Origin of the sequence: Vibrio sp. 10N.247.311.14 (assembly GCF_041467715.1) — a bacterium.
In the GTDB taxonomy this organism is placed as follows: Bacteria; Pseudomonadota; Gammaproteobacteria; order Enterobacterales; family Vibrionaceae; genus Vibrio; species Vibrio crassostreae_C.
In genome coordinates, this window is the sequence record NZ_JBFSVE010000010.1 from 1 (window position 1) to 57,671 (window position 57,671).

Consider the following 57,671-nt stretch of genomic DNA (forward strand, 5'->3'; position numbering starts at 1 on the left):
GCTATTCTATCTATTGCTAGGTTGCCCAAGTTGTAATGACCTACTATCAGATTTCTGTTCGTCACAACCAAGTTTTGCCATTTGCTTCCTTCAGATTTCACCTCACGGTGAACACCCTTGCATAGGCTAACGGTTCTCGCTCGACTGAGCCCGTAGAGGACTTTCACCTCCTAGATCAACGCCATGCTCGGCGCACAATGACAAAGGCTGTGCACTGCACAGCCTTTTTGATTTTGTGTTAGTCGAGTCGCTTACTCTCTTTTCCATGGCAGACGAAATGCCACCACACCAAACAGAATCAAGATTGGGAAACGTAACGTTTCAACAATAAATGAAGCAATACCGCTGAAAGAGACAAAGCTTCCAGCCCAGCTAATCAGCAGATTTCCCGCTAACAACATCGCCATCACTCCAAGAACGATCTTGAATGAGAACTGACCAACCAAAGGTTTCGAGTCTGTTAACGTCACTAGGCATGCAATCGTCATCAAAATCGCCACCCAGAATGAGAATGTTGGCAGTGGCCATATCACCGTCAGAACAATCGACAGTAAGCACAATGCCCACCAAACACCTTTAGAACTCAATAAGGCGCTAATATCAACATCCGGTTTCGCGTCTAATCTCACGATATGCCACGTCGTTAAAGCGCCTAATACACCACCCATTAATACATCACTAAAAAACGCACTGCCTGAATAAGACTTAAATAGCATGATCCACAGCAGGCCAGCGAGCACTATCAGAATCGATTTTTGCTCCAAGAGGCGCTTTAGTTTCCAAAAGACTAACAAGGTTAAACTGACCCACAAGGCAGCCAACAGACTTGGAAAACTATACCCACTGCTCATCACCAGTTTCAATGTTGGCATGTAAGCGTGTGGACGTGGAAAACCAAAACCTTGGTGCGCGATTAAAGTAAGTAGTGTCACCGAGATCAAAGTGAAGCCAAACTTCAACGCGAAGTTACGGCCAAAGTACCAAGCAATTAACGGCAATAGCACAATGAAGACCCATGGCTTGGCCAACAAGTCAGTCAAAAGCACAGTATTCGCAAATACGCTTGGCATCTTATCGAACGTGTTTTGAAGTGACACAATCCAATTTAATTCAACTTGATGGACTTTGGGTGCCGCGCCCACCAGCTCAGTCACATACGTCACCGGTTGATCTGTCGCAGATAAAAACAGCTCGTTAATCTCAGACCACTGTTCTGGGTAGCGGTATTGGTGATCTTGCAATTCAGTAGGAGGAAGTAACATCGCTCGGCTGACTTCCACGCCATAATGAGGAGCAAACCAAATCGGCAGCTCAAAGCCACCTAACTCATTTCGAGCCTTGTAACTGATCACTTCAGAGTCAGAAATACAATCAAACACGACGGCACTGTCGGTATAACCTAGCACATCACCGACCGTTACCGACAAACCAGCCTCTTCCCACGTTTCACGTTGCGCCGCGACGGCTGGCGGCTCACCTGAAACAACAGTGCCTCCCGGTAGAGACAATTGACCGGTGATCAACTCATCAACCAACACGATTTGGTTATCAGCACGTACTACACACAAGGCGCCCGCGATATGATCGGGCAAAGTGTCGTTTGCCCAAGCGGAAGTAGTACTCAAAAGAGACAGTATGAAAACTAATAAATATCGAATAACCAACGAGTTTACCTAAAAAATAATAGAAGAATATTGAAGACTGCTGTTGCAGTTGAACTATTGTAATCAAAGCCACACAAAATCGCTGTCTACGTTTTGTGCAAAGCCTTCCTCATCCATTGAATGTGAGGTGTGAACCCCATTTTTTGATAGAAGTCCTTGGCAGGCGAGTTAAAGTCCCAAACTTCTACAAAGACTTGTTCAACCCCATAATCATCAAAAGTACTTTCAACTTTGTTAAACAACTTTTCAGCAATCGATTCTTTTCGATAATCAGGCAAGACAAACAGTTCATCGACACTTCCCATCGGCACTGGTTTGCTGACCGTTGAGATAAGCTCACAAAAATGCCCAGAGATAAAGCCAACAATGAGCTCACCTTTTAATGCCACATAAACCAAACATTCAGGGTCATCCAAGTATCGTGCAATGCTTTTTTCCTGCTCAATCTCTTCTGCCGTTTTAAAGTGCTCTGGGCTAGCAAGGTGGTGATAATGGTGGAGATCGAACATTAACTCGTTAAGTTGTTCCAAATCCGCGTGCTTTGCGGCCCTTAAGGTGACATTCATGACTATTGCGCTTCTCAAACCAAATTAATATCTAAACTGAGTCTAGTTTACTTGCCGTGAGTATCTATACAAGTTATTGAATTAATTCATTGTTTGAAGTGTGTATTTTAGATACAAAAACGGCCACATTACGTGGCCATTCTGTTTGAATGATTTTGAATTAAACGAATATCGAAGCTATGGTTTTTGCTGTGGCTTTTGCTGTAGCTTCAGCTTTATGCACCGTTATCTTCTTTCTCTTCTTTGAGATCAGCAAGCTGTTGTTCCAGTTCAATAAGCTTAATTTCCGCCTCTACTTCCGCAACTCGCTTTTCTGCATCAGTGCGATTGTCTTGCGCTAGACCATCAGCAGTAACTTGGGTTCGTTGTGCGTTTCTTGCATCGTCCGTATCTTTCATTGAACCCGCAACACCACCGGTCACACCACCTAATGCAGCGCCCTTAACGGCTAAACTCGCATCTCCAGTTAGAGCGCCGGCTGTTGCTCCTAATAAAGCACCACCTACCGCACCACGATTACGTGCGGCATTCTCATTTTCGTTATCCATTGCTGGTGATGCGCAACCAGAAAGAGTCACAATCAGTGTCGCTAAAAGAAAAGGTTTAGTGAATTTCATAGGAGTCTCGCTTAGTTCTTCGTTTTGAGTAGAACCATCTTAAGCAGAGCCGTTAATGAGATAAATAAAGCCACGTTTAGACGATACATCATGTTCAGCTATGTATTATTCAGCCATCGCATAACTGATTAATGATATATAGCTTTGAGCTCGCTTTATCCTCACCAACAAAAAAGGCGACCAATAAGGTCGCCTCAATCGCGCTTTCTCTATAATTCTTGCCTTTCACATATCTCTTAGCCTTTAGACCAAAAGTTTTGCATGTTTGCTACGCTAGGTGGTGGCCTAACACCACAATCTCGATAATGATTTTTATCGCCGATCCCCAGTATCTTGCCATTTTCGTCATCAATCATAGCCGCAACTTTAACACCGTCTCCCACATGGCGAGTTAACACGACAATTTCACCAGCTCTTTCAGACCTTACTGCGCCTAAGATTTGATATTCGTAGCGGCCTTTCCTTGAATTAACGATCATCTTCGAGTTAATAGGGTCGGCTTCATATCCCACACCAATATCAAAAACCGCTTGATAGAGATCGACGCCAGTCTTTGATACACATTTAAATACCTTGGGATGACTCAAAGGTTCTAACAACGCTCTACTCGCTTCATCCTTTGAAATACTGGCACTAGCAGCACCACTGACCAATAAAGCAATCAACAAAAAGTAAGCTCGCATAAAAAGACCTCAATATGTGGGATTCATAATAAGGTCATAGTAAACGCAATGGATAAGCGGATGAATAAAGTAGAGTTTAGGTAAACCATCACGCCGGATTATGTATAAATCAACAAGCCGAAGGTGAGATTACCTAAACTGCGACGTCTATTTGCCGAGCTTTTCAGCAATTTCAGTTAAGCTGGTAGGGTCGTCAATAGTTGAAGGCACCACATATTGTTCACCTTCTGCGATCTGCCGGATCGTTCTACGTAAGATCTTACCTGAGCGCGTCTTAGGTAATCTCTCAACAACCAAGGCTTGCTTAAAACAGGCGACCGCGCCAATCTCATTGCGAACCTTGCCAACCAACTCCGCTTGTAACTCAATACCATCGACTTTTACGCCATCTTTCAGCACAACTAAACCAAGAGGTAGCTGCCCTTTTAAGTCATCATGAATCCCGACTACCGCACATTCTGCAATGGCTGGGTGACCACCCACAATCTCTTCCATTTCTCCCGTCGACAGACGGTGTCCCGCTACGTTTATCACATCGTCGATACGGCCCATAATAAATAGATACCCATCTTCATCGAGATAGCCACCGTCCCCAGAAACATAATAGCCTGGGAACTGACTCAAATAGCCCGATTCAAACCGATCATGATTGCGCCATACCGTGGGTAAGCAACCAGGCGGCAATGGTCGTTTAAGTGCCACAAACCCTTGTTGATTCGTTTGTGCGATTTCACCCAACTCATTGAGGATCTCCACTTGGTAACCGGGTATTGGCTTGGTTGAAGAACCCGCTTTTACAGGCAAAGATTCAAGCCCTGTCGGATTGGCAGAAATAGCCCAACCCGTTTCGGTTTGCCACCAGTGGTCGATAACCGGTTTATTGGTATGAGACTCGACCCAATCCAATGTTGGCGGGTCTAAGCGCTCGCCAGCCATGAAAATCGACTTGAGCGATGATAAGTCATACTTGGTGAGCAACTCGCCTTCAGGATCTTCTTTCTTAATGGCCCTAAACGCTGTTGGCGCAGAAAACAATACATCGACGTTGTACTCTTCACACACTCGCCAGAATGCGCCGGGATCTGGCGTTCTGACTGGCTTACCTTCAAACAGAATCGTAGTACAACCATGAATCAATGGTGCATAAACAATATAAGAATGCCCCACTACCCAGCCGACATCAGAAGCCGCCCAAAATACGCCATCTTGCGGCATATCGTAGATAGTGCTCATCGAGTATTTCATCGCGACCGCGTGACCACCATTATCGCGCACCACGCCTTTTGGCTTACCCGTCGTCCCTGATGTATACAAGATATATAGTGGGTCAGTCGCTAGAACAGGCACACATACGTGAGGCAAAGCATCCTCAACAGCTTGCTGCCAAAGTACATCACGTTCGTTGTTCAATTCGGCTAGAGACTGCTCTCTTTGGAATACCACCACTTTCTCAGGCTTCCATCGGCTGTCCATGATCGCGCGATCGACCATCGGCTTATATGGCAGGACTTTATTTATCTCGACACCGCAGGATGCAGTAATCAACACCTTGGGCTCGGCATCTTCAATTCGAACGGCAAGCTCATGAGGGGCAAAACCACCAAACACCACCGAATGCACCGCACCTAGTCGTGCACAGGCCAACATTGCCATCGCCGCTTCAGGAATCATTGGCATGTAGATCACCACACGATCACCTTTGGTAACGCCTTGCGTGGCTAACATACCAGCGACTTTAGCCACTTGGTTACGCAATTGATTGTAAGTGTACGAGGATTGAGTTCCTGTAACTGGAGAGTCGTAAATCAGTGCGGTATTGTCACCTCGCCCATTTTCACAATGATAATCCAGCGCGAGCCAGCAGGTGTTCATCACCCCATCAGGAAACCAACGCTCAATTCCGTTATCGTCAGTTTGTAATATCGTTTTTGGTGGTTCAAACCAATCTATCGCTTGTGATTGTGTTTCCCAAAACGAATTTGGGTCTTCCCTCGCCCATTGATACTCGGTGATGTAATCTGTTTTTCTAGTCATTCGATTCGTAGCAGACATAGTGCCTCCTCCATGATTTATCCATTAGTCCAAGCGACTAGCTTTTAACAGTTTCACTTGGGTGCACTCTTTTCTCAGCGTTGTATTCGTGAACATTTAACCGTTCACGACAATCGCTTTACTTGGGAAAAGGCACACGAATGGCACCTTCCATGATCACTCGGGCACTACGACTCATAATCGCCCTCTCTATTTTCCACCCACTTTCGGCCTGCAGCGCTTTCGCACCTACCTTTAAGGTTCCTGACGGGTGTCCAAAGGTCACGAAATCACGACTTCCCTCACCGGCTGCCAAGTTCACTAAGGTGCCAGGAACACTTGCCGCTGAAGCAATAGCAACCGCAGCCGTACCCATCATGGCATGGTGCAGTTGCCCCATAGACAAAGCACGCACCAGAAGGTCAGTATCTTCGACAGCAACCGATTTACCACTGGAAGCTTGGTACGCTTGAGGCTTAGCAACAAACGCGACTTTAGGTGTATGTTGACATGATTCAGCTTGTTCTAAAGAATCAATAAGACCCATTGCTACTGCACCATGTGCTCGTATGGATTCAAACAGAGCCAAGGCTTTGGTATCACTATTGATATCTGATTGAAGTTCAGTGCCTTGGTAGCCAACCGATTCAGCATCAACAAAAATGGTGGGTATCCCAGCATTAATGTATGTCGCTTTGATGCAACCCAGATCGGGAACATCTAAAAAATCGACAACATTCCCTGTTGGGAACATAGAGCCACTCGCATCGGCGGGGTCTAGGAAATCAACTTGGATCTCAGCGGCGGGGAAAGTCACACCGTCGAGTTCAAAATCACCCAACTCTTGAACTTCGCCACCAGCGATAGGTACATGAACAATAATGGTTTTCTCTATGTTCACTTGCCATACTCGCACCTCGACCACACCGTTTTCTGGAATACGATTCGAGTCGACTAGACCACTATGAATAGCAAATGGGCCCACTGCAGCAGACAGATTGCCGCAGTTACCGCTCCAATCAACGAACGGCTTGTCTATTGCTACTTGGCCGAATAGGTAATCAACATCGTGATCGGCTTTACTACTTTTCGAAACAATAACGGTTTTACTGGTACTGGATGTTGCACCACCCATGCCATCGGTTTGTTTGCCATAAGGATCTGGACTACCAATCACGCGCAGAAGTAATGCGTCTCGAGCTTCTCCGGTAACTTGCGCAGCCTCAGGTAAATCACTTAAGTTGAAGAAAACGCCTTTGCTTGTTCCGCCCCGCATGTAGGTAGCAGGTACTTTTATCTGTTTGATGTTCATAACTAGCTCCTAATTTGCAAGAAAGTCTTTGGCGAAACGTTGCAACACGCCACCAGCGCTATAAACATTCACTTCGTCTGCCGTGTCTAGTCGGCAGGTCACAGGAACATCAAGCTTTTCACCGTTTTTACGAGTGATGACTAGAGCCAAATCAGAACCCGCTTCAATGTCGCCGTACACGTCGTAAAGCTCAGTGCCATCCAACTCTAAGGTGTTGCGATTGGTTCCCGCTTTGAATTGCAGAGGCAGCACGCCCATGCCAACTAAGTTGGTTCTGTGAATTCGTTCAAACCCTTCAGCAACAATCACTTCAACACCCGCTAAACGCACACCTTTGGCTGCCCAATCACGTGATGAACCTTGTCCATAATCGGCACCAGCAACGACAATCAAGGGTTGTTTACGATTCATGTAAGTTTCTATCGCTTCCCACATTCGCGTAACTTGACCTTCAGGTTCAACTCTTGCTAATGAACCTTGCACGACTTCTCCAGCGTCCTTCACCATTTCGTTAAACAGCTTAGGGTTGGCGAATGTTGCTCGTTGCGCGGTTAAGTGATCGCCTCGATGGGTCGCGTAAGAGTTAAAGTCCTCTTCCGGCACTTCCATTTTGGTGAGGTATTCCCCCGCAGCGCTCGAAGCGAGAATCGCATTTGAAGGGGATAAGTGATCTGTGGTGATGTTGTCACCCAGAATCGCTAAAGGTCTCATACCAGATAGGCTTCGCTCTCCCGCCAGAGCTCCTTCCCAATAAGGTGGTCTGCGAATATAGGTACTTTGAGGTCGCCAGTCATAAAGCGGTTCAGTAGTCACCTGTTCCTCGTCTGGCTGGAACATTTTCACGTAGATCTGTTGGAATTGCTGAGGCTTAACGTGCTCACCGACAACAGCATCGATCTCGGCATCACTCGGCCATAAATCACTTAAGTAGATTGGCTTACCATTGTTGTCGGTGCCTAAGCTGTCTTTCTCGATATCAAAGCGAATCGTGCCAGCCAACGCGTAAGCAACCACCAATGGCGGTGAGGCTAAATACGCTTGTTTGGCATAGGGATGGATTCGACCATCAAAGTTTCGATTCCCTGACAACACAGCGGTTGAATACAGGTCGCGGTCGATGATCTCTTGTTGGATAGCAGGATCTAGGGCTCCGCTCATACCATTACAGGTAGTACACGCATAGCCGACGATACCGAAGCCTAGCTTTTCCAGCTCAGGTAGCAAACCTGCCGACTCAAGATAGAGCTTGGCAACTTTAGAGCCCGGCGCAAATGATGTTTTCACCCACGGCTTACGAACTAATCCAAGTTGATTGGCTTTCTTAGCCACCAATGCCGCGGCGACCACGTTTCTTGGATTACTGGTATTGGTACAAGAGGTAATTGCTGCGATGATTACGGCACCATCGGGCATCTGCTCGTCGCTGTACTGCTTAGCATGCTGCTCTTTCCAAGATGCTTGACTGATGCCTTGCTGAGCCAGCTCTCTAGTTGGCAAACGACGATGTGGGTTAGACGGCCCTGCAAGATTGCGTTCAACCTTAGACAGATCAAACTCTAATACCCGTTCGTATTGAGCAGAATCTAAATCATCGGCCCATAAGCCAGTTTGCTTAGCGTATAGCTCAACTAACTCAACCTGTTCAGGCTCGCGTCCTGTCAGCTTTAGGTATTGTATGGTCTGCTCATCGATGTAAAACATACCGGCTGTTGCACCATACTCTGGCGTCATGTTGGAGATGGTTGCGCGGTCACCAATGGTCAGTGCACGAGCCCCTTCACCGAAGAATTCCAAATAGCTTGAGACCACTCTCTCATTGCGAAGGAACTCAGTAATCGCAAGCACAATATCCGTTGCAGTTATCCCTTCTTGTCGTTGACCCGTCAGTTTAACGCCTACAATATCAGGCAATCGCATCATCGACGGACGACCGAGCATCACTGTCTCAGCTTCCAAGCCGCCCACACCAATCGCAATAACGCCCAGAGCATCAACGTGCGGTGTATGGCTATCGGTACCAACACAAGTATCAGGAAACGTGATGCCTTCTTTAGATTGAATAACTGGAGACATTTTCTCCAAGTTAATCTGGTGCATGATCCCGTTACCCGCTGGGATCACACTCACGTTTTTAAACGCGGTTTTACACCATTCAATAAAATGAAAACGGTCTTCGTTTCTGCGCTCTTCAATCGCGCGGTTTTTATCAAATGCTTCGTTATCAAACCCGGCATGTTCCACTGCCAAAGAGTGATCAACAATCAGTTGAGTTTCGACAACGGGGTTCACCTTGGCAGGGTCTCCGCCTTGGTCGGCAATCGCATCGCGTAAGCCAGCTAAATCAACTAAAGCGGTCTGACCTAGAATGTCATGACACACCACTCGCGCAGGATACCAAGGAAAATCTAAGTCGCTCTTGCGTTCAATGATCTGTTTTAAGCTGTCTTCAAGGGTTTCAGGATCACAGCGTCTTACTAATTGCTCTGCCAACACTCGCGACGTATAAGGCAAGGTTTTATAAGCGCCCGGGGATATTGCTTCTACCGCTTCGCAAGCGTCGAAATATTCTAAACCCGTTCCCGGTAAAACCTTTCGATACTTGTTTTCATCAAGCTCTTGGTTTCTTTCAAGTTTTACATCAGACATACATCCACCATTATCTGTTAAATTCTATTCGTTGGTTCTCGAGGCCTTATCACATGAAGAGAAAAGTCACCTCGAGATATAAGTCGGCTCGATATAGAGGACTAACGTAAATGGATTGGTAGCCAGTCTTGATGCTCTGGCCCGGTGTAGTCTGCACTTGGACGAATAATTCGATTGTTTTCTCTTTGCTCGAATACGTGTGCCGTCCAACCAGTAAGGCGGCTCATCACGAAGATAGGAGTAAACAATTTGGTTGGGATGTCCATGAAGTGGTAAGCCGATGCATGGAAGAAGTCCGCATTACAGAACAGCCCTTTCTCGCGCTTCATTACCGCTTCAACACGCTCTGAAACGGCGTAAAGCTGTTCATCTCCCACCTCTTGAGCAAGCTCTTTTGACCAACGCTTGATTAGAGCATTTCGTGGGTCGCTCTCACGATAAATGGCATGACCGAAGCCCATGATTTTGTCTTTGTTGACGAGCATATTCATGATGTTCGCTTCCGCTTCATCGGCGGTTTGCCAATCTTGGATCATTTCCATCGCGGCTTCATTCGCACCGCCATGTAAAGGGCCCCTCAACGTACCAATCGCTGCGGTGACACACGAATGGATATCAGACAGGGTTGATGCACACACACGAGCGGCAAAAGTCGAAGCATTAAACTCATGTTCCGCATACAGGGTGAGCGAGCAGTGCATTACCTTCTTGTGAAGTTCACTCGGCGCTTTATCCGTTAACATCTTCAAGAAGTAGCCACCCAGACACGCTTCGCTTTGATCTTCAGTGTCAATGCGCACGCCATCATGGCTAAAGCGATACCAGTAACAAATAATCGCAGGGAAAAGTGCGAGCATTCGTTCGGTCGCGGGGAGTTGCTCAGAAAAATCAGACTCTTGCTCTAGATTACCTAGCATTGAACAACCCGTTCTCATCACATCCATTGGATGAGCGTCTGCAGGGATAAGCTCTAGTGCTGCTTTCAAAGGTTGAGGCAAGCCACGTAAACCAATCAACAACGTTTTGTAATTGTCTAACTCTTTTTCACTGGGTAAGTGACCCCTTAGTAGCAGATGCGCCACTTCTTCGAACTGAGCATGATTAGCAAGGTCGGTAATATCGTAACCACGATAAGTTAAACCCGTTCCTGACTGGCCTACGGTACATAGCGCGGTGGTTCCCGCACTTTGGCCACGTAGACCAGCACCACCGATTGCAGGTGCGCTGGCTGGTTTGATTTCGGGTTTTTCGCTTTGTTGTTGGTTTTCTGTTGAAGCCTTTTCGACAGCTGCTTTATCACTCAAAGATACAGACATGGTGAACTCCTTTTCTGTGTTAGCCGCCTGCACTCTTTGGTGCTGCCTGTTTATATGTCCGATGATCTTTATGATCGGTACTGGATATGGCGACTAACCATTTCACGTTATTGGATTAAGTTGATTTTTGATTAATTGAAACTGGTTTACCCTTCACTTGAAAACAACTGATCAAGCTTGTTTTCGTAGTCGTGGTAATTCAGGTGTTCGTAAAGCTCTTTACGGGTTTGCATTGAATCCAACAGAGCTTCTTGATTGCCTTCAACTAACAAGTGCTTGTAAACATTCTCCGCCGCTTTGTTCATCGCACGGAACGCACTCAATGGATAAAGCACCATGTCGACACTTGATTGGGCCAACTCATTACAGTTGTAGAGTGGCGTTTGGCCAAACTCAGTGATGTTCGCAAGAATAGGCACGTGCTTACCCGTTGCTAATTTCAACGCCGCCGAGAACTTCACGTATTGGTCTAGCTGATTCATCGCCTCAGGGAAAATCATGTCAGCGCCCGCTTCAACACACGCAATCGCTCGTTCAATCGCACTATCAATACCTTCAACCGCCAATGCATCCGTACGCGCCATAATCACAAAGCTCTCATCGGTTCTAGCATCTGTTGCCGCTTTGACTCTATCGACCATCTCTTGCTGGCTCACAATCGCTTTATTTGGTCGATGACCACAGCGTTTCTGGGCCACTTGATCTTCCATATGAATTGCAGCTGCGCCTGCCTTCTCCATAGCGCGAATGGTACGTGCAATATTGAATGCGCCACCAAATCCCGTATCGATATCCACCAGCAATGGCAGATCACACGCGTTGGTAATACGTTCAACATCCACCAACACATCGTTCAATGTCGTAATACCTAAATCAGGCAAACCATAAGACGCATTGGCGATACCTCCACCCGACAAATAGATCGCCTGATGCCCTAAGTTCTTTGCCATCATCGCGCAATACGGATTCACCGTACCGACGATCTGCAATGGGTCGTTGTCTTGCACAGCTTGTCGGAACTTAGCTCCTGCTGATAACTTCATAATGACGCTCCCTGTTAATTGTTAATTTCTAATCTTTATGACTACTGATGTTTAGCTCTCGCCAGCGAAGAACCGCTAGCAAATACCAGTCGCCAATTAATCAAGATCTTTGGATTGAATTTGTTGCTCTATAAGTAATCGGCTTCCCGAGATGTGTCTTCGCATTAGCATTTCTGCTAGCTCTTCATCACGGTTGCGAATCGCTTGTAGGATGTATTTGTGTTCATCGAGCGCCTCTTTGGGCCGAGACTGAGCCCTAGGCGATTGATAGCGGTACATGCGTAATAGGTGATAAAGCTCATCACACAGCAGCGAAATGAGTTTGCTGTTACGACTCGCTTTAATAATGCGGTAATGGAAATCGAAATCCCCATGTTGATGAAAGTAAGAAGAACCTTCGACTTCATCGATGTATTTTGAGTGTGTCGACAATAATCCTTCAAGCCCGACAAGCTCTTCTTGTGTGATATGTCTTGCTGCTAAGCGAGCCGCCATGCCTTCCAATGCCTCTCGTACCGCGTACAACTCGAGTAGTTTGTCTGCCGAAAAAGTAATAACTCGAGCCCCTACATGAGGAATGCGTTCAATCAAGCCAAGCCCTTCAACACGCATTATCGCTTCACGTAATGGGCCTCGGCTTACCTCAAAGCGTTTAGCCAGTTCAGGCTCCGAGATCTTACTGCCCGGTGCTAATTCACCGTTAACAATCGCCTCAACGAGATACTCTGTCAGATTTTCCGACTTGGTGTTTTCTTTGTTGCTCACACGTGTTTTCGTGTTTGCACTTAAGGTGAGATCTTTTATCGCAGTATTCATATTCACGCTGCTCACTTCTGATTGCCGACCCTAACTGTCAACAATTTCATAACATGAACATAAAATACACGATTGAATTGTCGACAATCAAGCCAATTGTCGACAATTTAGACTAAGGTAGTATTTTTCATAGACGATTAAAACTAATCCAAAAGGACACTACAAACAACTCAACCATCTGTTATTTATCGATTTAATCAGAGTAAGAGTCACTAACCCCCTATCTACCCTAAAATCATTTGAAATCGATATGTCGACAACTTATAGCCGAAACTTGTCAAAAGCAGCCCCCTTCGTATCTATCCACCAGCTCACCGATAAACAGATATAAAAAAGGCGCACTCATGTGCGCCTTTCATTCATCGAACCCGTTCTAACAAGCCAACCTTTAATCAAGCTATCTGACGAGTAACTTCTAGGTATTTGTTGATATCAACGAAATCAATTTGTTCCGGTTTGAGATACTCTTCTGCATAACGCAGGTGAGTACCGCTGGTTAAGAACAATCTAAACAGTTCGATATCGAGATGCTCGTCCAACGCCATTTTGTACATGATGTCGACAGCAACACTGATTGGCTTCGCTTTCTTATACGGCCTATCCGCAGCGGTTAATGCCTCAAAAATATCGGAGATCACCAGAATACGTTCTGGAATTGAAAGATCGTCGCCAGTCAACTTCCTTGGATATCCCGTGCCTTTGAGTGTTTCGTGGTGCGTCGAAGCATAGCGAGGAACACGGCTTAGCTCTTTCGGGAATGGCAGATTCTCAAGCATCTTAATCGTGCCAAGCATATGCTCATTTATCTTGAATCGGTCTTCAGCAGTTAACGTACCACGTGCAATGCTCAGATTGTAGACTTCGCCTAAGTTGTATAGATGCTCCGGCACATCCATTTTGATTTGATGTTTCGGGTCAAACTCTAACGGCCTATCTCTTTTCACTATATGTTCAGGCTTATCACTTAACAGCAGCTCTGTCGCTGGCAAACTTGAACTCGATTCTCGATTCAAGGCTTCTATCGGTGATAGACCAAGTTGATCATCAAAGTTACGCATCCAAGTCGTCTCAGCTATCGAACGAATGCGAGCAACTTTGTCGTCACTCATGAACTCACCACCAACGTTTGATATCGCGATAAAGGCAAAGTCATCTTGTAGCTGCTGTTTCGTTGCCGCAAGCTCATCGGCTATCAGTTGCGTTGATAGAGTACCTTCAAGTTGTTTTCTCAAAGCAGTGATTTCCGCATCACGCCAAAGTACTTCAAAACGAGTTCTCACCTCGTGGATTCGGTTGTAGTTCGCTTCTAGCTTCGTACCTTTATCGACGATGTGTTCCGGTGTCGTGATCTTGCCACAATCATGAAGCCAAGCCGCAATTCTAAACTCACGGCGTTCGTCATCATTTTTAAACTCAAAGTCTTTGAAGTGCTCAGATTGTGATTGTTCAGCCGCGTCAGCCAACATCAAGCCGAGTTCTGGTACACGATTACAATGCCCTGCCGTATAAGCGGACTTATCATCGATCGCTTGAGCGATGAGCTTGATAAACGACTCAACAAACGCCTCTTGCATCTGTTCATGTCGTTTAATCTCCATAGCCATATCTTTTACGGCAACAGATAATTCCCACACTTCTTTGATTCGAGTATCAAGAATTGTCACGTTGTCATAATCACGCAGCTTAACCTTATGAGTCTCTTCCTCTAATTGGCGAATTGGATGCACTATCGGCGCACCAAAAGTCCAAGCAATAGGCAACGTCAAACTCATCAGTAACACCGTTACACCAACAGAGGTTGCTAGACGTTTATTGACTGTACTGAAGACTTCAGATTCGGGAATCAATACCGCAAAATACTCAGAGTAGTGTTCGCCCGTGTCTATTTTCTTTAAATAGAGATGTTTGATCTCGCCATTCAACTCTACCCTTACCATACTGCCTTCAACCGTTGCTTCCTTAGTCAAATCATAAAGTTCAATATAAGGAACCGTCGTATTCGTATTAAAGCCGGTATCATGGAGCCACTTTTTCGCTAAGGTATCAAGTTGTTCATCACTTAACCTGCCGATAGCTTTGTCAATAATTGGAAGCAATTGCTTATGCTTGCTCTGCAACACCAAATGGAATTGATTTGAGTAGTTCTGTTTTAGATCTTCTAGAGCCCCATTTACAACAAGGCCTGGTTGGAAAAACCTATCTAATGCAAACGAGAGTACGGGTTCAGCGTCTAAGAATGCAAAGTTCTCTCCGCTTTCAATTGAATCAAATGCGGACTCTAGGTTTTCAAACTCAACTAAATCAATATTCGGAAAGTCTTCCCTTAGCTTAGGAATAATTGACCGCCCAGATAAAATGGCCACTTTTTTATCCTCAAGCTCGGCATAATTAGTAATAATCTTCGCGTCTTCTCTGGTCACGATAGCAAACGGTAAATCATAGATTGGAGTGGTGTAGAGGCCGCTTATGCCATTATTTTTATAATTTTGCACCGATTGCAGCCCATCTATAGTTCCTTCTTGAAACTTATTAACAAGCTCTCCCCAAGAAAAACCATTCACAAATTCAAACCTGATCCCAGTCATACCACCAATCATTTTGAGAAGGTCTATCGCATAGCCGTCTGGTCTTCCCGCCACTGAAAAGTCCATCGGCCCCCAATCATTTTGATTAGACACTAAAAGCGGAGGAGTATCATTAACCAAGGCTTTTTGCTCAGATGATAGCATCAGTTTTGATACATCAAACTCCGATTCCTGATTATTAACCTTGAGGTTAGACGCAATAATGTTACCCGATTTCGAATATAAGAAAGACTCAACCTTACTATCTTCTGCTAATCCAAGCGCCGTACCTGATAATTTGTTAGCCAAAGAAGACAGCACAATATCAATACCAATCACATGTTGAATTTCAGATTCGATTTTCGACTCAAACGCTAAAGAATAAGTTTGTCCGGTAATTTGTAAATGCTGAAAAAGATATGGCTGAGTTTTTTCGACCGACAGAACATTGGCAGCAACATACCAAGGCCTGGTCGTTGGAAAGTAGTTACTCTGCTCCGTAGTTGAGCTTCTGAGGGAAAACTCTTGGTCAAAATATTTCGTTGTCCGGACTCGCTCCTGCCCTATATTTTGAATCTCAACCACAACCCAACGATCCGTTTGTTGTGCTCCTATTTTTTCTCTAACGACAGGGGCAGATTCTAGGTTAATAATTTGGAAGAAATTTTCATCGGATGAGCCAATGTAAATACTATAAAAGAGAGGGTTATCTTTAATGGCTTCAGAAAGAATACTACGCGACTCTTCTTTCGATATTTTGTTACTGATAGATCGTTTCACTGTAGCAAGTAAACGCGCGGTGTTGGCTGCGTCAGAGTCAATCGCGCCGATATAATCACTCAGGTAATGAGATACCATCGTCAACTTTGACAGAGTATTCTCCGTCGCCATTTTTTTACTGAAGTAGTATTGAAGAGAGACCGCAACCACAGCCGTTAGCACAGTCGCGAGTATGAACATTGTTCCAACGGTAAAGCGTAACGAAATTTTTTTTAATGCCATTATTTCATCCTTGAATAATCGCCAACTCCAAAGTTAACAGCCTAGCGCAATCAATACCGCTTAAGTTGCATATCAACTATAGTAACTCATTATTCCACATCTAAAATCTAACACCTCTATACACCTGACTCTTTTGCAGAAATAGTTATCGTAGTCACATCTAACAATATAGACCAACAACCAATGCACTCGAGTAGAAAACGCTAGTTAAATCCAACCTTTGTCAATGAATTCAATCATTCTGAGACAATAACTACGATTTTAGAATCCAGATATCATTCAACAGTAAATGGACAAAAACACGTTACCGTGAACTTTATGAACAATATTAACCCAATGTTCTTTATTCTCAATATCGCCGCATTACAGACATTTCATTAACACACCGTTAACTTTGGCTTCATCTGCTAAGCAATATCCTACTCATCTGTTTAGTAGCTGGAAATAAAACATAAGTTTCTCTCCATTGAAGAGATCCCCTACATAAGGAACGTGAACCATGTTCAAGGCACTGAAACCTACTCTTGCGGCTTCTATCATCGCAGCAACCTTTTCTTTCAACACTTTTGCTGCTGACGTAGAAAAAATCCACTTCCTAATCCCTGGCGGCGCTGGTGGTGGTTGGGATATGACAGCTCGTGGTACGGGTGATGTATTGGTGAAATCAGACATCGTAGAAAATGTCTCTTTCCAAAACCTGTCTGGTGGCGGTGGCGGTAAAGCGATTGCTCACCTAATCGAAACAGCACAACGCCAAGAAGACACGCTAATGGTGAACTCAACGCCTATCGTTGTTCGTTCACTAACAGGTATCTTCCCTCAATCTTTCCGTGACCTAACTCCGGTAGCAGCAACCATTGCCGATTACGGCGCAATCGTCGCTCCTGCGGATTCTAAGTACGACACTTGGGAAGACGTCGTTAAAGAGTTCGAAACCAACCCACGTAAAGTGAAGATTGCTGGCGGTTCAGCTCGTGGCAGCATGGACCACCTTGTAGTAGCGGCAGCGTTCAAAGGCGAAGGTTTTGATGCGAAGAAAGTACGTTACATTGCCTACGATGCTGGCGGTAAAGCGATGGCGGCACTGCTTTCTGGCGAAACACAGCTGCTTTCAACGGGCCTTGGTGAAGTACTAGAGATGTCTAAATCTGGACAAGTAAAAGTACTGGCAGTAACGGCACCAAAACGTCTTGAAGCGGCACCAGATATCCCAACACTAACTGAGTACGGCAATGAAACTGTATTTGCGAACTGGCGTGGCTTCTTCGCGGCTCCAAACACAAGCCAAGCGAAGATCGACGAGTGGAATGTAGCGCTTGGCAAAATGTACAAAACCGATGAGTGGCAAGTGGTTCGTGACCGTAACGGTTGGATCGACAACTACAAAGCTGACAAAGATTTTTACGCCTTCCTAGAAGATCAAGAAAAACAGATGGGCGACCTAATGCGAGAGCTTGGTTTCTTGAAATAACCAACAACCATAGAGGGCCTATGTGCCCTCTTACTCTTTCCTTGTTTCGCCGTGCATGAGTTAACTTCAAACTCCTTTGTTTATTCGTAGACGTATTACTAACGCTTGCCGATTCGTTGTAAACGCAAGTGGCTGATAAACCAGTACCGTAATTCGCTTACCTTTGGTTAGTGATCCCAGACATTTCATTGACTCGCTCATGTACGGCTTTTTTACTTTTTATACCACCCCAAATGGAGTTGGATATGTCGGACTTACCAACCAAATTTCTGAGTAAGGAATCTTTGCTTTCGAAGGATCGCATCGGAGCCATGCTCTTTATGCTTGCATGTTTATGCTATGGCTACCAAACCACGCTGATTCCTTTGTTCCCCGGTGACGAGTACGAACCCTTCACAGCAAGAACCTTACCTATCCTGCTAACGTTTATCGGCATTGGCCTTTCGTTGATCCTGCTTATAACCGGACAGCCGGATAAAAAAGTTACATGCGACACTACGCCGCTGAACTGGAAACTGCTGATTGGCTTCTTGGTGTTAATGGCTCTGTACGGTGTTGGGCTGACTTATCTTGGCTTTGTTTTAGCAACCAGCTTCTTCTTACTTGCAGGCTTTTACTTACTGGGTGAGCGCCGCAAAGCTGTCTTATTTGGCGCGTCGTTTCCTTTCGTTATCGCGTTCTTTCTTTTATTAACTCAAGGCTTAGATATCTACCTAGAGCCGGGTTTAATCTTCACTCTTTGGTAGGGATAACATTATGTTAGACGGAATTTTACAAGGACTTTCGACCGCCGTGATGCCAATGAACATCATGATGGTAATTGTTGGCTGTTTTGTTGGTACCTTTATTGGGATGCTACCGGGACTCGGTCCAATTTCAGCAATCGCGTTGATGATCCCGATTACATACGGCCTAGACCCTTCTTCTGGCCTAATCTTGATGGCTGGTGTGTACTATGGCGCTGTATTTGGTGGCTCGACGTCATCCATCTTAATCAACGCTCCAGGTTGTTCTTCAACGGTAGTAACCGCATTCGATGGCTACCCGATGGCACAAAAAGGCCAAGCGGGTAAAGCACTTGCACTCGCGGCTTACTCTTCTTTCACTGGTGGCACACTTTCGGCAATCATGCTTTTGATTGCGGCTCCGGCTTTAGCCAGCGTGTCATTGAGCTTCCAGTCTTCAGACTACTTTGCGTTGATGCTATTAGGTTTATCGGCAGTAGCGGCGTTTGCGGGCCCAGGTCAGGTAATCAAGGCATGGATGATGACTATTCTTGGTTTGATGCTATCAACTGTAGGTATCGACAAAGGTGTTGGCGTTGAACGGTTCACTTTTGGCCTTACGGATCTGATGGATGGCTTTAGCTTCCTATTATTAGCGATGGCAACATTCGCACTGGGTGAAACCTTGATGGGTATTCTAAAACCAGAGCAAGACACCAGCGCGGAAGAAAGCCAAAAGATGTCGGATATTGGTAGCATGAAGGTCACCAAAGAAGAGTTCAAAGAAGTGGCACCAGTTTCAATTCGATCTTCTATTCTCGGTTTCTTTACCGGTGTTCTACCGGGCGCAGGTGCCACTATTGCGGCATTCCTAAGCTACGGTATGGAGCGTAGCCTCGCGCCAAAAGACAAGCAGAAAGAGTTCGGTAAAGGCAGTATCCGTGGTCTTGTTGCTCCTGAATCAGCAAACAACGCCGCTTCAAGTGGTTCATTCGTTCCGCTACTAACGCTGGGTATTCCGGGCTCTGGTACAACTGCGATTATGCTTGGTGCATTGATTGCCTACGGTATTCAGCCTGGTCCTCGCTTGTTCGTTGAACACCCAGACGTATTTTGGTCGGTGATTATCTCGATGTACTTTGGCAACATCGTGCTGGTTATCTTAAACCTACCGTTGATCCCATATATCTCTAAACTGCTAGCGGTACCTAGAACGGTTCTACTGCCAATGATTATCTTCTTCTCAATCACTGGCGTGTACTTGGTGTCATTCAACACGATGGACGTATTTGTGATGCTACTGGTAGCGATGGCTGCGATAGCATTAAGGCTAGCCAACTTCCCATTGGCACCATTACTGTTAGGCTTCATATTGGGCGGCTTGATGGAAGAGAACTTAAGACGAGCATTGATGATCAGCGATGGTGAGTTGAACTTCTTATGGGAACGCCCTATTACGATGACCTTCACTATTCTGGCGGTATTGGTGCTGTCTAGCCCGATTCTAGTGAAACTATTTAAGAGTTTTAGAGCGAAGCCAGTAGAAGTGTAAAGCTTTATCGAATCAACTAAACCTCAACGAAAGGAGCCATTGGCTCCTTTTTTCATTTAAAGCCTCAATTAAAACCAGCGGTTAAAGATGGTAGCAAACTCACAAACCTATCTTTACAACACACATGGCGCTGATATTCATAACAAATTCAAGTAAGGTAACCAGTTAGTTAACGTATTGGATTCTAAAACTATGGATTGGTTGATTCTATTCTTATCAGGGGTGGTTGGCGGTGTGCTTAACTCCATTGCGGGTGGCGGCAGCTTCATCACTTTCCCTGCTTTGTTATTTGCTGGCGTTCCACCAATAGCAGCCAACGCGACCAACACCTTTGCTTCATGCGCTGGTTACATCAGTGGTGCTTACGCACTGCGCCACGAAATTCAATCTGGTACCAAACAACTCAAGCTCGTTGTTGGGCTATGCGTAATTGGCGGCGGCATTGGTGCATTTTTACTACTACACACGCCAGAAGCGCTATTTACCCAATCCGTACCTTGGTTATTACTGTTCGCCGCTCTGCTTTTTACCTTTGGTGGCACTCTCAACAAATGGCTAAAGAAAGTAACCGCTAAACATAAGCACGCCACCAGCGCAGGGGCGTTCTTTTCCGCTGTATTGCTTTTGATCGTGTGTGTTTATGGTGGTTATTTTAATGCAGGCTTAGGCATTGTGACATTGAGCTACTTGGCGCTGGCTGGTTACACCAACATCAACGTGATGAATGGCATCAAACTGCTCGTGTCCGCGTGTGCTTCCCTCGCAGCGATCGTATTTTTTATCGTCAATGGTTCGATTGATTGGCCGTCTGGCATGGCTGTATTATTGGGTACATTGGTTGGTGGTTATTATTCAGCAAAAATCTCTCGCCGCATCCCTCAACACTATGTTCGAACCACAGTGATCATCGCGAGCTTTTTGATCACCGCTTACTTTTTCTATGCTAATTAGACGTTCGGTTTAATAAGACTTGCAACTGAAAAGATAAAGCCAAAAGACTCCACTCTGCTCATACCGATTTGGCTATTTTATTACTTATAAAATAGCCAAGCCAAAATGTGTGAGACGAGTCCTTTAATTAGTAAATTTGATAACAATTTAGACTGTTTTTTAGCCTTTATTTTTCCAAGGGTGGGATACTTCTCCTGTCGAAAGTGAGACTTCATTAGGAGGCGTTATGAACATTAAACTCGGTCATGTCATGTCATCAAGTCGACTCATTTGCTTTGTCGCTTTTCTTGCTGCCACATTCGCGTGGATCCTAAAAATGCCCGCTCTGTTTTCTGTGTCAGCGCTATTCTTAGTTATCAGTGCAATCGTTTATGTCACCGATCTTTGGAAGAATCAAAGAAAGAACCGCGAAGCTTAGCCATTTACGGTTTAAATCGAACGAATTAAAAAAGGAGCTCATAGGCTCCTTTTGTGTTTTTCGCTTATCTAATTAGCCGTGCTAATCGCCGACGCCTTATTTAGCGACGGTTCTTTCTAGCGACGTCTTCTTGTTAACGACGGAAGTTACGACCGTTACCGCCACGGCGCTCTTTAAATGCAGACGCAGCTTTAGCTTGAGAGGCATGGATAGACTCAACCGTTAGTTCCATCGGCTCACGAGGCTCTAGCCCATGGCGGAATGTACGTGAACGCGGAGGCATCTGGTATTCGATGTCCGATGCTTTAGGCATGCGCTTGAAACGGTAAAGGTAGAAGTTTTCAACCTTCTCACGAGCCCATTCGGTTTTCTTCAGGTATTTAACTGCGCTTGCCACTGTAGGCTTAGTGTTAAAGCAGTTCATACGCATTGCCGCATCTAAAATTTCCCAACCATAATGATCCACTAATTCAGTGATCATGGTTTCAAGCTTTAAGCCGTGTAGCGGGTTATTTTGTTGCAGTTCGATTCTTTCTTCTTCAGTCATAACATTACCTTTTTCAAGGCAACTAAAGGCCTTGAATTTACTCTAGAACACCGTCATCACTGACCATTTCTAGCTCAATCACTTGGGCATTACATCCATTGCCCTTATTTATGCCTTTATGATGGCATAAAGCATACTCGTTATCCTATTTATCTTTGAAATTAATTTCGAATTGGTCACTTAACACCCTACCTTAGCTCGCTATACAGACTAAGACATTCTGTGAACAAAATTTCCCCTTAAAGATTATGAGACTGGTTTAACTTAACAAAACCTACGGTAACCGTATGCAAAAGCCATATATTTAGTGATGACATTAAAGTTTTTCAGTACGCAGTATTACATTTTAATAACACAGTGCTATGGTTTTATTGAATATCGAAACGGTAAAAAACCCGATTAAACAGTGGCATAATTATAATTAAAGGTTGGCTTGCCACATGTTTGACTACTCCCATTTCATTAGAGCAGCGGCCCAAGACAAAGACATCGTCGCCATAGTCGATGATCTCTTCCAGCTAGCTCGTGAACACTACCCCATATTATCTCGGCTATCCGTGGTGCTGTGCAGTGAAAATAAAGCATCGAATTATTTTGTATCGGATTCACTGTGCCAAAACGCCAAGCATCATTACATCGAACAGGAGATCAAACCCAACTCTGCGTTGAGTCGTCTGGCTGAATCATTGGAAACAAGAATTGTTGATGACCTCTCTTTGATGAATCCGACTAAACAAATCTCTCATCTACTCGAGCTTGGTCACCAAAGTAGCTACACCACTCCAATCCACTACCAAGAGAGTAACCTTGGGTTCGTTTTCATCAACGCCTCATGCACTGACTTTTTTGCTAAGCAGACAATACAAAGCGACATCGCCTACCTCACCCAAGCGATTTCGAACCTGTTTGTGCAACTCTTCGAACGCCAGAGACATTTTCAGTCCTCATTAGCCATCGCCCTAAACATGGGGCACGCACGCGATCCTGAAACCAAAGAGCATCTGATTCGCATGGGAAAATACAGCGAACAGCTCGCACGTACGCTTTCGCACAGTAACAATGAGATTACCCACCAATTCGTTCACCGCATTCGCTTGTATGCCCCGTTTCACGACATAGGGAAGTACCGAATCCCAGACAAAGTGCTCTTCAGTACTGAGCGTTTTTCGGAAGAAGAAAGAAACATCATGAACAATCACACGATATATGGCGAAGAGATGATTGATGACGTGGTTGCCCTTTCCCACCACAGCTCAATGTGTAGCGAAGAAGTTCAGTTCATCAAGAATATTGTACGTCACCATCATGAACGGTTTGATGGCTCAGGGTTGCCAGATGCGCTCGTTGGAGAAGCGATTCCACTGGAGGCAAGAATTGTAACGCTAGCGGATGTGTTCGATGCTTTACTGAGTAAACGAGCTTACAAACACGCATGGTCAGCATCTAAAGTAATGGACTACATTGAAGCGCATACAGGGTTGATGTTTGATCCAGAGTGCGTCTCTGCGCTGAAGCAAAACCTTGATTACTTCATGTCGATACGAGAGCAATACAGTGATATGCAAAGTCCACAAGCTGCACTCGCTTAACGGGTTGTATTAAATTTGCTGTCTGTGACTCTCTTGCAGAACCAACAAAAAAGGATGCCAGTTGGCATCCTTTTGTTTTCTAGTTTACAGCTAATAAGAACAACAAGGTTCTTAACTGATTCTAACTAACGATTATACGTCGTAAGTTGTAGAAGCAGTATCGCCGCCTGTACCAGTCCAGTTTGTGTGGAAGAATTCACCACGTGGACGGTCAGTACGCTCGTAAGTGTGAGCACCGAAGTAGTCACGTTGAGCTTGAAGCAGGTTCGCTGGTAGACGTGCAGTTGTGTAACCGTCTAGGAAAGATAGCGCAGAAATCGTACATGGCATTGGGATACCAGACTCTAGAGATTTCGCTGCTACTTTACGCCATGCCACTAGGCTGCCTTGTAGGATGTTTTTGAAGTACTCGTCAGAACCTAGGAACGCGATGTCTGGGTTTGCTTCGTACGCATCACGTATGTTGCCTAGGAATGCAGAACGGATGATACAACCACCACGCCACATTAGCGCTACGTTACCGTAGTTTAGGTCCCAGCCGTTTTCGTTCGACGCTTCACGCATTAGCATGAAACCTTGAGCGTAAGAGATGATCTTAGAAGCCAGTAGAGCTTGACGTAGTGCATCAACCCACTCTTGCTTGTCGCCTTCAACTGGAGTGATTGTCTTCTCAAACAAAGCTTCAGCTTCAACACGTTGGTCTTTAAGAGCAGACAGGCAACGAGAGAATACAGACTCAGAGATTAGAGTCAGTGGGATACCTAGGTCTAGTGCGTTGATACCCGTCCACTTACCCGTACCTTTTTGGCCTGCAGTGTCTAGGATCTTCTCAACTAGCGCTTCACCGTCTTCATCTTTGTAGCCAAGGATGTCAGCAGTGATTTCAACTAGGTAGCTGTCTAGCTCAGTCTTGTTCCAGTCAGCGAATACTGCTTGCATCTCGTCAGCAGACATACCTAGGCCATCTTTCATGAACTGGTATGCTTCAGTGATAAGCTGCATGTCACCGTATTCGATGCCGTTGTGTACCATCTTAACGAAGTGACCAGCGCCGTCGTTACCAACCCAGTCACAACAAGGCTCACCAGCGTCAGTTTTTGCAGAGATACCTTGGAAGATTGGCTTAACCGCTTCCCAAGCTTCAGCCGCGCCGCCTGGCATGATTGAGGGACCGAAACGAGCACCTTCTTCACCACCAGATACACCAGTACCGATGAAGTGGATGCCTTTCTCACGACAATGCACTACACGACGGTTAGTGTCTGGGTAGTTAGTGTTACCACCATCAATGATGATGTCGCCTTCGTCTAGAAGTGGGATTAGGTTTTCGATGAACGTGTCTACAACGTCACCAGCACGAACCATAAGCATCACTTTACGTGGCGCTTCTAGCTTTTCAACTAGCTCTTCTAGAGAGTAAGCACCAACAATGTTAGTACCTTTAGCTGGGCCTTCTAGGAATTCGTCTACTTTAGCAGCAGTACGGTTATGAGCCACAACTTTGAAGCCGTGGTCGTTCATGTTTAGGATAAGGTTCTGACCCATTACTGCTAGGCCAATTACACCGATATCACCTTTCATTATTTTATCTCCTTGCGGCTATTCGCACTTATGCGATAGCACTTGCTGCATTTGAATCTAAGAACCACTCTGTTTCGCCAGTTTTAGACTGGATTTTCGCTGCCGGGTAAGGCAGTTCTGAAGCAGGAGTTGTATGAATTTCTTTAACGATCTCAACTTTACCTGCACCCAGTACTAGGTAGCTGATTCGTTTTGCTGCTTCTAAAACTTTCGCTGTTTTAGAAACACGGATTTGACCAGACTCAGGGTGAGAAGCTAATACAGATAGGTTCTCATCTTGGTAGTTGGTTGCACCTGGGAATAGTGAAGCTGTGTGGCCGTCTGCGCCAACACCAAGCAGAATCCAATCGAATACAGGCGTGCCGTTTTCTGTTGGGATTACGTCTGCCATCTCTTTTGCGAAACGCTCTGCTTCTGCTTTTGGTTCATCTTCACCACGGATGCGGTGGATGTTTTCAGCAGGAAGGTTTACTTGAGTAAACTCTTTTAGTTTTGAAAATAAGAGCGCGTTTGCTTCACCGAAATTGCTTTCAGCGTCGTCTGGTACAACGCAACGTTCGTCGCCCCACCAGAAGTGAAGGTTATTCCATTGAATACCTTCCGCGTATGGCGCCTGTGCTAAAAGTTTGAAAAGCATTTTTGGCGTGCTGCCACCAGACAGTGAAATGTGAACAGGTTTGCCCTGCTCGCTGTATGCTTTCATTTCATTTGCTAGGTTTTCAACAACCAGTTCAGGCGTTGCAAAGATCTTGTGATTGATCATAGTTCGCAGTAATCCGTGTCTGTTAAGTTTTTGCATGGGAAACGCCATGCGCGGCCATCACGTTGCAGAAGTTCATCTGCTTCCTGTGGGCCCCAAGTACCACAAGCATAGCCAAACAGTGCTTGAGGATCTTGCTTGAAGTCTAAGATTGGTTGAACGTACTTCCAACATGCTTCTACCGCATCGGTACGTGCAAACAGAGTCGCATCACCGTTCAGTGCATCAAGAAGAAGACGCTCATAAGCCGTCAGCATCTGAGTTTCAGGCAAGTCAGAGTAAGAGAAGTTCATTTTCACTTCTTTTGCTTTGAAGCCTGCGCCTGGCTCTTTCAAACCAAAGCTCATCTGAATACCTTCGTCCGGTTGGATACGGATAATCAGCTTGTTCTCTGGTGCATCTTGACCAAATACTGGGTGTGGCGTGTTCTTAAAGTGAATCACGATTTCAGTCACACGTGTTGGTAAGCGTTTACCTGTACGTACGTAGAAAGGAACACCATTCCAACGCCAGTTATTGATGTGAGCTTTCAAGCCGATGTAAGTCTCGGTACGAGAATCATCCGCTACACCATGCTCTTCACGGTAACCTAGTAGGTGCTGACCACGAACATCTGATGCTGTGTACTGACCTAATACTAAGTCTTTACGCAGATCATCTTCTTCTAATGGTTTCAGACACTGAAGCACTTTAACTACTTCATCACGAATAGAATCCGCGTTAATTTGTGCAGGCGGCTCCATACCTACCATTGCTAGCACTTGTAGCAGGTGGTTTTGGAACATGTCGCGAACTGCGCCAGAACCGTCGTAGTATCCGCCACGCTCTTCAACGCCAAGGAACTCAGCACCTGTGATTTCAACGTATTCAATGAAGTTACGGTTCCACAGTGGTTCAAACATCGCATTTGAGAAACGAAGCACTAGAAGGTTTTGAACCGTCTCTTTACCAAGGTAATGGTCGATACGGTAGATCTGGTGTTCTTGGAAGTGATGATGGATCTCTTCATCCAACGCTTGAGCTGATGCTAAGTCGTAACCAAATGGTTTTTCGATGATCAGACGACGCCAGCCGTTCGATTCATCGTTAAGGCCATGCGCAGCAAGGTTTGCTGGAATCACACCGTATAGGCTTGGCGGGGTTGCCAAGTAGAACAGTGTGTTATGGTTTTCGAATTGGTAGTCTTGCTCAAGCTTGTCTAGACGTTGTGCTAAACGAGCGTAGTCGTCTACATCTGAAGTGTTGATCGCTTGGTAATGCAGATGTTCAATGAATGCATTCAGCGTCTCAGGTTCAGTTTTTTCCATTTCCTGAAGAGACTTCTTCAGCTTCTCACGGTAAGACTCATCGCTGTACTCAGTACGGCTCACTCCAAGAATCGCAAAGGATTCTGGTAGTTGATTGCTAGCATACAGGTGGTATAGAGCAGGAATTAACTTGCGGTAAGTTAGATCTCCCGACGCACCAAAAATAACGATGCTGCTGTTTTCAGGTATTACCATCATCTTTCCTATAAAAACAAGGTTTTTAGTATTCGCCAAAGGTATCAGCGACATACGAAAATAGATAATAGGTCTTAACTATTACATCAATAGTAAGCACCTATTAAATTTGAGAATGCGTTTGGTAAACGAGGGTGAAAGCTATCACCTCTATTCGGGACAGTATTGTCTATGACTATTTGATTTACATCAACCACTGTGAAAGCAATCGATTAAATATTGACTCATTTCGAACAAATTCTAATCGATAGCTCCGTTCATTTGACCCGAGGGAGAAGCAAATCGGCATTCTCAAACAGTGTAGTCAAGAAAGAACGGTATCTGGTCGGTGGAGTGAGCAATAGGAAAGAGAGAAAAAGGTAAAACCAGCTTATTCAACTGGATTTATATTTATTTTGATGGTGTCGTGTTTATCTTTGCGCTTTGTTGTAGCAGCGCTCCGGGCGACCTACCGTACCGTAATTTAAGTCTGCGATTAACTCACCAGTGGTAATCAAAAATTCTAAATAGCGTCTGGCGGTGGTTCGGCTAGCACCAATTCGTTCTCCGGCTTCATCGGCGGTAATATTAACGGCATCAGCTTGCTGAAAAATGGCTCTGATTTTGTCCAACGTTACGCCATCAATGCCTTTGGGTAAGGTGGATACTTTTCCAGAGTCCGCTTTGGCATTGGCTTGCAGCATCTTATCAACCAAACCTTGATTCAAATCCGACACACTTTCAAACTCTTGCTGTTGAGACTGATACTTTTTCAGTGCCGCTTCCAAGCGAGGGAACATCACTGGTTTCAATAGATAATCGACTACCCCACCACGCATTGCTTGCTGCAGCGTATCCACATCTCGAGCAGCGGTAATCAAGATAACGTCGCAGCCTTGATTGCTCCCTCTTACGTGATTAAGAATATCGAGCCCACACCCGTCCGGCAGGTACACGTCCAATAACACCAAATCCGGTTTTAAGATGTCCAGTTGCATGAGCGCTTCAGACTGTGTTGTGGCAATGCCGACCACGTCAAAGCCACCCATCTGTTCTAAATAACGATGGTGTAGCTCTGCAATCGCAATATCATCTTCAATGACCATGACTCTCGTGATTGCGTTCATTTATGTTCTTCCTTTAACCATGCTTTTTCCGTCACGATGATCTTCGCAAGATCGCGTCGTGCTTAATTATTATTGTTCTTCTTTTGGCAGATAAACCGTCATTCGCGTGCCAAAATCGTGGTTGTCGACCATTTCAAGCTGCCCTTGATATCGGTCTGCCAACTGCTTTATCAGATACAAACCCACACCACGATTTTGCTTCGCTTTGCTCGATACGCCTTTTTCGGTAAGTGCTTTGGTTGCCAACTCTTTCGGCAAACCACACCCTTTGTCTTCTACTTCTACGATAATTTCATTACCAAAATCACTGATTGAAACTTCAATAACCCGACGCGCTGGTGAAATTTGACCCTCTTGCTTAATCGCCGTCATGGTGGCATCAAAGGCGTTATCAATCAGGTTGCCAAGAATTGTGACAACGTCATCCGCGTTCAACCAACTAGGCAGAGCTTCAAGCCTTGAGCCTTCTTCCACTTTAAGCTCTAAACCAATTTCTCTCGCGCGCTCCGTTTTCCCAAGGAGCATACCTGCGATAAGCGGGTCTTTAACGGTTTCACGCAAGAACTCGATCAAGCTTTGATAGTGCGCGGTTTCTTGGCCAATCAGTTGCTGGACTGAATCCAACTCGCCCATCTGAATCAAGCCACTAATAGTGTTAAGCTTGTTTTGATGCTCGTGGGTTTGTGAACGCAATAGATCAGCATACTCTTTGGTTTGTGAGAGCTGGTCTGTTAAATCGTTGATTTCATCTCGTAATCGGAAACTCGATACCGCCCCGACCACCTCACCTGCCACTATAATCGGGCTTCGGTTAGCAATGATTCGCTTATTGTTTAAATACAACTCAACATCGTGGTCGGTGTCGCCGGTTGATAGCAGTTGTTCTAAATCACTGCCTGGCAATACATCAGAAAGGCGCTGTTGATTGAGTGCTTTATCCCTGTCTATCGATAAAATATCGCAGGCACTCTTATTAATTGAACGTAAAATGCCGTGCTTATCGATGCTCAGAATGCCCTCTTTCACGGTACTCATGGTTACATCTAGCTCAACATACAACCGGCCTATCTCTTCAGGCTCAAAGCCCAAAATAGCGCGTTGAAAACGGCGAGATACATAACTCGAAATCAAAGCGTTGACCGCAACCACCAGCAACGCCATCACAATCAAAAAGGCTAAGTAAGGTTCGATTCGATCTTGCAACGAATCCAATAAGTAACCAACTGACACCACACCAATAACGGTACCTTGGGTGTCTTTTACCGCGGATTTACCACGAACTGAAAAACCCAGCGATCCTTTGGCTGTCGACACATAAGACTCGCCCAATACCAATGCTTTTTGGTTATCGCCACCACGCATGGGTTTACCGAGCCTGTCATCATAAGGGTGAATCAGGCGGATACCTTTATCATCTCCAACAACGATAAACGCCGCGCCAATGAGCTGAGTAAGGTTACGAAATTTAACTTGGGTTTTTTCAGACAAAACGTAGGGAACGCCATCAGGGTCCAACGTTCCATTTTCTTGAATAATGCTGGTGACAAGTGGCGATTCAGATAGAAATTCAGCAACACCTAACGCTTTCAAACCCATCTCTTGTTCTTGAGATTGTTTGATGTAGTAAAAACCAGCCGCTGCAAGAATCAAAAGTTCAACGAGGCCAGTGACCGTCATGATAATCAGTAACCTTTTACGGAAACTGATACTGCTCCATTTCATATTCCACCGTCCCTAGTGTTAGACGATCAATGTTAACACCAAGTTAATCGCATGACCTTTCTAGGGGCGTGAATTTGTGACTGCTACTCAACTAAATAATTGAGCAGATTGTTAATTGATAATCCTTTACGTTGTTCATCTCGATTAATCGTTCATTTTTAGGACTGATTAGCTTAAAAACCAAAATAAACGAATAAATATTGAGCTAGATCACTAAGCTTTTAGGTGTTTTTTAGGTTGTTTAAAATAAATACAATTATAATGGTTGCATATGAAGAAGTTTATTGTTGCTAAGCCATAGGTCATGATTTTCAGACCGCGCTTTGAATCGAAACTTCGATTAACAAAATAGCAACAACCCTTCGCTCGCTGGACGTATCTATAACTAAAAGTTGCACGCTCGCCGTTACGAATGATGAACAAACGGATTAAGTATTCTCCCCTATTCATCCATCGCTATTTCAAACTCGGCTAGCCAGACAACGAAGAGGTGACTGATAAAAGCATCACCCAATAATAAAACATTGATGAGCAGGAAGTATCGATCAGTCAGTGGCAACGTCCAATAGAAACAGGATAACAAACATAACGTATAAACATTGTTGAAAAGGAAACAAGGCAATGAAACGCGATAACTTTGGAATTTGTCTTACTAAGACTATGCTGTTCAAACACTTACAATCGACTTTTACTCACGTAAGAGCCTATGAGAAAGATGGCACCTCCCCTCTCGATCTCAAGGTATTGTTAGCATTCCCGCAAATGTCAGGTAGAGATTTATTACAAACAATGCAAGGTTCAAGACAATTGGTATGGCGCGCCGATCACCATTGTCCTAGCTTTAAATAAGCCACTTCATTTTGTAAAAACACTTCTATACTGAACTTAAAGAGCATGCTTATGCGTGCTTTTTAAGTTTCATTTATCTTTGATATTCACGTCACTCAATCTTATTTACACTTGATTAACGAGTTATGAGAATTTCTATTCATATGAGACAATCTATTCAAGACAAATGACTATCGCCCTGTTAACATTAGAGTTAATACTCTAATTGGTATTTAATGCAGATGACCAAACCAAAATTCCGATACCTTGCGATCGCCAGTATGCTTCTCGGCACTATGGCTTCGCCAGGCTATGCAGCTCCGCTCACTTTTTCTGAAGCGTGGCAAATTCTCCAAGAGAACAACAACTCTCTTGCGGCTCAACAAGCCAACGTTGAACGTTATCAACACCTTCAGAACTCAACAAGTAGCCTCAATCTTCCTTCTATTACCTTAGGGGCTAACTACACGCACCTTGATAGTGATGTGACGATTAATGGTGAACAGTTTTCAGATAGCTTGAGTGGAGTAAACCCTGCTATATCCGCGATTTTGCGCCCTCTAGTTGGTGGCGTTACCTCAACGATTACCGAACAAGACATCTTTAGCTCTTCCATTCGTGCTGTGTGGCCTATCTTCACTGGTGGTCGAATAACCGCTGCGCAAAATGCGGCTGAAGGTAAAAGCGAAGAAGCGCAAAGCCAACTGTTGATGGAGAAACAAGCTCGCTACGAAGACTTAAGTAAGTATTACTTCTCGGTGATCTTAGCGGAAGACGTGGTGAGAACGCGTCAAGCCGTTGAAGCAGGCTTAACTCAGCATCGTGATTTCGCCATCAAGCTTGAACAGCAAGGACAAATCGCCCGAGTAGAACGCCTACAAGCCGATGCTTCTTTAGATAAAGCGATTGTAGAGCGCACGAAAGCTCAGAACGATCTTAAAATTGCGCAATTGGCGTTGACCCAAATCCTTGGTCAAAATGAAAGTGTAGAACCCTCTGAACAACTGTTTATCAATAAGAACCTGCCTCATATGGACGTGTTCATTGACCAGACACTCATGACCTACCCCGGCCTTAAGATTCTTGATGCAAAAGAGAAACAAGCAAGCAGCTTAATTAAAGCCGAGAAAGGTAAATACTACCCAGAGGTTTACCTTTATGGTGATTACAGCCTGTATGAAGATGACTCTCTAGCCAGTGAAATGAAACCCGATTGGTTGGTTGGCATTGGTGTGAATGTGCCACTGCTTGATACCTCTGGCCGTTCCGACAAAGTCGCTGCGGCTCACAGTGCCGTATCACAGGTTCAATTCCTTAAGTCACAAGCTAAGCAAGACTTAACCGTGTTGGTACAAAAGACTTACCTTGAAGCAAACCAAGCCATTGAAGAGGTTCAAGGCCTAAACTCGAGCTTGTCTTTAGCTCAGGAAAACCTATTACTTCGTAAAAAAGCCTTCACACAAGGGTTATCTAACTCATTAGAAGTGGTTGATGCCGAGCTTTATCTTGCGAGCATTAAAACCCAGCAATCTGCTGCTCGCTTCAAATACCTAATCTCTCTCAACAAGCTGTTAGCGCTAACCAGCGAAATGAATGCTTACTCCAGTTACTTAACCTCCTCTGTTCCGTCTGATTTCGACTCAAAAACAGACACCGTTAGCCAGTCAAAAGGATAATTCATGAAACCTATTAAGCCCCTTCTTCTATCTTTAGTTGGTATCGGCGTTATTGGCTGGGTCGGATACAGTTTCTATCAAGCTTATCAACCTCAGCCGGTTAAGCTTCAAGGTCAAATCGATGTGCAGCAATACAGCATCTCATCGAAAGTACCTGGCAGAATTGATGAAATATTCGTGCGCAAAGGCGATTCGGTTGAAAAAGGCGAATTGATCTTCTCTCTACTAAGCCCTGAGATTGATGCGAAGCTAGAGCAAGCAAAAGCTGGTCAGAAAGCCGCTGGTGCATTAGCACAAGAAGCAGAGAATGGCGCGCGTACTCAACAGATCCAAGCGGCTAAAGACCAATGGTTGAAAGCCAAAGCAGCTGCCGATCTGATGGACAAAACCTACCAACGTGTAAACAACCTTTACAACGATGGTGTGGTTGCCGAGCAGAAGCGTGATGAAGCCAAAACACAGTGGCAAGCGGCGAAGTACACCGAAAGCGCTGCATTCCAAATGTATCAATTAGCGCAAGAAGGTGCGCGTGACGAAACCAAAGTGGCCGCCGCTCAAAAAGCGTTAATGGCAGCGGGTGCGGTAGCGGAAGTTGAAGCTTACGCAAAAGACACACAGATCCACAGCTGGTTTAATGGCGAAGTCTCTCAGGTTCTATTGAGCAGTGGAGAACTTGCACCACAAGGCTTCCCTGTTGTGACTGTTATCGACACCAAGGATGCTTGGGCTGTGCTCAATGTTCGTGAAGACATGCTTAAGCATTTCGAGAAAGGCAGCCAGTTTGAGGCGTACCTACCGGCTCTGGATAAATCATTAACTTTCCAAGTAACTCACATCGCCGTAATGGGTGATTTCGCAACTTGGCGCTCAACAGACGCAGCACAAGGCTTCGATTTACGTACTTTTGAAGTAGAAGCACACCCTGTCGATACGAGCGAAACACTGCGTATGGGCATGAGCCTAGTGGTTGAGCTTTAGGTGACTTATGTCTGCTAACTCTCAATATACTGGATCGCAATCTAGAGGCTCGCAATCAACTGAGCATCATAGAGCGAAGAATACCTTGCTTCGGCAGTGGGCGATTGTCCGCAAAGACAAATGGTTGTTGTCTTGCCTAACTTGGATTCCTTTGCTGCTTGCTGCCAGTATCTGGCTGATTTTTTCACAAGGGATCGCTCGTGACTTACCGGTCGCAGTTGTCGACCTTGAGCACAGTCAAATCTCGCAACAGTTCACACGCCTTGTTGATGCGTCACCAACGCTGCAAGTCACTCAGAAATACAGCTCTGCGAGTGATGCGGCGAAAGCGATGATCGAACGTGATATCTATGGTTATGTTGTGATACCAAGGCACTTCGACCGAGACCTTCTGCTCGGCTTGAATCCGCAAGTGTCTGTATTCTATAACAGCCAATTTATCTTAATCGGTAAGCTGGTGAACTCTGCCTTGCTGCAGGCTCAAGGGACTTTTAACGCGCAACTTGAAGTCGTGAAACAGCTGTCACACGGTGATACCACGGTGCAATCCGCATTAGGCCAAGCAGTAACGGTACAAAGCCAGATCACGCCGCTGTTCAACAAGAACACCAGTTATGCACAGTTCTTGGTGTCTGCGGTTATTCCTGCACTGTGGCAGATCATGATTGTGGTGGGCACGATATTGGTTTTGACGGCGAACGTTAGAGCTCGTGGGCTTCACGCTTGGTTATCCAACGCCCCTATGAAGTCACTCGCATCAACATTAACGCCCTACCTTGTCTTGTTTTTGATGTTTGGTATCGCGTTTAGTTTTTGGTTCTATGTGCTCTTAGACTGGCCATTTAACGGCAGCTTTGTGGCATTGACTATTGCCCAACTGCTAACCGTGATCAGTTGTATCATTATGGGTTGTTTGTTTTTCTTCTTAACACTTGATCCAGCAAGGGCGATGAGTTTCGCTGGCGCATTTACGGCACCAAGCTTTGCGTTCATGGGTATTACCTTTCCAGTAACAGACATGAATACAGCTGCTCAAATTTGGAGAAGCTTATTGCCCGTGAGTCATTACATCGAAGTACAAACGGCGCAGTCTAGTTATGGTGTGAGCGCAGCACAGTCTTTGATCAGCCTCTCTTCTATGTTGTGGTATGCAGTTCCTGCTTTCGTGGTAATGTTGCTAATTAAGAAACACTTGGCGCAATCAACTCTAACTGCACAAGCAGATCCATCTACAAAAGCAGCTATATCTGCAAAAACAACGCCGTCAACACAGCCAGAAGCATCAGCACAACAAGGAGTAAAACGATGAGCTTTACTCAACTGCTCAAGCAAGAACTCTTAGCGGTATTGCGCAACCCTGTCGTGCTTCTTACGGTATTTGGTGGTGTGGTCTTCTATTCCTTCTTGTATCCATTGCCTTACGCGAACCAAGTTCCTCAACAACTGAAAGCTTCGGTTGTGAACTTGGATAAGAGTCAAAGCAGCTATCAATTAGAGCGTATGGTGGATGCCACCTCTCAAATCGAATTGGTTCGTCGAGACTCCACCATCGCCGATGCAAAACAAGCCGTACTTAACCAAGAGATTGGCGGCTTCCTCGTCATTCCAGAAGATTTCTATAAAGACTTGTTGCTCGGTAAGAGCCCGACGCTTTCTTACGCTGGTGATGCTTCTTACTTCTTGGTCTACGGAACCATTGTTGAAGGGCTTGCCAAGGCCGGTGGTACGTTAGCTGCGCAAGTTAAGGTCAGCCATTTGTTAGTCGAAGGTGTGCCTTTAGAATCGGCAGCCAAAGGCTACAGTGCATTCAGCTTAAACCTGAAACCAACGTTTAATAGTCGCATGGGATACATCGATTACGTAGTTCCAGCCGTCTTTGTGTTAATCCTGCAACAAACCTTAGCCATGGCTTCTGGTTTAGTGGGTGCAACCCAAAACGCTCAATCGACATTTGGCTACTGGAGTAAGACCTCTCCAGCGAAACTGATGCTTGCTCGCTGTTGTACCTTAGTCGGCATTTATTACTTGTTGTCGATGTACTATTTCGGCGCTAGCTTTTCGATGTATGGGATAAACCAGCTCACCTCAACAACACAGATCTTAACCTTACTTCTGCCCTTCTTACTGGCCAGCTGTTTGATCGGGATTTTTATTGGTGAGTTAGTACCACGAAGAGAACTCGTCACGGTTGTAGTGTTAATCAGTTCAATGCCACTGATCTTCTCTTCAGGTTTTATCTGGCCAGTTGAAATGATGCCTGAATGGTTAGTTCTGTTATCACAGCTATTCCCAAGCACACCGGCTATCCAAGGTTTCTTAGCACTTAATCAGATGGGTGCATCTTGGCAAGAAGTGGCGTCTCAATGGACATTGCTATGGGGACAAGTTTTGCTGTGGGGTTCATTATTGGCACTTAAGCTCTACCACAAATCCAGTAAAGGCACAGTTGGCAATAGCAATAGTCATCGGGCCGTTTAGTTTTATGTTCTAGCGGAAAGTACTCATGCTTTCCGCTAGAACATAAAAGCTCTGATAAAGGGCTTTTTTAATATCCTCAGATCCAAAGACACCTTCAGCCTTCGAATGTTTAAACACCGCCAAAACATATCGAATACTCGAACTCTCCTACGTTCGCTCTATGTCCCCCTCTATGTCCCGACAGCCCATCACTCTGAATTATCCTTCACCCGCCCCTAAAACAACTACTGCATATACTTTTCTCTGCCTAAAAAGCATCGACTTATTCCCAAATGATGACAAAACCCGAACAATTGTAAATTTATTGTAAAAATCTCTTTGTTGGCATTATTTTTATGTATAGGATTATCAGTAGGGCTTGATATCCCGAATACCATAGTCTTATTGGTGCACATACCAAAAGGATATCCATACAAAGCAAGATCAGTACTTATATTTATTTCGTTTTTCGACCTAGCTACAGCCGTTTATGTTGCAGTCGAATGAAGTAGATATACCGCTGAGATATACAAATCAAATAGAAAACAAACACAACAGCAACAAACATAATTTATTAAAAAGACAGGGAAAACCATGAAAAACATACGTGAATTATTTTTTGGGTTTATATTATTGTTTAGTTCCAGTGCATTTGCAGAAGAAGGATCATTTAACCAAGCTATCAGCAACTTAAGTCAAAGTGTTGATGGGTTTTTCAACGAATACACAGGTTGGTTCGTTGGGCTGATATTTAAAAGTGTACCGATTGGTGAAGCTAACTTCCCCGTGATTGTTGGCTGGCTGTTGCTCGCTGCGATCATCTTCACTGTTTATTTTGGCTTTGTTCAATTTAAACGTGTCGGCATGGCGATAGACATTATCAAAGGTAAGTATACCGATCCTAACTCTAAAGAGGACGGCGAGGTTTCTCACTTTCAAGCGTTAACAACGGCGCTTTCTGGTACTGTCGGGCTTGGTAACATTGCCGGTGTAGGTGCTGCACTTGCGATTGGTGGTCCTGGCGCGACATTCTGGATGATCTTGTGTGGCCTTCTGGGTATGGCTTCTAAGTTCTGTGAGTGTACTTTAGGTGTGAAATACCGAACTATCCTACCTTCAGGTGTTGTTTCGGGCGGTCCAATGTACTACCTAAGCCAAGGCCTGGGTGAAAGAGGTTTAGGTGGACTAGGTAAAGTGCTCGCTATTGGTTTCGCATTAATGTGTATTTTAGGCGCATTGGGCGGCGGTAACATGTTCCAAGCTAACCAAGCACACGCCATGTTAACTTACGCATTTGATGTACCAAGTGAATACGGTGTGATCACTGGCCTTGTACTTGCCTCTTTAGTTTTCTCTGTGATTGTTGGTGGTATGCCTTCTATCGCATCGGTAACAGAAAAAGTTGTTCCTTGGATGGCTGCTCTGTATATCGGTATGGCTCTGATTGTCATCGGTTCTAACCTTGATCAAGTTGGCCCTGCGTTCAGCGCAATCTTTACAGGTGCATTTACTGGTGAAGGTGTTGTTGGTGGATTTATTGGTGCGCTAATTCAAGGCTTGAAACGTGCAACATTCTCGAACGAAGCAGGTGTAGGTTCAGCAGCTATCGCTCACTCAGCGGTTAAAACAAAAGAACCAATCACCGAAGGTCTAGTATCACTATTAGAACCGTTCGTTGATACGGTAATCATTTGTACAATGACCGCATTGGTTATCACTATTGCTGGCTTAAACGTAGGTCCATTCGATGGTTCTGGTTTAACGGGCGTAACGCTGACTGCTGCATCGTTTACTGAAACGGCAGAAGTATTCAAATACACACTCGCTCTCGCAGTAATCATGTTTGCGTTTTCTACCATGATCTCTTGGTCGTACTACGGTCTTAAAGCTTGGACTTACCTATTTGGTGAAGGCAAAACAACGGAGCTGATTTTCAAAGTGATGTTCTGTGTGTTTGTTGTTATTGGTGCCACGATTCAATTTGGTGCGGTAATCGACTTCTCTGATGCGGCTATCTTTGCGATGTCTATCTTCAACATTCTTGGTCTGTACTTCTTGATGCCAGTTGTGAAGAAAGAACTGCAATCGTTTGTTGCTCGTGTGAAATCAGGCGAAATCAAAACGTATGAGAAATAACGTTTAGTGGAATGAGGTTTTGCTCTAGTAGCTAACTGCATTCTAAGAAACGACACAGCTCTAAAAACGAAACTGTTCTAAAAATTTTTGTAAGACCCTTTGCTTGAGAAAGCGAGAACAGGACTGCAACTTATCCAAAATCCCTACCAGCTTGGCTTGTGGGGATTTTTTATGTCTGAACGATTAGGCGAATAACTACCTTCAATGCCCTGCTCACTCTTTTCACCCTTTTCACTCTGTTCATCATCGTGTTCAACATCGACACGACGAACCAACTCTTCTACTTTGATCATCTCTTTTTGCGCTAATGGCGAGCGACAATCATCGAAACAATAAGCTATGGTGCAGTTCTCACAAAGATACTCTGGCATCACTCCATCCCTTGTCGTCAAAGCAGCCAAATGCGAGCTAGCAATCGACTGCGTGTTCATCCTGAACAACACTATTATGCAGCGACTCTGAGCTGAAAATATGTATGCAAAGTCATTTAATAGACAACAAGTAACATATCATTGTGGATATACGTAACTATTCACAAATATCTAAGCAAACAATGAAAACACGCAAATAATCAATAATGAGAAAGCACCGGATCTATGCTCTCGACAAACGCAAAACGCCCACATCACGTGTGTGATGTGGGCGTTTCAATATTTAGTGCAAAACTAACGTTAGGTTGGTAAAGCCTTCGGCTTATAGACCCATCTCTTCAGTGAGAGTTTTGATCTGTTTGAGGTCCATGGTGTGGACTTCAATCATTTGTCTTATATCACTCAGTCGAGAGTTAGCGTTATCTTGCTTCTCACACGCGTCAGATTTCGCATCCCATGATGTGCCATCTAAGTAAACATCACACGCTTTCTTAAGAGAACCAAGATTCTGCTCGAGTTGATCTCTTTCTTTCTCAAGTTTTTCAAGTTCTTGAGAAATCTGTAATTCTTTTCGGAAAACTTCACGCGCACGCTCAAACAAAGTCGATTGCATGTCAGCCTGACGATTAAGTTTCTGGTTGTCTTGCTGAGTTTGCTCTAACGTTTGCTTCTGTTCATTTAGCTGTTGCTCTAACGAGTAGTTCGCCTTCTCTAAAACCGAAGACTGCTTCGCTAATTCCTGGAGCTCTTTTTGATGCTCTTCCGTTTGTTTCACTAGAGCGGCTTCTACTTTCGCATCGATTTCGGTATCAACTTTTGCCACTTTAGTTTCAACGGATGTCATCAACTGTGCTCTGCTGTCATGCAGTTCTTGATAACGAGTTTCGAGTACCTGGTAAGTGGACTCCCACTTAGAAGCCGTAACTGTAGAACCAATTAAGCCACCCAGTGCTAAACCTATAACCGCAGCAATGCCGATATAGAGCTGACTGCGCTTATCGCGTTCTTCTATAACAACCACTTCATCTTGTTCGCTTTGTCCAGATTGCTGGTTCACTAGCGGGTACTCCCAAAAATTTATTTAACGTTACGCGGTCACTGACACGAATGCCAATACTGATTGTGAAGGCTCAGTTAAACCTATCGCTCAAGCCAGAAGCACTTAAGCTTTACTAACACATTCATCCCACCTGTTTACAGGCAGGCTTAACGAGTTAACTCCGAAATCATCAAGCTGGCAGTATACAAGAGGAAACTGCTAACGATAACTATCACTACCCATTTTTGCAGTTTTTCGTTTGTCCGGTAACGAAATAGTACAAATGCCAAAGCCAATAAAAAAACAATCGCTATTAGTCGAGTCATAACTCCTCCTTGTTTCTCTATTTTATACCATTTAAATAAGCAAGTTACGTCAGAGAGTCGTTGTTTGATCATTTAGTTGAACAACATTTGTGCAAACAGATATTTTGTAGCTGACATCACATTTTATATGATCTAGGATACGCCTACAGATTACCTAATTATTTAGGTAATTGTTCCGATGAAGACTGCAGGAGAGTGGTTTTTAACTAAACATTAACATTTAGTTAGATTGACCCGCCGAAGAAGTAAATCTTTCAGGTGCTTTATGCTGGAGAAATCCAGAAAAGTGAGGACTGTCGTTGGAGGAACCTCTGGAGAGAACCGTTAGATCGGTCGCCGAAGGAGCAAGCTTAGTGCCCGTTACTTATCTATAAGTGATTCGCTAAGTGAAACTCTCAGGCAAAAGGACAGAGGAGTGGAAAGCAACAGCCTTAATTAACACAAGAATTCTATCTAGAAATCCGTATGTATTAAGTAGTGCCCCCGATCCCTGAGATCTGCACTGCCTTCCCTCTTCTCCTTAAATTTTTAATTTATTAAGGGGAATCTATGAACCACCTACAAGCTACACTACAAACCATCAACCAATTCGTTTGGGGACCACCACTGCTTATTCTGCTAGTGGGTACAGGTATCTACTTTACTTTTCGCTTAGGCTTACTCCAGTTTAGACACCTCCCAACTGCACTGAAAATGGTGTTCAGCAAAGACAAATCTGGTACGGGTGACGTATCGAGTTTCGCGGCTTTGTGTACTGCACTTTCAGCAACCATTGGTACAGGTAACATCGTTGGTGTAGCGACCGCAATCAAGATTGGTGGCCCTGGTGCCCTATTCTGGATGTGGCTTGCCGCTGTATTTGGTATGGCGACCAAGTACGCAGAATGTCTACTCGCCGTTAAATACCGCAGAACCGATAGCAATGGCGAAATGGTTGGCGGCCCAATGTACTACCTGCAATACGGTGTCGGCTCACGAATCTTAGCGGTAATGTTCGCTGTCTTCGCGCTCGGCGTTGCTTGCTTCGGTATCGGTACCTTCCCACAAGTCAACGCTATCTTGGACGCAACTCAAATCTCATTTGGCGCTTCGCGTGAGATGTCTGCTGTCGTTCTTACGATATTAGTGGCAGTGGTTACCCTTGGTGGTATCCAATCTATCGCTAAAGTGGCAGGGAAAGTTGTTCCTACTATGGCGGTTATGTACGTCGTCGCGTGTTTAAGCGTTCTGATTTCAAATGCCGACCAACTACTGAATGCCATTACCCTTGTTGTGACTTCTGCGTTTACCAACACAGCAGCAACCGGTGGTTTCTTTGGCGCGAGCATCATGCTTGCTATCCAATCAGGTATCGCTCGTGGTGTGTTCTCGAACGAATCTGGCCTAGGTAGCGCACCAATGGCTGCAGCAGCGGCTAAAACAGACTCATGTGTGAAACAAGGACTTGTCTCTATGACAGGTACCTTCTTCGACACCATCATCATCTGTACGATGACAGGTTTGGCGCTTATCTTAACGGGTGCTTGGCAGACTGATCTTTCAGGCGCTGCGATGACCACTCACGCATTCGCTGTTGGTCTGAATGCAGATACCCTTGGCCCTATGTTGGTTTCTGTTGGCTTAATCTTCTTTGCGTTTACAACAATTTTAGGTTGGAACTACTACGGTGAGCGCTGTGTTGTGTTCTTGCTAGGTACCAAAGCTGTATTGCCTTACAAGATCATCTTCATTGCGTTGGTGGCTTCTGGTGCATTCTTAAAGCTCGACATGATCTGGATAATGGCTGATATCGTGAACGGCCTAATGGCAATTCCGAACCTAATCGGGCTTATCTTGCTGCGCCACGTTGTTATCGAAGAAACCAAGCTATTCTTCAAACCGTTGACGTCTTCACATGATTGTGAAGCAGTTAAAGCGTAAACTGAAGTGATTGAATACCAAGCCCGCACTCAACTGCGGGCTTTTTTATTTTCATCACATAGCGAAACGTCTTAAATTATTGGCTTTGTTGCGTAATTAAATTTAAAGATAGAACAACCCCGTTTCGCGTATTTCTTAATCAATACGACAAGTTTCAGGCATACCTAACCCAGTAAGCTTGTTCAACGCTTTTATCATCGCGTAAGTTTCACCCACCTGGGCATTGTAATTTCTTAAGCTCAATCGTCCTCCTAGCAACTGTTTAACTCGATACATCGCTGTTTCTGACAATGAACGTTTGTGGTATCCATACCGCTCTTTCCAATACTTATTTGAGCCGTATAATTTCTGGCAACCCACGGCGAGATTTCGAGGATGACCACGCTCCCAGAAGGCTGCCCCTTCTCTTGGGGGAATAAGCGCAACGGCTCGCTTCATCTTAATAGCAGCGCGACACGCTCTCGTGTCGTAAGCGCCATCACCAGACACCTCAAGGATGCTTCGACGTGTTTGTTTCAGTAGGTTCGGGAGTACTTCACCATCTGTAACCGTTGATAAACTTAGCTCGGCGGCAATGATCTCATGAGTGCTTGTATCAACTGCAATATGCAGCTTTCGCCAGACTCTCCGCTTGCCATCCGTCCCGTGTTTTTTGACTTTCCATTCACCTTCGCCATAAACCTTAAGGCCAGTTGCATCAATGGCTAGGTGTTGTATCGCTCCTCTCGCTTTAGTCTTAAATGAGACCTCAACTTGCTTGGCTCTACGACTGATGCAGGTGTAATGCGGACAACTTAACGGCACATGGGCTAACCTAAATATCGAGTCGATAAATCCTTGCAGCGCTCTCAGTGGCATAGAAAAAACTCGTTTCACCATGAGTGCTGTCGTAATAGCTAAATCACTGAACCGACGTGGCCTCCCGCGCTTATTCTGTTTGCTTTGCGCCCACCCACTTATTGCTTCTTCATCGATCCAGAAGGTCAGAGAACCACGGTTAATGAGCGATTGGTTGTATTGCTTCCAGTTGGTTGTTTTGTAACAAGGTTTAGGCATAAGGCTACGAGAGAGAGTGGTGGTAGCTGATCAGATCGTAGGTTCTTGATTTAGTTCCATTGAATTACGCAACAAAGCCCATACAAGCGTCAAAAATAACGTCAAATAGTTTTGCCGTCTAAGCCCGAATAATAGGCCTTCATTTTTCTAAAAACGGTTTGAGCCCCATCAAACAATTTACGTTTAGTTGCATACTCTTTCACCGTAAAAACACTAATGACAATACAAGCCATTGAATTTACGGGGTAATTTAATTCAACCCTTTTCAGTATCTATCTATTTATCAACATGAAAAAGTGAACTTGTCTTGTTAACTGCACGGCACACAAAACATTATCAAAATAGAAAAATTACAAATGAGGGAATTGTTAATGATCACAGTAAACAGAAGTCTCTTAGCAACCGCAGTGTTGTCTGTTCTATCAACCGGTGTAAATGCGAAGATTTACCCAGACCAAATAGTGTTTGACCAACTTGGTGAAGATGTATGTCGCTCTGGTTATCGTCCTATAGACCGTTATGAAGCCGGAGAGCAGAAGAGTGCTTTGGTCGCTCGTATGGGCACTTGGCAGATCACCGGGTTAAAAGGAAACTGGGTAATCATGGGGCCGGGTTATCATGGCGAAATTAAGCAATCAAGCAGTGGGTCAACGTTCTGTTACCCAAACAACGACCAATCTGAAATCCCTAACTATTCCGCCAAATCGGTTCAGGAAGGCAGCGAAATCGATGTTCAGTATGAATTAGTGAACAACCGTAACGACTTTGTACGCCCATTAAGCTACTTAGCCCACAACCTAGGTTACGCTTGGATTGGCGGTAATAACAGTCAGTACGTGGGCGAAGACATGACGATAAAGCGCTCTGGCAACAGTTGGGTAATACAAGGAAATAACAATGGCTCTTGTAGCGGCTATCGCTGTGATGAAAAAACCAAAATCACCGTCGACAATTTTGCCTACACCGTTAACGACGACAACTTTTGGCATGGTGATGTTGTCGAGTCGGATCGTGAACTAGTGAAAACGGTTTACGCGACGGCAAGAAACAACAGCAACATCGCGCAACAAGTGGTGGTAGACCTAAAAGTAGACGAATCAACAAACTGGTCGAAAACGAACAGCTACGGATTCTCACAGAGCGTTCAAACAGAGAACACCTTCAAGTGGCCTTTGGTTGGCGAAACTAAGCTCACCGTTAAGTTCGAGGCTAACCAAAGCTTCGCTGAAACAAATGGCAACTCCACTAGCGAACAAGTAACACTTCAAGCTCGTCCTATGGTTCCTGCGAATTCGGAGCTACCGATTCGAGTTGAGCTGTATCGTTCAAGCATCTCTTACCCGTACCGATTCAACGCCGATATTAGCTACGATGTTGAATTCAACGGCTTCCTTCGTTGGGGTGGCAACGCGTGGCACTCTCATCCAGATAACCGCCCGTACAAGGCTCATACCTTCACCATGGGCCGTGGCAGCAGTGAATCTGCCGACATTCGCTACCAATGGGATCACCGTTACATCCCAGGTGAAACTAAATGGTGGGATTGGGGCTGGGCGATTAAAGAAGCTGGCTTATCAAGCATGCAATACGCGACTGGCGGAAGCTTACGCCCCTTCCACTCTTACGTGTCTGGAGATTTCTACGCTGAATCTCAATTTGCAGGTACTATCGAAATTGGACAAGCAACACCAATTACTAACAATCTACGCAGCAAAAGAAGTACTGATTCCGTCAACGAATCTACTGAGCGCATTGGCGACATCGAAGTTACCACCAACTTTAACGCCGATGAGTTGAGTGACTTAGGTTTCGAAGGTGCTGAGATGAACATTAGCGTCGTTGAATAACTGCGCTGTAGAATAAGATCGGTACAAAGATCTACCAGTAATAAAGCACAAAGCCCACGACACATCGTGGGCTTTCATATATTCATGTTCAACTGAAAACGGTGAACTACACAGGCTCTTCCATCAGAAGCTTAACACCCAGCCCAACCAGCACCATGCCCGTCACGCCTTCCATCCACTTCATAAAACTCGCGTTTTTGAGCAAATTTTTAGCCGAGTTAAGCGCGCCAGCCAAACCACATTGCCATACCATCGCAATCATAAAGTGTACCGAAGCCATCAACATAGATTGCAATAAAGGCGAACCTTCAGGGTTTACAAATTGAGGTAAAAAGGCCAGATAGAAAACTGCTGTTTTTGGGTTAAGAACGTTAGACAGAAAGCCTTCACGCAAAGAACGCTTTGCACTGTAAGCCTGCTGAGCTTGTTCTCCGACCTTCAAACCGCCACCGTTTTTCATCAACGCTCGCAAACTGCTTAAGCCAAGCCAGATGAGGTAAACCGCACCTACCATCTTAACGGCTTGAAAGAGTTCAGCGGATTGGGCGAGGATTGCAGATATACCCACAGCAGAGAAAAACGCGTGTACATACAAGCCGCTACAAATACCAAAGCTCGTCATACAACCGTCAGCTAAGCCAGAGCGGCTAGTATTGCGAATCACCAAAGCCGTATCTAAGCCCGGCGTTAGCGTTAAAATAGTGATGGCAATTAGAAATGCCTCAAAGTTCAAAATATCCATATCATTGTCATTTTTGTTCAGCGATCTATCATCAATACCGTGTATCTGAACAATTCGCAAGCAACAATTGCCACCAGCTATACAACTCACTGATTTTGTGCACAATAGAACAGTTTGATTTGTTAAGAAATAGTAAATTCAAGGCATCGTATCGCCTCATGCTTTTCTCGCTATATCTTCGACTGCGAAGGTCGGCGTCATTAAAAAGCAAAGCCATAATCAAAGTACACGAGATGAACCTTAACGCTGACGCAGCCCTAAGGATCATTTAAAGAAACCAAATTAAGAGTAGTCAAATGAGCGCATTCAAAAAACTAGTCGAACACTCTCAAAAATGTTCACGCTTTCAACACCTAGCTTCTATTTGTGGTTGGGACCAAGCTTCAATGATGCCAGAAGGTGGTAACCAAGCTCGTAGTGAAGCGATGGCCGAGCTTTCTGTTCATATTCACGGCTTAATGACTCAACCACAGCTTGGCGATTGGATTGCAGACGCTGAAAATGAAGCGCTGAACACTGAGCAACAATCGTCACTTCGTGAAATAAAACGCCAGTGGCAACAAGCAAACCTACTTCCAGAAAAACTGGTTGAAGCGAAATCTCTATCGGGTTCAAAATGTGAACATGCGTGGCGTAGCCAACGCGGTAACAACGACTGGGTTGGATTCGAAAAGAACTGGCGTGAAGTGGTTGAGCTTTCTCGTGAAGAAGCGCAGATCCGCGCCGACGCAGCTAATTTAACGCCTTATGATGCGATGCTGGATATCTATGAACCGGGCACTAGCTCTGCTTCGCTTGATATCTTGTTTGCAGACGTTAAAACCTGGCTACCAAGCTTGATTGATGAAGTGATCGAAAAGCAATCGAGCGAGCAATTTAACGCACCATCTGGCATCTATTCGACCGAGAAACAGAAAGCTCTTGGTTTAGAAGTCATGAAGCTGCTTCAGTTCGATTTCGAACACGGCCGATTGGATGAAAGTGTTCACCCATTCTGTGGCGGCGTCCCTTCAGACGTGCGTATCACAACTCGCTACGACGAAGCGGAGTTCGTTCAAAGCTTAATGGGTATTGTGCATGAAACTGGGCACGCGCGTTACGAACAAGGCTTACCAAAACACCTAGCAGGACAACCAGCGGGGGAAGCTCGTTCTATGGGCATTCATGAATCTCAATCTTTATTCTTCGAGATGCAAGTCGGCCGCAGCGACCCGTTCATTGGACACTTAGCGAACTTGGCTGGTCAGCAATTCTCAGGCTCAGAATTTGAGAAAGAAAACTTCCAGAAGATCTACACGCGCGTGAAGAAAGACTTCATCCGTGTCGATGCTGATGAACTCACCTACCCTGCACACGTTATCCTGCGTTACGAGATTGAGCGTGACTTGATCAACGGCAAGATCAAACACACTGACGTGCCAGAGTTATGGAATACCAAGATGCAGTCTTACCTTGGTTTAAGCACTCAAGGTAACTTCACTAACGGCTGTATGCAAGACATCCACTGGACAGACGGAGCATTCGGTTATTTCCCATCTTACACACTAGGTGCGATGTACGCGGCTCAGTTCATGGCGTCAATGAAGAAGACGGTGGATGTGAACTCTGTAATTGAAAGTGGTGACCTATCCCCTATCTTCACTTGGTTAGAATCGAACATTTGGAGCAAAGGCAGCCTGCTGACCACCGATGACTTGGTGAAAGGTGCAACGGGCGAAACCTTGAATGCGCAATACTTCAAAGATCATTTGAGAAGTCGTTATCTTTAGATAAAACGCCCAACCAGATTGAAGTGTTCTACTTGCAGAGCTTGCTGTGTAAGTAGAACCAAGCTGAACAAAGCGTAGTACAAGTATTACTCATCTTAGGAACACAACGGCCTGATGCAAAGGTTCAAAATGCCAAAGGCAAACGTGGTTTATTCCTTGATCACACACCGAAAAGCAGCGCTCTCTAACTCAAAAGTGGACAAAACTTTCTTTGAGTAATCCGTTAATTAGAGAAGTTCGGATAACTATTGGTATCGGAAAGTCGCTTAGTTCTGCTGGCGTAGATCAGCTTACCCTTTCGTCAACACATTAAAATCAAGGGTGACTTTTTTCATTTTTAGGGCTGAGAAGGAGCTCGTTAATTACTCAGTCAACAGCCTATGTTGGAAAACTTAAGGCGCATTTCTAAATTTTAATATTTGATTCAATAACTTGTAATAAAACTGAAGCTTTGCTTTCATATTTCAGGACTAATTTCTTTCACACTCGAAATAAATTAGGAAACGCGAAAAATGAAATCCTTTCACAAAAGTCCACTCATGTTGTCAGCAATGACACTGGCGGTACTTGCTGGTTGTAACGAAACTAACACTGAATACGTTGAAAGAGAAATTGCAGAAAGCATCGATTCTGGTCCTTTTGGATGTACTGATGCTGAAATTGCTGAAGCGCCAACTAAAGATTGTCGGCTTTACATTAAAGGCTCGATGAACAGTTGGTCGGCTCCACCTGAAGCACAGTTCCATTATCAAGGCGATGGTATGCATATAGCGCTGTTTAAAATGGAGTCTGGAAGCTATTCCTTTAAACTTTCCGACCCTGAGTGGAGTGAAGAACGTGACCTCGCGATATCCCAAGAACAAGATAGTTTGGTCACCACTGACGTCTTGTATGAGCTTCAGCGCAAATACGGTGAGTTTGAAAACCAAAACATGGACATTGATGTTGATGGCCAAGATCAAACCTTCAAGTTCTCCCTTGACGCGAGTTCAGGTATCAACAACCCAACACTATATATTGAAAATATCACTGATTCTGACGTTGATGCACTAACTAGCCCTGTCTATCTTTCTGGTAGTTTTAACAATTGGGATACCCCTGATGCTTATCAGTTTGATTACGCTGGTGCAGGTAACTATCAAGTAACGGTGTCTTTCGACCAAGACCAAGATATCCAATTCAACTTAGTACAAGAGATCGACGGCAATGAACTGGTTTATGGTGCACTAAAAAATCAGCTCATCGATCTAAAAGAAGGTACTTCGGCACTCACCACCTACCCTGGCGGCGTAATACACTCTTCTGTTGTCGCGGGTACTTACGTCTTTGGTATCTCAACGTTGGGTGATGGACAACTGGCCGTGCCCGTGTCAATTTCTAAAGTACGTGCTAACTCAGGCTACGATAAGCTTACTGCTATTGATATGCCGATCAACCTTGGCGCAGACGGCAGTACGCATGCAGTGAGTTATGACTGGGAAACCGATTCAAGCTCTGTCGGTGTTGAGCTACAAGATGACACAAGACACGACAATGAGCAGTTTCGCCAAATCGCCAAGGCGGATTCACAAGGCCGTTATCAAGTCACACTGACCACCAATAAAGGACTTGATTCTGAATCAGTCGATCAGCACGATGTTGATGTAGTTGAAATGGCGCCAACAAACAACGTGATTCTAATGATTGGCGATGGCATGGGTTACGCACAGCTTGATGTAACTCGCGCGTTCAATGGTCAAGCACTGTTTATGGATTCAGCGTCTCACGTCGGCCAAATTCATACTGCTAGTGCTGATACGCTCGGTTATGAAAAACTAGCTGGGCTTGGTATGCAATACTATACCGACTCAGCGGCAGCTGCGACAGCAATGTCTACTGGCGTAAAAGTGGTCTCTGGTACAATTGCACAAGCACGTCCAGGTGATGGTTCAGACTTAGAAACTATACTCGAAACCGCGCAAAAAATGGGTAAATCTGTTGGTGTCGTGGCGACTTCTCATTGTGTGCATGCAACACCAGCGGCTTTCGTCGCCCATGGACCAAATCGTAACGATTTCGAGCAACTTTCTGACAGCATGTTTGGTGATGTCCAGCCAAACCTTGCGATTTGTGGTAGCAAACAGGTCAAGGATGTTGACGTTATTAGCCGAGCGGCTAAAGACAATGGCTACACCGTAGTAAAAAATAACACTGAAATGCTAAAAGCAGTAGAAGCACTTCCAGAGCAAGACCCTAATGCTTCAATCAAATTTGCTGCTATTTTGGGTGAAAATGAAATTCCTTACGTATTACCAACCGAGTATCAAGCGCAGCAAGGCTGGAGCTACGAAAGCCTTGATATTCCGCATGTCGAAGAAATGACGAAAGTCGCAATTGATATCCTATCGCGAAACCCAAATGGCTTCTTCTTAATGGTTGAAGGCTCACAAATCGATTTTGCTGGTCACATTAATGATGAAGAGCGCATGATCCATGAGACGATTAAGTTCGATGAATCAGTAAAAAGTGCTATTGACTGGGCAGAGACTCGCGACGATACAATGGTGATTGTCACGGCTGATCACGAAACGGGCGGGCTAGAACTGCTTAAAACTAATGGCGCTGGCGAAGTACCAGAAGTAAGTTGGCTGTGGGGTAACCACACTAATGTACCAGTTCCAATGATGGCATGGGGTGTAAACAGTGAAGTTGTTCATGGTCGCTCGGTTGATAACACTTCCGTACACAGCATCATGCGTGGTGCTTTCTCTTCCAATTAATCACGTGGCAGTGAATAGCTTGTCTGTATAAAGATTAGAACTTACACAGTCAGTATCGGCGTACCAAGTGATACTGACTGTGTTTACGAAAAATTCGTTTCACTACGCTTTTGAGGTGCCCCCTGAAATATGGGGCCTTTTTTATGAAAATAATGAATAACTCCTTTGTCGTGCTAAGCCTAATGTTTAGTCACATTATACACGCTGAGCAAGATATTTTGTCTTGGCTTGATATGGTTCCAATTGAAGAGCGCCACTCGTCAACGCCAGTAACTGTAAACCACGAAGAATCGTTAGATGTACGGGCACCACAAAGTCTTGTCGGTAAAACAATTAGTGCGTTAAACAATACTGAGCAACGTATTGCGGGTTTTGTTGTGCCTTTAGAAATCAACGGGAACAAGATTGAGTCATTTCTGTTGGTGCCTTTCTTTGGCGCTTGCTTGCACGTTCCCCCACCGCCGCCTAACCAAATTGTGTATGTCGAACAAACGATTGACTACATAGACCCGTGGGAGCCCATCGTGATCGACGGTACCCTTAAAGTAACAGCTCAGCAGCAACAAGAGATCAGCAGTGGCTATCAGCTTTTCCCAAGTGATGGCATTCAGTTATTGAAAACGTTATAAATACAAATCCACTATACTCAGTTAACTTGAATGTACTCGACAGAGCATCTGAAAAGCATCATTAATTCTAGACGTCAGTGAGCCTGCAATCTCCTGCTTCTGGCAGAGTCACAGTAAAAAATGATTTATAGCCGCGTTGAATTCCTGCTTACTCTTGAACTTAATAACCACCGACTAAAGTAGTTGGTTTAGTATTATGGACAGAAAGCTAATCACTATCGGCTTACTCTTTTTTTGACGATATTCTAGCGTTTTATCTGCGGATAATAACGTGGCTTTTCGAATACGCTTTCATGTTGATAGAGCTGAGCTATCAAGTCGAGTACATGCTGAGTTAGATGTGCAGCGTCTGTTCCAGTTGTTACACAGAAAGATCAGTGTCTAATTCAAACTATCAAGATTCTGGATAGAGACTGCTTAGCTTATCGTTCTTCAAACCATCCCAATTACACCGTCGCCTCGTACAGACTAGGATCGCCCAAAGTGTGTGACTCACTTAAATAGAAATTAATGACACCAGAATAGATTCATGACGCGTTGATGAGGTTCCCCTTTTCAAGGGGATGACGGTTAGCGTTTATTTGTGGGAGCAGTAAAATGACAGAGTCTATTCTTTATTGACCAAGACACTCTGACGGAAGTTGAACTGGCACACTTTGGGGCAAAAGCTTGTAGCAACAAAGCTCACGAAAACACTCCATGCTCTAAACGGCCAATCAAATTGAGTACAGCCTTGGTACCTTCGGCTGTCGAACGCAAATCAATTGGTCGTTTGTTACCAAGTCCTCGAACTGGGTGCTTAAGCCATTGATTAGCAGCTTCTTCACTACCAAACAGTGCTAACGCAGCCTGAAATACTTTATCAAAATTCTTTTTGGTTTCTTTATTCACCTTAAACTCCGCCTAAATTTATATGATAAGTCCTATACACCATACCTACATCAGGAAAAGTTGGTCAAATAATGATTAGCAAACGGATAGATAGTAATGAGCTCAGCAATAATGGGGCATTTCTGAGGGACAGACGGCGCATTCGGTTACTTCCCATCTTACACACTAGGTGCGATGTACGCGGCGCAGTTCATGGCTTCAATGAAGAAAACGGTAGATATAAACTCTGTGATTGAAAGCGGTGATCTGTCTCCTATCCTCACGTGGTTAGAATCGAATATTTGGAGCAAAGGCAGCCTGCTGACCACCGATGACTTGGTGAAAGGCGCAACCGGTGAAACCTTGAATGCGCAGTACTTCAAAGATCATTTGAGAAGCCGTTATCTGTAGTATTTTATTACCTAGTTTTCGAACAAAGAAAGCTAAGTAACACTGAAATAGAAAGGCTGAGCAGATTATCTGACTCAGCCTTTGTACTTTTCAGAACTAGATCATTTATCGCCAGTGAGCATAGCGAAGAAGAGCTGTCTCGATTCTGGTGTATTGTCTCTGTGGGTTTCGTATTTTACATGCGTATTTGCATCAACAGCTTTTGATAGCTTGATGCTCCAAAGTGCTTTCATTTGATTCGGTACAATTGAATATCGGACATCGATAATACGCAGCTCGTCTGTTGGGTCCCGAGCAATATAACCATTTGAAAACCAGCGGAAGCGCTCAATGTCTTTGGCTTGTTGAGAGTCAGGGTCAAGCCAAGGTAAATCCCTGCCAACGTTCAGCTTAACGATCGACTCTCCGGGATACGTGCTTACCGATGAACCGACCCGCACTGCGTCTACATGGTAATGAGCCTCTGTTTCGTACACCACTTTCCAAACCAAGATATTAGCAAAGCTTGGTTTTGCCTCTAATCGGATCGGCGTGTGTTGCCTTTCTTGCGCTAATTGCCACCCAACCGCCTCTGCCCTGTCTCGTTGAATCATCCCTAATGTTGGATAAATTAACGCCCAAGCAAACGCGACACGCGCGAGCCAAGGCGCTCGTTTCAACGTTGCACACACAAGCAACACTAGGATGAGAAGCGTATAAGCAGGATCGATGATTGAGATAGTGTTCCAAGCAAAACGCGCGTTGGTGAAAGGCCAAAGTAACTGCGTGCCATAAGTGGTACAAGCGTCTAACAGTGCATGAGTGCCATAACCCAAAGCACAAAACAGCCAACTTTGTTTGAAAGTAAGCCCGCGCTTTTTTGCAATCAAGTGATGCAAAACCAAGGCGCAGATCAAACTGCCAATGGGGATAAAGAAGAGTGAATGGGTAAATTGTCGATGAAACTCCAAAGCCAACAAAGGGTCACTTTGAGACTTAATCAGTGCATCTAAGTCTGGAGCCAATCCAGAGAGCAGCCCTAATACCCCAGCAACAACCAAATGCTGTTTTTTGCTGGCCGATTGTGACAAAGAAGCGCCTAACACGCCCTGCGTTAAAGGATCCATAAACCACTCATTGATAGCATTCCGTTGAATCAAACAAGATACATTTAGCTATAGCAGTGAATTGGGTTAAATAACAATGTTTTATCAAGATAATCATGTTGATAGAAGATACTGATATGAGTACTTTCCATTAAGCGTTAACGTTAAACGTTTTGCAGAGAAGCCTTTCTCAACAACATTTCCCAATCCGATTTCTCTACCTGGCCTTTCCGAACATTCACCTTGTAATAGCCCTTGTGAGTCAGAGATTTAACTTGAATATACTGTCGAGCAAAGACAGGGTTTTTGATTATTAAGTCCGCTTTAATACCATTTAGATGTATGTCTTCACCCACTAAAGATAGATTGCTTTTAGTGAATCTTGAGGCGAGAGCGTAGAAAGCAACCATGATGATGATTGAAGTAACGAAAGGGAAAAACTGGAGTTCAGTGTGATAAAAGAAGTTAATCGCTAAAGATACGATCACGTAACTTATCGTCATTGATAGAACAACGTTCCAATGTGGGCCGCTGTTCTTAAATGAGATTTCTCGTGCCATCACTTGCTCCTTTAAGTAAGTATTTGACCACATTTGAATATTTATAAAACGTGAACAATCTTATTATGAGCCATGATGCATTAAAAGGCGTTAATACGGCGATTGATAGACTCAGATCGCAATTAGACACTTACATGCGTTTTCTCGCACCTAAATGTCTAATTGATAAAGAAACTGAATCAGTTACAGGCCAGAGGGCGGTCTTTAATTAACGAGCAACCATGCTTGCTGCGATAACCACCAGCAGTATTGAGAAGATTTTCTTAATCGTTGGAACCGGTAAATGGTTGGTGGCTTTTGCGCCCAACGGAGCCGTAAACCATGAAGTGCACACAATACCCAGCAGCGCAGGCAGATAAACAAAGCCAGCAAAACCATTAGATAGAGCAAAGTGGCTGCTGCCCGAACTGATGTAACCTATCGAGCCAAATAGCGCTATCACAATGCCACAAGCTGAGGCACAACCTATGGCCTTTTTCATATCGACAGAGAAGAACGTTAATAACGGAACCAGCAATGCACCGCCACCAATGCCTATCATGGCAGACAAGCCACCCGTAATGGTTGTCAGCACAGTTAGCACGCCCTTGTTTGGCAGTTTTCGTTCCTTAGGTGCATCATTTTTACTGCTTAAGAACATCTTGATCGCAATAAGAACCACACTCACGGCGAACACAATACGAACGACTTTTTCCGGCAACAGAGCCGCCATAAAGCCACTAACCAGTGCACCTAGAGCAACACCGAGCATGATCCAAGGCGCCAGTTCCCAAGGCACGTTTCCATTCTTGTGGTGAGCAAGTGCAGAAGAAGTTGAGGTGAACAGTATCGATGCCAACGAAGTAGCGATGGCCGCAACAACCACTTGATCCGCAGGTAGAATCTCTAAGTGAAGTAAAATGCTGCTTAGCACCGGAACAATGATCAGCCCTCCGCCAATCCCCAAAAGCCCGGCAAGAAAACCAACACCACTGCCTAATAATGCACAGTATAAAATCAACAACAGCAATTCACTCATTTCATCCATCTCTTAATTAAATTAATCGTCTTAAATAACACACTATTAATGTGGTTATATTTCCATCAAGCTAATTAATATAACTGACACCGGCTTAAATATTCAAACAGAATAGATCATGAATATTCCTCATGTTCAATGTGAAGTAATACCATTGTTAATGGTGAACCTATCAACGTATAAAAACCTTAAGCGATTAACTTTATACGACATTAATTCTACTAAGCATTGATGTCAGACAGCATAGCCTTCGATTCTTAATCCGGTCACAAGCAAAAAATAAAAGCCGTTTTAATACTAAAGACCGAGAGAATCAGAAAACAAATTGGGATACTAAATCAGCATGAATAAAGAATTTAATTTTACGATTAAGAGCATTAGCCTCGACGAAAACTACCAGCCTGCAGACAGCACGCGTATCACAACCAACTTTGCTAACCTGGCTAGAGGCGACAGCCGCCAAGCGAACTTGCGTAATGCGCTACAAATGATCGATAACAGTTTCAACGCGTTAGCACACTGGGACAATCCTAAGGGCGACCGTTACTCTGTTGAGCTTGAAATCATTTCTGTTGATATGGACATTGAAAGCAACGGCGAAGCATTCCCTTCAATTGAAGTACTGAAAACCAATATCCTGGACCGAAAAACGAACGAGCGTATTGAAGGTATTATCGGAAATAACTTCTCTTCTTATGTTCGAGATTATGACTTTAGCGTACGTCTATTGGATCATAATAAAGGCCAAGATAAATTCAGCATTCCAGAAGATTTTGGTGATTTACACGGCAAGCTATTTAAATATTTCGTTAACTCTGACGCTTACAAAAAGAACTTTAATAAGCCACCTGTTATTTGCTTGAGCGTGTCAGATAATAAAACCTATTACCGCACTGAAAACCAACACCCAGTATTAGGTTTTGAATACCAGCCGAATGAGTCTTCTTTAACTGAGCAATATTTTAAGAAGATGGGCTTACAGGTTCGTTATTTCATGCCGCCAAACAGTGTTGCACCTTTGGCTTTCTATTTCTTTGGTGATCTACTGAACGATTACTCGAACCTAGAGCTTATCAGCACCATCAGTACCATGGGCACGTTCCAGAAAATCTACCGTCCTGAGATTTACAACGCAAACGCGGTTGCGGGCAACTGTTACCAACCAAACTTGAAAAACTTGGATCACTCGCTGACTCAAATCGTGTACGACCGTGAAGAACGAAGCCAGCTAGCGGTTGAACAAGGTAAATTCGCAGAAGAGAATTTCATTAAGCCATACCAATCAGTTCTAGAGAACTGGTCGGCAAATTACGCACTTTAATCGTCTATTGCGCTCTCAAACCACCCAAGGATAGGCAGTATTATTATGAAAACACTATTACCGACTTCAACAGCGGGCAGCTTGCCGAAGCCGTCTTGGCTTGCACAACCAGAGACGCTTTGGTCGCCATGGAAACTTCAAGGCGCAGAACTCACAGATGGCAAACAAGATGCGCTGCGTGTCTCTCTGCACGAGCAGCAGCAAGCAGGCATTGATATTGTGAGTGACGGTGAGCAAACACGTCAGCACTTTGTAACGACCTTCATTGAACACTTGAATGGTGTTGATTTTGAAAAGCGTGAAACCGTTAAAATCCGCGACCGTTACGATGCAAGTGTCCCTACAGTCGTTGGCCCTGTTTCTCGTCAGAAATCCGTGTTTGTCGAAGATGCGAAATTCTTACGTCAACAAACCGATCAACCGATCAAATGGGCTCTGCCGGGGCCTATGACCATGATTGATACACTTTACGATGCGCATTACCCAAGCCGTGAAAAACTCGCGTGGGAATTTGCGAAGATCCTCAACGAAGAAGCAAAAGAGTTAGAGGCTGCAGGCGTTGATATTATTCAGTTCGATGAACCTGCGTTTAACGTGTTTTTTGATGAAGTGAATGATTGGGGCATCGCGTGCTTAGAAAGAGCCATCGAAGGGCTTAAGTGCGAAACAGCAGTGCATATTTGTTATGGATACGGCATTAAAGCCAATACGGATTGGAAAAAAACGTTAGGCACCGAGTGGCGCCAATACGAAGAAGTATTTCCTAAGCTGCAGCAATCGAATATCGATATCATCTCTTTAGAGTGTCACAACTCTCATGTACCTCTTGAGCTACTTGAACTGGTGCGAGGCAAGAAAGTGATGGTTGGTGCGATTGATGTGGCAACCGATTCAATTGAAACACCAGAAGAAGTGGCTAACACTCTACGAGAAACACTTAAGTACGTTGATGCAGACAAGCTCTACCCTTGCACTAACTGCGGCATGGCACCCCTACCTCGCGAAATTGCCTCAGCGAAGCTTAATGCGCTCAGTGCTGGCGCAGAGATCGTTCGTAAAGAGCTTTCAGCGTAACGCTTTCCTAAAGAACAAAAACTATGCCTTTAAGCTTAAGTATCATATTGATGCTTAGGCTTTTTGTTATGTGAGTTAATGAGCTTTACGCGCTGCTTACCAGGTTTTATCTAGGTCTTGAGCATATAAAGAGATCGCTCGTTGGTACTCTTTAATCGCATCGCTATTCGTCGTGGAAACTAAAAGCTCAAGTAACAGCGATGTCGCTTCTTTATGGCGACCTAGTTCGACACGCTAACATACGGCTCCGTTCTTCTTTGCTCATTGCGCCTTTAGAAAGGTAAATATTGTGTTTCTGCATTGCACCTTTCGTGTATGAAAGCTTGATGAATGAGCCAATTTCAAACGGAAGAAAGCTACGCTGTAAAGTCACATCACAAGCAACGCCATTTAAACGTACATGACCGTTCGTGATTTCAAACGAGCTATCGCGAAGCTTCCACCACAACATTAGAATTTTTATTAATGGAGGAACACAAATTATCAGCCCTATGGTTAGCAGCGATGAACGATCACCGTCTGATATCCAATAGACAAGACCTAGTGCAATAACAATAAACAGCAACTCTGAAAATAAGTATTTAACAAAATTTAGTTGGATACGGTTATCCATGA

General features: G+C 44.6%; 46 protein-coding genes, 2 pseudogenes and 1 riboswitch (1 of these 49 running past the window's edge). Of the genes and pseudogenes, 21 read left to right on the top strand and 27 right to left on the bottom strand.

Translation table 11 applies throughout. The annotated features are described in order from the left end of the window. Window positions 1-251: 251 nt before the first annotated feature. The 11 genes from AB6F11_RS05330 to AB6F11_RS05380 form a co-directional block, all read right to left on the bottom strand. Entirely contained in the window at window positions 252-1,664 is a 1,413-nt protein-coding gene (locus AB6F11_RS05330) for an NUDIX domain-containing protein (protein ID WP_102393499.1), read from the bottom strand. An 86-nt stretch (window positions 1,665-1,750) separates the two neighbouring features. Next, window positions 1,751-2,230 (bottom strand): GNAT family N-acetyltransferase, encoded by a 480-nt coding sequence (locus AB6F11_RS05335; protein ID WP_017062299.1) that lies wholly within the window; start codon window positions 2,228-2,230, stop codon window positions 1,751-1,753. A 215-nt stretch (window positions 2,231-2,445) separates the two neighbouring features. Next, window positions 2,446-2,847, bottom strand: a complete 402-nt coding sequence (locus tag AB6F11_RS05340; protein WP_017062298.1) for a glycine zipper domain-containing protein — start codon at window positions 2,845-2,847, stop codon at window positions 2,446-2,448. A 236-nt stretch (window positions 2,848-3,083) separates the two neighbouring features. Further along, complete coding sequence (locus AB6F11_RS05345) at window positions 3,084-3,530, bottom strand: hypothetical protein (RefSeq protein WP_050648228.1); 447 nt, start codon at window positions 3,528-3,530, stop codon at window positions 3,084-3,086. Window positions 3,531-3,677: 147 nt separating this feature from the next. After that, window positions 3,678-5,582, bottom strand: a complete 1,905-nt coding sequence (locus tag AB6F11_RS05350) for a propionyl-CoA synthetase (RefSeq protein ID WP_102393498.1) — start codon at window positions 5,580-5,582, stop codon at window positions 3,678-3,680. A gap of 118 nt (window positions 5,583-5,700) precedes the next feature. After that, window positions 5,701-6,873 (bottom strand): 2-methylaconitate cis-trans isomerase PrpF, encoded by a 1,173-nt coding sequence (prpF, locus tag AB6F11_RS05355; RefSeq protein ID WP_102393497.1) that lies wholly within the window; start codon window positions 6,871-6,873, stop codon window positions 5,701-5,703. 9 nt (window positions 6,874-6,882) lie between these two features. Continuing rightward, window positions 6,883-9,519, bottom strand: coding sequence for a Fe/S-dependent 2-methylisocitrate dehydratase AcnD (gene acnD / locus AB6F11_RS05360; RefSeq protein ID WP_102393496.1), 2,637 nt, complete (start codon window positions 9,517-9,519; stop codon window positions 6,883-6,885). 101 nt (window positions 9,520-9,620) lie between these two features. Next, window positions 9,621-10,835, bottom strand: coding sequence for a 2-methylcitrate synthase (gene prpC, locus AB6F11_RS05365; protein ID WP_102393495.1), 1,215 nt, complete (start codon window positions 10,833-10,835; stop codon window positions 9,621-9,623). Window positions 10,836-10,981: 146 nt separating this feature from the next. Next, window positions 10,982-11,878 (bottom strand): methylisocitrate lyase, encoded by an 897-nt coding sequence (gene prpB / locus AB6F11_RS05370; protein ID WP_065204711.1) that lies wholly within the window; start codon window positions 11,876-11,878, stop codon window positions 10,982-10,984. A 96-nt stretch (window positions 11,879-11,974) separates the two neighbouring features. Then, entirely contained in the window at window positions 11,975-12,694 is a 720-nt protein-coding gene (locus AB6F11_RS05375) for a GntR family transcriptional regulator (protein WP_102393494.1), read from the bottom strand. 392 nt (window positions 12,695-13,086) lie between these two features. Further along, on the bottom strand, window positions 13,087-16,260 hold the full coding sequence (locus AB6F11_RS05380) for an HD domain-containing phosphohydrolase (protein WP_102393493.1): 3,174 nt from the start codon (window positions 16,258-16,260) through the stop codon (window positions 13,087-13,089). A 499-nt stretch (window positions 16,261-16,759) separates the two neighbouring features. Here AB6F11_RS05380 and AB6F11_RS05385 point away from each other — a divergent pair, with 499 nt between their 5' ends. From AB6F11_RS05385 to AB6F11_RS05405, 5 genes are all read left to right on the top strand, one after another. Then, window positions 16,760-17,731 (top strand): tripartite tricarboxylate transporter substrate binding protein, encoded by a 972-nt coding sequence (locus AB6F11_RS05385; RefSeq protein ID WP_102393492.1) that lies wholly within the window; start codon window positions 16,760-16,762, stop codon window positions 17,729-17,731. Between the two features lie 245 nt (window positions 17,732-17,976). Next, window positions 17,977-18,477, top strand: coding sequence for a tripartite tricarboxylate transporter TctB family protein (locus AB6F11_RS05390; protein WP_004733594.1), 501 nt, complete (start codon window positions 17,977-17,979; stop codon window positions 18,475-18,477). A 10-nt stretch (window positions 18,478-18,487) separates the two neighbouring features. Beyond that, window positions 18,488-20,008: a tripartite tricarboxylate transporter permease gene (locus AB6F11_RS05395; RefSeq protein ID WP_012603793.1), complete on the top strand. Its 1,521-nt coding sequence runs from the start codon at window positions 18,488-18,490 to the stop codon at window positions 20,006-20,008. A gap of 192 nt (window positions 20,009-20,200) precedes the next feature. Further along, entirely contained in the window at window positions 20,201-20,959 is a 759-nt protein-coding gene (locus AB6F11_RS05400; RefSeq protein WP_102333369.1) for a sulfite exporter TauE/SafE family protein, read from the top strand. Between the two features lie 226 nt (window positions 20,960-21,185). Then, window positions 21,186-21,377 carry a hypothetical protein gene (locus AB6F11_RS05405; RefSeq protein ID WP_102393491.1) on the top strand — a complete coding sequence of 64 codons (192 nt, stop codon included), beginning with the start codon at window positions 21,186-21,188 and terminating at the stop codon, window positions 21,375-21,377. Between the two features lie 133 nt (window positions 21,378-21,510). Here AB6F11_RS05405 and AB6F11_RS05410 read toward each other — a convergent pair whose 3' ends face one another. Further along, window positions 21,511-21,924 (bottom strand): VF530 family DNA-binding protein, encoded by a 414-nt coding sequence (locus AB6F11_RS05410; RefSeq protein ID WP_010438513.1) that lies wholly within the window; start codon window positions 21,922-21,924, stop codon window positions 21,511-21,513. Between the two features lie 428 nt (window positions 21,925-22,352). On the opposite strand from AB6F11_RS05410, the gene AB6F11_RS05415 reads away from it, so the two are divergent. Continuing rightward, window positions 22,353-23,513, top strand: coding sequence for an HD-GYP domain-containing protein (locus AB6F11_RS05415; protein WP_102393490.1), 1,161 nt, complete (start codon window positions 22,353-22,355; stop codon window positions 23,511-23,513). 132 nt (window positions 23,514-23,645) lie between these two features. Here AB6F11_RS05415 and gnd read toward each other — a convergent pair whose 3' ends face one another. The 5 genes from gnd to AB6F11_RS05440 all read right to left on the bottom strand — a co-directional run bounded on the left by gnd (window position 23,646) and on the right by AB6F11_RS05440 (window position 30,184). After that, window positions 23,646-25,094, bottom strand: a complete 1,449-nt coding sequence (gnd, locus tag AB6F11_RS05420; protein WP_017066265.1) for a decarboxylating NADP(+)-dependent phosphogluconate dehydrogenase — start codon at window positions 25,092-25,094, stop codon at window positions 23,646-23,648. A gap of 28 nt (window positions 25,095-25,122) precedes the next feature. Further along, complete coding sequence (gene pgl / locus AB6F11_RS05425) at window positions 25,123-25,857, bottom strand: 6-phosphogluconolactonase (RefSeq protein WP_017066266.1); 735 nt, start codon at window positions 25,855-25,857, stop codon at window positions 25,123-25,125. Continuing rightward, window positions 25,854-27,356, bottom strand: coding sequence for a glucose-6-phosphate dehydrogenase (zwf, locus tag AB6F11_RS05430; protein ID WP_017059714.1), 1,503 nt, complete (start codon window positions 27,354-27,356; stop codon window positions 25,854-25,856). Before zwf ends, pgl begins: the two co-directional genes overlap by 4 nt. Window positions 27,357-27,766: 410 nt before the next feature. Further along, complete coding sequence (locus AB6F11_RS05435) at window positions 27,767-28,462, bottom strand: response regulator (RefSeq protein ID WP_059020414.1); 696 nt, start codon at window positions 28,460-28,462, stop codon at window positions 27,767-27,769. Window positions 28,463-28,531: 69 nt separating this feature from the next. Beyond that, the gene (locus tag AB6F11_RS05440; RefSeq protein ID WP_102393489.1) at window positions 28,532-30,184 is read right to left on the bottom strand and encodes a sensor histidine kinase; all 1,653 of its coding nucleotides are present in this window, start codon (window positions 30,182-30,184) and stop codon (window positions 28,532-28,534) included. A gap of 621 nt (window positions 30,185-30,805) precedes the next feature. Between AB6F11_RS05440 and AB6F11_RS05445 the strand changes: the two genes are divergently transcribed. The 6 genes from AB6F11_RS05445 (at window position 30,806) to AB6F11_RS05470 (ending at window position 38,259) form a co-directional block, all read left to right on the top strand. Then, window positions 30,806-31,033, top strand: a complete 228-nt coding sequence (locus AB6F11_RS05445) for a hypothetical protein (RefSeq protein ID WP_009846577.1) — start codon at window positions 30,806-30,808, stop codon at window positions 31,031-31,033. Between the two features lie 215 nt (window positions 31,034-31,248). Then, on the top strand, window positions 31,249-32,688 hold the full coding sequence (locus AB6F11_RS05450; RefSeq protein ID WP_017063805.1) for a TolC family protein: 1,440 nt from the start codon (window positions 31,249-31,251) through the stop codon (window positions 32,686-32,688). A 3-nt stretch (window positions 32,689-32,691) separates the two neighbouring features. Beyond that, a complete protein-coding gene (locus AB6F11_RS05455) occupies window positions 32,692-33,666 on the top strand; it encodes an HlyD family secretion protein (protein WP_017070946.1) in 975 nt (324 codons plus the stop codon). Window positions 33,667-33,673: 7 nt separating this feature from the next. After that, window positions 33,674-34,975: an ABC transporter permease gene (locus tag AB6F11_RS05460; RefSeq protein ID WP_065583586.1), complete on the top strand. Its 1,302-nt coding sequence runs from the start codon at window positions 33,674-33,676 to the stop codon at window positions 34,973-34,975. Beyond that, complete coding sequence (locus AB6F11_RS05465; RefSeq protein WP_102393488.1) at window positions 34,972-36,144, top strand: ABC transporter permease; 1,173 nt, start codon at window positions 34,972-34,974, stop codon at window positions 36,142-36,144. Before AB6F11_RS05460 ends, AB6F11_RS05465 begins: the two co-directional genes overlap by 4 nt. Window positions 36,145-36,717: 573 nt before the next feature. Continuing rightward, on the top strand, window positions 36,718-38,259 hold the full coding sequence (locus AB6F11_RS05470) for a sodium:alanine symporter family protein (protein ID WP_017059723.1): 1,542 nt from the start codon (window positions 36,718-36,720) through the stop codon (window positions 38,257-38,259). A 143-nt stretch (window positions 38,260-38,402) separates the two neighbouring features. On the opposite strand, the gene AB6F11_RS05475 is transcribed toward AB6F11_RS05470, so the two are convergent. Both AB6F11_RS05475 and AB6F11_RS05480 read right to left on the bottom strand, forming a co-directional pair. Then, a complete protein-coding gene (locus AB6F11_RS05475; protein WP_065584878.1) occupies window positions 38,403-38,630 on the bottom strand; it encodes a hypothetical protein in 228 nt (75 codons plus the stop codon). Window positions 38,631-38,952: 322 nt separating this feature from the next. Next, window positions 38,953-39,687 carry a chromosome segregation ATPase gene (locus tag AB6F11_RS05480; protein ID WP_017059725.1) on the bottom strand — a complete coding sequence of 245 codons (735 nt, stop codon included), beginning with the start codon at window positions 39,685-39,687 and terminating at the stop codon, window positions 38,953-38,955. A 609-nt stretch (window positions 39,688-40,296) separates the two neighbouring features. Then, a riboswitch (glycine riboswitch) is annotated at window positions 40,297-40,416 on the top strand. Between the two features lie 128 nt (window positions 40,417-40,544). Here AB6F11_RS05480 and AB6F11_RS05485 point away from each other — a divergent pair. Further along, window positions 40,545-41,915, top strand: a complete 1,371-nt coding sequence (locus AB6F11_RS05485; RefSeq protein WP_017066272.1) for a sodium:alanine symporter family protein — start codon at window positions 40,545-40,547, stop codon at window positions 41,913-41,915. Between the two features lie 135 nt (window positions 41,916-42,050). On the opposite strand, the gene AB6F11_RS05490 is transcribed toward AB6F11_RS05485, so the two are convergent. Beyond that, the gene (locus AB6F11_RS05490; RefSeq protein ID WP_065583724.1) at window positions 42,051-42,971 is read right to left on the bottom strand and encodes an IS5 family transposase; all 921 of its coding nucleotides are present in this window, start codon (window positions 42,969-42,971) and stop codon (window positions 42,051-42,053) included. Between the two features lie 371 nt (window positions 42,972-43,342). Between AB6F11_RS05490 and AB6F11_RS05495 the strand changes: the two genes are divergently transcribed. Then, window positions 43,343-44,818, top strand: coding sequence for an aerolysin family beta-barrel pore-forming toxin (locus AB6F11_RS05495; protein WP_102394513.1), 1,476 nt, complete (start codon window positions 43,343-43,345; stop codon window positions 44,816-44,818). 106 nt (window positions 44,819-44,924) lie between these two features. Here AB6F11_RS05495 and AB6F11_RS05500 read toward each other — a convergent pair whose 3' ends face one another. Continuing rightward, window positions 44,925-45,560, bottom strand: a complete 636-nt coding sequence (locus tag AB6F11_RS05500; RefSeq protein WP_017058961.1) for a LysE family translocator — start codon at window positions 45,558-45,560, stop codon at window positions 44,925-44,927. Between the two features lie 296 nt (window positions 45,561-45,856). On the opposite strand from AB6F11_RS05500, the gene AB6F11_RS05505 reads away from it, so the two are divergent. The 4 genes and pseudogenes from AB6F11_RS05505 to AB6F11_RS05515 all read left to right on the top strand — a co-directional run bounded on the left by AB6F11_RS05505 (window position 45,857) and on the right by AB6F11_RS05515 (window position 50,717). Continuing rightward, a complete protein-coding gene (locus tag AB6F11_RS05505; protein WP_102394512.1) occupies window positions 45,857-47,329 on the top strand; it encodes a carboxypeptidase M32 in 1,473 nt (490 codons plus the stop codon). 1,652 nt (window positions 47,330-48,981) lie between these two features. After that, window positions 48,982-49,386, top strand: a pseudogene (locus tag AB6F11_RS21690) (alkaline phosphatase); the annotation flags it as partial. Between the two features lie 18 nt (window positions 49,387-49,404). After that, entirely contained in the window at window positions 49,405-50,088 is a 684-nt protein-coding gene (locus tag AB6F11_RS21695) for an alkaline phosphatase (RefSeq protein ID WP_346762955.1), read from the top strand. 143 nt (window positions 50,089-50,231) lie between these two features. After that, complete coding sequence (locus tag AB6F11_RS05515) at window positions 50,232-50,717, top strand: DUF3299 domain-containing protein (protein WP_102394510.1); 486 nt, start codon at window positions 50,232-50,234, stop codon at window positions 50,715-50,717. 684 nt (window positions 50,718-51,401) lie between these two features. Here the strand turns inward: AB6F11_RS05515 and AB6F11_RS05520 are convergent. After that, window positions 51,402-51,608, bottom strand: a complete 207-nt coding sequence (locus tag AB6F11_RS05520; RefSeq protein ID WP_102394509.1) for an antitoxin Xre/MbcA/ParS toxin-binding domain-containing protein — start codon at window positions 51,606-51,608, stop codon at window positions 51,402-51,404. A 129-nt stretch (window positions 51,609-51,737) separates the two neighbouring features. On the opposite strand from AB6F11_RS05520, the pseudogene AB6F11_RS05525 reads away from it, so the two are divergent. Beyond that, window positions 51,738-51,998: pseudogene (locus AB6F11_RS05525) on the top strand (carboxypeptidase M32); the annotation flags it as partial. A gap of 101 nt (window positions 51,999-52,099) precedes the next feature. Here the strand turns inward: AB6F11_RS05525 and AB6F11_RS05530 are convergent. From AB6F11_RS05530 to AB6F11_RS05540, 3 genes are all read right to left on the bottom strand, one after another. Further along, on the bottom strand, window positions 52,100-53,104 hold the full coding sequence (locus AB6F11_RS05530; RefSeq protein ID WP_102394508.1) for a metal-dependent hydrolase: 1,005 nt from the start codon (window positions 53,102-53,104) through the stop codon (window positions 52,100-52,102). Between the two features lie 143 nt (window positions 53,105-53,247). Beyond that, window positions 53,248-53,676 (bottom strand): hypothetical protein, encoded by a 429-nt coding sequence (locus tag AB6F11_RS05535; protein ID WP_102394507.1) that lies wholly within the window; start codon window positions 53,674-53,676, stop codon window positions 53,248-53,250. A 175-nt stretch (window positions 53,677-53,851) separates the two neighbouring features. Next, on the bottom strand, window positions 53,852-54,661 hold the full coding sequence (locus AB6F11_RS05540) for a sulfite exporter TauE/SafE family protein (protein ID WP_102394514.1): 810 nt from the start codon (window positions 54,659-54,661) through the stop codon (window positions 53,852-53,854). Between the two features lie 343 nt (window positions 54,662-55,004). Between AB6F11_RS05540 and AB6F11_RS05545 the strand changes: the two genes are divergently transcribed. Together AB6F11_RS05545 and AB6F11_RS05550 are read left to right on the top strand one after the other, a co-directional pair. Further along, complete coding sequence (locus AB6F11_RS05545) at window positions 55,005-55,982, top strand: DUF1852 domain-containing protein (protein WP_004733564.1); 978 nt, start codon at window positions 55,005-55,007, stop codon at window positions 55,980-55,982. 45 nt (window positions 55,983-56,027) lie between these two features. After that, complete coding sequence (locus AB6F11_RS05550) at window positions 56,028-57,056, top strand: methionine synthase (protein ID WP_102394506.1); 1,029 nt, start codon at window positions 56,028-56,030, stop codon at window positions 57,054-57,056. 211 nt (window positions 57,057-57,267) lie between these two features. Here AB6F11_RS05550 and AB6F11_RS05555 read toward each other — a convergent pair whose 3' ends face one another. Both AB6F11_RS05555 and AB6F11_RS05560 read right to left on the bottom strand, forming a co-directional pair. Further along, window positions 57,268-57,669, bottom strand: a complete 402-nt coding sequence (locus AB6F11_RS05555; protein WP_102394505.1) for a hypothetical protein — start codon at window positions 57,667-57,669, stop codon at window positions 57,268-57,270. Continuing rightward, window positions 57,662-57,671, bottom strand: partial view of an N-acetyltransferase gene (locus tag AB6F11_RS05560; protein WP_102394504.1) — the final stretch only. 440 nt of this gene lie beyond the right edge of the window; 10 of the gene's 450 nt are visible here — the last part of the coding sequence; its start codon lies off the right edge, out of view — the gene reads right to left on this strand; the stop codon is at window positions 57,662-57,664. Before AB6F11_RS05560 ends, AB6F11_RS05555 begins: the two co-directional genes overlap by 8 nt.

Coding starts and splice junctions, on each gene's coding strand:
- AB6F11_RS05335 (WP_017062299.1), bottom strand. CDS start 2,230: ATGAATGTCACCTTAAGGGCCGCAAAGCACGCGGATTTGGAACAACTT.
- AB6F11_RS05340 (WP_017062298.1), bottom strand. CDS start 2,847: ATGAAATTCACTAAACCTTTTCTTTTAGCGACACTGATTGTGACTCTT.
- AB6F11_RS05345 (WP_050648228.1), bottom strand. CDS start 3,530: ATGCGAGCTTACTTTTTGTTGATTGCTTTATTGGTCAGTGGTGCTGCT.
- AB6F11_RS05350 (WP_102393498.1), bottom strand. CDS start 5,582: ATGTCTGCTACGAATCGAATGACTAGAAAAACAGATTACATCACCGAG.
- prpF (WP_102393497.1), bottom strand. CDS start 6,873: ATGAACATCAAACAGATAAAAGTACCTGCTACCTACATGCGGGGCGGA.
- acnD (WP_102393496.1), bottom strand. CDS start 9,519: ATGTCTGATGTAAAACTTGAAAGAAACCAAGAGCTTGATGAAAACAAG.
- prpC (WP_102393495.1), bottom strand. CDS start 10,835: ATGTCTGTATCTTTGAGTGATAAAGCAGCTGTCGAAAAGGCTTCAACA.
- prpB (WP_065204711.1), bottom strand. CDS start 11,878: ATGAAGTTATCAGCAGGAGCTAAGTTCCGACAAGCTGTGCAAGACAAC.
- AB6F11_RS05375 (WP_102393494.1), bottom strand. CDS start 12,694: ATGAATACTGCGATAAAAGATCTCACCTTAAGTGCAAACACGAAAACA.
- AB6F11_RS05380 (WP_102393493.1), bottom strand. CDS start 16,260: ATGGCATTAAAAAAAATTTCGTTACGCTTTACCGTTGGAACAATGTTC.
- AB6F11_RS05385 (WP_102393492.1), top strand. CDS start 16,760: ATGTTCAAGGCACTGAAACCTACTCTTGCGGCTTCTATCATCGCAGCA.
- AB6F11_RS05390 (WP_004733594.1), top strand. CDS start 17,977: ATGTCGGACTTACCAACCAAATTTCTGAGTAAGGAATCTTTGCTTTCG.
- AB6F11_RS05395 (WP_012603793.1), top strand. CDS start 18,488: ATGTTAGACGGAATTTTACAAGGACTTTCGACCGCCGTGATGCCAATG.
- AB6F11_RS05400 (WP_102333369.1), top strand. CDS start 20,201: ATGGATTGGTTGATTCTATTCTTATCAGGGGTGGTTGGCGGTGTGCTT.
- AB6F11_RS05405 (WP_102393491.1), top strand. CDS start 21,186: ATGAACATTAAACTCGGTCATGTCATGTCATCAAGTCGACTCATTTGC.
- AB6F11_RS05410 (WP_010438513.1), bottom strand. CDS start 21,924: ATGACTGAAGAAGAAAGAATCGAACTGCAACAAAATAACCCGCTACAC.
- gnd (WP_017066265.1), bottom strand. CDS start 25,094: ATGAAAGGTGATATCGGTGTAATTGGCCTAGCAGTAATGGGTCAGAAC.
- pgl (WP_017066266.1), bottom strand. CDS start 25,857: ATGATCAATCACAAGATCTTTGCAACGCCTGAACTGGTTGTTGAAAAC.
- zwf (WP_017059714.1), bottom strand. CDS start 27,356: ATGGTAATACCTGAAAACAGCAGCATCGTTATTTTTGGTGCGTCGGGA.
- AB6F11_RS05435 (WP_059020414.1), bottom strand. CDS start 28,462: ATGAACGCAATCACGAGAGTCATGGTCATTGAAGATGATATTGCGATT.
- AB6F11_RS05440 (WP_102393489.1), bottom strand. CDS start 30,184: ATGAAATGGAGCAGTATCAGTTTCCGTAAAAGGTTACTGATTATCATG.
- AB6F11_RS05445 (WP_009846577.1), top strand. CDS start 30,806: ATGAAACGCGATAACTTTGGAATTTGTCTTACTAAGACTATGCTGTTC.
- AB6F11_RS05450 (WP_017063805.1), top strand. CDS start 31,249: ATGCAGATGACCAAACCAAAATTCCGATACCTTGCGATCGCCAGTATG.
- AB6F11_RS05455 (WP_017070946.1), top strand. CDS start 32,692: ATGAAACCTATTAAGCCCCTTCTTCTATCTTTAGTTGGTATCGGCGTT.
- AB6F11_RS05460 (WP_065583586.1), top strand. CDS start 33,674: ATGTCTGCTAACTCTCAATATACTGGATCGCAATCTAGAGGCTCGCAA.
- AB6F11_RS05465 (WP_102393488.1), top strand. CDS start 34,972: ATGAGCTTTACTCAACTGCTCAAGCAAGAACTCTTAGCGGTATTGCGC.
- AB6F11_RS05470 (WP_017059723.1), top strand. CDS start 36,718: ATGAAAAACATACGTGAATTATTTTTTGGGTTTATATTATTGTTTAGT.
- AB6F11_RS05475 (WP_065584878.1), bottom strand. CDS start 38,630: ATGCCAGAGTATCTTTGTGAGAACTGCACCATAGCTTATTGTTTCGAT.
- AB6F11_RS05485 (WP_017066272.1), top strand. CDS start 40,545: ATGAACCACCTACAAGCTACACTACAAACCATCAACCAATTCGTTTGG.
- AB6F11_RS05490 (WP_065583724.1), bottom strand. CDS start 42,971: ATGCCTAAACCTTGTTACAAAACAACCAACTGGAAGCAATACAACCAA.
- AB6F11_RS05495 (WP_102394513.1), top strand. CDS start 43,343: ATGATCACAGTAAACAGAAGTCTCTTAGCAACCGCAGTGTTGTCTGTT.
- AB6F11_RS05500 (WP_017058961.1), bottom strand. CDS start 45,560: ATGGATATTTTGAACTTTGAGGCATTTCTAATTGCCATCACTATTTTA.
- AB6F11_RS05505 (WP_102394512.1), top strand. CDS start 45,857: ATGAGCGCATTCAAAAAACTAGTCGAACACTCTCAAAAATGTTCACGC.
- AB6F11_RS21695 (WP_346762955.1), top strand. CDS start 49,405: ATGTTTGGTGATGTCCAGCCAAACCTTGCGATTTGTGGTAGCAAACAG.
- AB6F11_RS05515 (WP_102394510.1), top strand. CDS start 50,232: ATGAAAATAATGAATAACTCCTTTGTCGTGCTAAGCCTAATGTTTAGT.
- AB6F11_RS05530 (WP_102394508.1), bottom strand. CDS start 53,104: ATGGATCCTTTAACGCAGGGCGTGTTAGGCGCTTCTTTGTCACAATCG.
- AB6F11_RS05535 (WP_102394507.1), bottom strand. CDS start 53,676: ATGTGGTCAAATACTTACTTAAAGGAGCAAGTGATGGCACGAGAAATC.
- AB6F11_RS05540 (WP_102394514.1), bottom strand. CDS start 54,661: ATGAGTGAATTGCTGTTGTTGATTTTATACTGTGCATTATTAGGCAGT.
- AB6F11_RS05545 (WP_004733564.1), top strand. CDS start 55,005: ATGAATAAAGAATTTAATTTTACGATTAAGAGCATTAGCCTCGACGAA.
- AB6F11_RS05550 (WP_102394506.1), top strand. CDS start 56,028: ATGAAAACACTATTACCGACTTCAACAGCGGGCAGCTTGCCGAAGCCG.
- AB6F11_RS05555 (WP_102394505.1), bottom strand. CDS start 57,669: ATGGATAACCGTATCCAACTAAATTTTGTTAAATACTTATTTTCAGAG.